Raw genomic sequence first — 55,153 nt, forward strand, 5'->3', positions numbered from 1 at the left:
GAAAATCCCCTACAACCCGCTGACGGATTTCACGCCCATCATCAATATCGCCGCGACGCCCAACATCATTGCCGTGCACCCCAGCTTCCCCGCGCGCAACTACAAGGAGTTTGTTGCCGAGCTGAAAAAGAACCCCGGCAAGTATTCCTTTGCGTCCTCCGGCTCGGGCAGCATCGCCCACCTGCAGATGGAACTCTACAAAAACCTCAGCGGCACTTTCATCACCCATATTCCCTACCGCGGCTCGGGCCCGGCACTGAACGACACGGTGGCCGGCCAGGTACCGATTATTTTTGACAACCTGCCGTCCACCTTGCCCTTTGTGCAGCAAAAGCGCCTGATTGCGATTGTGGTGGCAGCGCCGCAGCGCCTTGCCGTCCTGCCCGATGTGCCGACCTTCAAGGAAGTTGGCCTTGAGCCGGTCAATCGCATGGCTTATTACGGCATCGTAGGGCCCAAGGGCTTGCCTAAGGAAGTCATCGAAAAAGTTAGCGCAGGGGTGAAGAAGTCATTGGAAGATCCAGCCGTCCGCAAACGCATTGAGGACACCGGCTCGCTGGTGGTGGCGAATACACCGGAGCAGTTTGCAGCGCAAATCAAGGCCGAATACGAGGTATACAAGAAAGTCGTGACAACTTCCAAACTCAGTCTCGAATAATTCATTGCCGCTGGCCAGCACCATTTTTCAGGCCGTCCTGGCAGGCATTGCTTGCAAGGGCGGTATTTTTTTTGCTATCGTCAAGCCCATGCACCTTCCCGACGCCAGCCAGAGCCGCATAGATGGATTTATCGACGCCCTGTGGCTGGAAGACGGCCTGAGTAAAAACACGCTCGACGCCTATCGGCGTGACCTGTCGCTCTATGCGGCCTGGCTGGGCGCCAAAGAGCAGGCCGGCCGGCTGCTCGATGACACGGTTGAACACGATCTGAATGGCTATTTCTCCGCCAGGCATGCGGTGACAAAGGCCACTTCGGCCAATCGGCGACTGACGGTTTTCAAGCGCTACTTCCGCTGGGCGCTGCGTGAGCGTTTCATTGCGGCCGACCCAACACTCAAACTCCAGTCGGCGAGGCAGGCCTTGCGCGTGCCCAAGCTGATGTCCGAGGCGCAGGTCGAGTCCCTGCTCGCGGCGCCGGCTGAAGACAGCCCGCTGGGCCAGCGTGACCGCGCCATGCTGGAGTTGATGTATGCCAGCGGCCTGCGCGTCAGCGAGCTGGTCGGGCTGAAGACTTTTCATGTCGGTCTGAATGAAGGCGTTCTGCGAGTAATGGGCAAGGGCAGCAAGGAGCGGCTGGTGCCGTTCGGGCAGCTGGCACGCGAATGGATAGAGCGATATTTGGTTGAGGCGCGACCGGCGATTCTGGGCCGGCAACAGACCGACGATCTTTTTGTGACCAGCCGCGGCCATGCGATGAGCCGGGTGATGTTCTGGAAGCTGGTCAAAAAGTACGCCAGCGTGGCCGGCATCGCATCGCCACTGTCGCCACACACCTTGCGCCATGCGTTTGCCACCCATCTTCTCAATCACGGTGCTGACCTGCGCGCCGTGCAGATGCTGCTCGGTCACGCGGATATTTCGACCACGACGATTTATACGCATGTGGCGCGCGAACGGTTGAAGTCGCTGCATGCGCAGCACCATCCGCGGGGTTGAGAAAGCGCGGCTGATCCTGGCAATGCGCCGGGCAAAATCGCAGTGCTTTACTTAGCCAAGATTTTTATGTCCCTACCGAACCTACGCCATCAGCTGTTGACCCCGTTTCTGTTGGCGTTGTTCACCAGTGGGCTACCTTCTGCCGCCGCGGCCCAGGCCGGCATGCTGAAACAGCGGCTGGGCACGCCGATGCTGGTGGAAAACCGCGCCGATGCGGATTGCAGCCTCGGCATGGATGCGTTGGCCAAGGCCGCACCCGACGGCTCCACGACAGGGTTTTAGTCAATCAGCCTGCTGGCCCTGAACCCGCACCTGGCCAGGCTGTCGTATGACGCGCTGAAAGAGATTGGCCCGGTGCCCAGCGACACGCAGTCGCCGCTGCTGGCCACCAAACACCGGCCAAAACGCGCCCCTCGCCATGCCCTTGCGGCTCAGCGGGAAGATCAACCTGGCGCTGCAATTGCCATTGCTGCGCGACCGCCTGCTCAACGCCGGCAGTGTACCGACCGGCGGCAGTTCGGCTGAGTTTGCCTGGCAGATGACGATCGAATTCGACAATAACGCCCGCATCGTCAAGGCGGCGTAGATTCGGGCCGGCTGAAGTTCTGGCTGGGGCGTGTGATGCCGGCCGAAACGGCAGTGCCGTACATATAGTCCCGGCTGAAGGGGTAAAGCGACTGGGCGCCGAGGATTCGCGTGTCATGCACGAGGCTGGATGGCTTGGTGGCCAGCACCTGGTGGAGCGCGATCCAGCCCTGCTCAAAACTCATGGCGCTGCCCGCCAGGTAGAGGCGGTAGGCGCGCAGGGTTTTCTCGGCGCGCTCCGGTCCTCCATCTTTTAATAGCACTAGCCGCGCCGGGTCCAGCGTCGCCTCCAGCGCGTCTGACCAGTCCCACAGGGTTCGGGCATAGTGCGGGCGCAGGTTTTCGGTGTCCACCATCTCCAGCCCGGAGCGGGCCAGATGTCCCAGCACCGCGCTGACATGCAGCAATTCGCCACCCGGAAAAATGTATTTTTCGATGAAGTCGCCCATGCCTGCACCGAGCTGCCGGTTTTCCAGTCCGCCGGCGGTGATGCCGTGGTTCAGCATCAGTCCGCCAGGCGTCAGCAGGCGCATGATTTTGCTGAAGTAGGCGTCCATGTTGACCTGACCGACGTGCTCGACCATGCCGACAGACGAGATTTTGTCAAAGGCAAGGTCTTCCGGCAGGTCACGGTAATCGCGCAGTTCCATGCGCACGCGCTGCCCCAGGCCTTTTTCGGAAATCAGTTGCTGGACGTGCGCATGCTGGTTTTTCGAGAGTGTGATGCCGGTGGCGTCGACGCCGTAGTGCTCGGCCGCCCACAGCAACAATCCGCCCCAGCCGGCCCCGATATCCAGAAAACGATCGCCGGGCCTGAGCATGAGCTTGCGGCAAATATGGTCCAGCTTGGCCTCCTGCGCCTGGGCAAGTGTCATCGCCGCGTCGCGGTAATAGGCGCAGGAATAGACGCGGCGCGGGTCCAGCCAAAGCGCATAAAAGGCATCCGAGACGTCGTAGTGAAATTGCACTTGCGCGGCGTCCTTGGCGAGGGAGTGGGCCGCCATGGATTTGGCCCGCTGCAGCCAGCCCGACCACCAGCCGGTATCGCTCTGTACCGGGTTGCCGGGCAAGAGCTTGGTGACCACGCGCATGACGTCGCGCATCGCGCCCTCAAGCTGTAGTTTGCCTTCGACATAATCCTCGGCCAGGGCGCCGATCTGGCCGGCCTTCAGGCGAGCAATGCTCGACCAGCTGGAAAACGACAGCTTGACCGGCGCATCTACCGCGCCCAGGCGCTGGCCCTGCGGCAACTGCAGTGCGATGCCTGCGGGAATACCCGGCAGTTCTGATGAAATGCGGGAAACCAGGTGCCGGATCATGCGCATACTCCTACGGTTAAAGCGCAGTCTAGCGCGCTTCAACTATTTTTGTCGCCCGACGTTTCAGGATTAAAAAGGCTGAACTTCAAGCGTTTTCGCGCAAGATCGCCAGCTCGGCCTCGTTAAAGCCGGCTTTGCGGCGGGCATCCAGATTCAGCGGACCCTTCAGGCGGGGCGCACTGTACTGGTGGGCCAGCAGCGCGTAGGTCGCGATGGGCTCCAGCCCGCGCTGGACACACAGGTAACGGTACCAGTGGTTGCCAATGGCCACATGTCCGATTTCATCGCGCAGGATGATGTCCAGGATAGCCACCGCGCGAAGGGCGTCGGGCGTGCCAACCTTGCGCAGCTTGGTCTGCATCGGAGGCGTCGCGTCCAGGCCCCTGGCTTCCAGCGTGCGCGGCACCAGCGCCATGCGAGCGAGCACGTCGGCTTCAGTCTTGCGGCTCATGTCCCATAAGCCGGTATGGGCGGGAAAGTCACCATAATCACGGCCCATGCCCTGCAGCAGTACGCGCAGCAGGCTGAAATGTTGCGCTTCTTCCGCCGCCACCTTCAGCCAGTCCAGATAGTAGGCGTGTGGCAAGGCGGCAAAACGCCAGACGGCATCCAGCGCCAGATTGATGGCATTGAACTCGATATGCGTCACCGCATGGAGCAGGGCCGCCAAGCCTTCGGACGTGAAAGGCGAGCGCCTGGCGACATCGAGATGCGAGCGCAACTCCGGTCTTGCGGGGCAGCCAGGAAGACTGGCAGGTGCCTGAAAGCCGCCGGTAGTTGCTATTAAAAACATAGCTGAATGAAGCCGTAAATACTGGACAAGAGCCACTTTTTTCTCTAAATCAGGCTCCAGCCATGCCGCCAGGGCAAGCTGGCGAAGTTCTGCGGTGGCGGGCGTAGCGATCATGGCTGGATTGTCGGCGATCGGCTTCTTGGCGAGCGGCTGTTCGCCAGCCATCCTTACAATGAAAAAAACCGGTTTCGAAGACCATTTCCTCAAGGACTCCCCATGGCCATTTATCAGCTGGACGATTTCATCCCTTCCATTCACGGCTCCGCCTGGGTGGCCGACAGCGCTCAGGTCATGGGGCAGGTGACTCTGGCCGAAAACAGCAGTGTCTGGTTCGGCGTCGTGGCGCGGGGAGACGTCGAATCAATCAGCGTTGGCAAAGGATCCAATATCCAGGACAACAGTGTGCTGCATGCGGACGAAGGCTCGCCGTTGCTCATAGGCGAGAACGTGACGGTGGGCCATCAGGTCATGCTGCATGGCTGCACCATTGGTGATGGGTCGCTGATCGGCATCCAGGCGGTGGTGCTCAACGGCGCAAAGATTGGCAAGAACTGCCTGGTCGGCGCCGGCTCACTGATAACCGAGGGCAAGGAGTTTCCCGACGGCTGCATGATCCTGGGAAGCCCGGCCAAGGCGGTGCGGCAACTTTCGCCAGAACAGATCGAGGGTTTAAAAATGAGTGCGCAGCACTATATGAAGAATGCCCGGCGTTACAAAAGCGGGCTCAAGAAGCTGGGCTGATCGACCGGTTTTCCTTTTTTCCCTCCTGCACCCTACTTTTTCGACATGTCCGAACTCCATAAATTTATCTTTGACGGCCTCCCGGTACGCGGCATGCTTGTGCGCCTGACCGACTCCTGGCAGGAAATCCTCAAGCGCCGGCAAGTCGCCGGCGGCTATCCGCTCGAGGTCATGCACCTGCTCGGCGAAATGACGGCGGCCGGCGCGCTGATGCAGAGCAACATCAAGTTCAATGGCGCGCTGATCCTCCAGATATTTGGCGATGGCCCGGTCAAACTGGCGGTGGCGGAAGTGCAACCGGACCTGAGCCTGCGCGCGACGGCGACCGTGACAGGCACGGTCGATGCGGGCAGTTCATTAAGCCAACTGGTCAACCTGAATAACGAGGGGCGCTGCGCCATCACGCTCGACCCGAAAGACAAATTGCCGGGCCAGCAGCCCTACCAGGGCGTGGTGCCGTTATATGGCGATGGCCGTGAAAAAATCGAGAACCTGAGCGAAGTACTTGAGCATTACATGCTGCAAAGCGAGCAGCTTGACACCCGGCTGATTCTGGCTGCCGATGGCAATGTGGCGGCGGGTCTGTTGATTCAGCGTTTGCCCGTCAAGGGGCAGGGAAATCTGGCAGGTCGGCTCGATCGGGAGGCGAATGAAGACCAGATCGGCATCAATGAAGATTACAAGCGCATTGCCATGCTGGCCGGCACGCTAAAGCGTGAAGAGTTGCTCACGCTGGATGTCGATACGATCTTGCGCCGGCTGTTCTGGGAAGAGCCGCACACCCGCTTCGAGCCGCTGAGCCCGAGCTTTGGCTGCAGTTGCTCGCGCGAGCGCGTGGGCAACATGCTGCGTAGTCTGGGTACGGCTGAAATTGAAAGCATCATCGCCGAGCGCGGCAAGGTTGATGTTGCCTGTGAGTTTTGCGGTGCGCAATACGAGTTTGATCCGGTCGATGCAGCGCAAATCTTCACCCATCAGATTAGCCAGCAACCACCCACGCCAACGGTTCAGTAAGCGGCGCCCAGACCGCAAAGCCGGCAGGGCCGCAAGCGTGTCAGCAACGCTCCGGGTCAAGCCGGTCTGGCGCGCCGGCTCAGCAAATCAGTGAGTAGTTGATGCTCACATAGCGGGTCGCTGCATTTGTCGCACATTCGCACCCATCGCCCCATCTTGTTGCCATTTTCAAGCTCGTCCATTTTGGTGCTGACACTGCTGCCTCGGGCTGCTTGCATTTCCTGCTCAAACAGACTCTCACAGGCGTGAATGGCGTTTTGCAAACGTTCCTCGCCCTGGCCATAGATGACCCGATAAGCAATGCCGGCCCGGTCGAGCGTCGCGCGAATGAACTGGTCTGCCGCTTCCCGGGTGAGCCGGGCAGTCTTTGAGCTGGTGTCCAGGCCCATAAGCAGTGTCAGGTCATGGTTTGTCAGATCAGGCTGAAGGACTGCTAAGTCGATCAGCGCGATGGCCGCGTCCCTGCCAGACGCCTTCAGCGCATCGCTCAGGTAGGCGGCGAGTTGCGATTGTCCGCTGTCTGGCGCGCCGACCAGTGCAATTTTCAGCACGCTGTCAGGAGCGGGGCAGGCACGAGGGGATGCTGCCAGATTCGCCTTGCATGCAACCGGGCTTACTTGGTAATCTGCACAAAAATTTCATTTGGCTTGACCATGCCGAGTTCGCTGCGCGCTTTTTCCTCAACCATTTCAAGGCCTTCCTGCAAATCTTTGACCTCGGCAGCCAGCTGGTCATTGCCGAGTTGCTCCTGGGCATTTTTCGCGAGCTGCTCGTCAAGGCGCTGCTGCATGTCACGCACGCGGGGAAGGCTGCCCCTGCCAGTCCAGAGCTGCGCATGGAATAGCACCAGCAGCACAACCAGGATGGCAGGAACGATGCGATTTCCCACGGGTCAGGCGCGAAGGCGTTAGCGCAGGTTGTAGAAAGCGTCGCGGCCCGGGTAGGAGGCAATCTCACCCAGGTCTTCTTCTATGCGCAGCAACTGGTTGTATTTGGCCATGCGGTCCGAGCGCGACAGCGAACCGGTCTTGATCTGGCCGGCGTTGGTTCCGACGGCGATATCTGCAATCGTGGAGTCTTCGGTTTCGCCAGAGCGGTGCGAGATCACGGCTGTGTAACCGGCGCGTTTGGCCATTTCAATGGCGGCAAAGGTTTCAGTCAGAGTGCCGATTTGGTTGATCTTGATCAGGATCGAATTGGCAATGCCCTTGTCTATGCCTTCTTTAAAGATTCGGGTGTTTGTGACAAAAAGGTCGTCGCCGACGATCTGCACCTTTTTGCCAAGTCGGTCCGTCAGGATTTTCCAACCATCCCAATCGTCCTCGGCCATGCCGTCTTCAATGCTGATGATGGGGTATTTATCAACCCAGGTTGCCAGAATGTTGGTCCACTCGGTGGCGTCCAGGCTGAGCCCCTCACCCACCAGTACATACTTGCCGTCCTTGTAAAACTCCGAAGCGGCGCAGTCCAGGCCAAGCGCAATCTGCTCGCCCGCCACAAAACCGGCCTTGTCAATCGCTTCCAGGATCATCTGGATCGCCGCTTCGTGACCGGGCACGTTGGGCGCAAAGCCGCCTTCGTCACCGACGGCCACGCTCATGCCCTTGTCGTGCAGGATTTTCTTCAGGGCATGAAAAACCTCGGCACCGTATCGCACGGCTTCGCGAAAGCTTGGTGCGCCCACCGGGATGATCATGAACTCCTGAATATCCAGGTTGTTGTTGGCGTGTGCACCGCCGTGGACCACGTTCATCATGGGCACGGGCATCTGCATGGCGCCGCTGCCGCCAAAGTAGCGGTACAAGGGCAGGCCGGCTTCCTCGGCGGCAGCACGCGCCACGGCCATGCTGACGGCCAGCATGGCATTGGCGCCCAGGCGCGACTTGTTGTCGGTGCCATCAAGGTCGATCAGCGTGCGGTCGAGAAAGGCCTGTTCACTGGCATCGAGGCCGAGCACGGCTTCGGAGATTTCGGTATTGATGTGTTCAATGGCCTTGAGTACGCCCTTGCCAAGATAGCGCGACTTGTCGCCGTCGCGCAACTCGATGGCTTCACGCGAGCCGGTGGATGCGCCTGAAGGCACGGCGGCGCGACCCATCACGCCGGATTCCAGCAGCACGTCGCACTCAACCGTAGGGTTGCCACGGCTGTCGAGGATTTCGCGGCCGACGATATCAACAATTGCACTCATTTATGTTCTTTCAAATCAGAAAATACAAAAACAGAACCCGTATACAAAAGCTTAGACGCCTTCAACCACCACCATCTGCATGATCGCAGCGCCTTGCCGCGCGGCTCTGGCCTTGCCGTATTCTGGCGAAGCGTCAAACGCCTTTGCGGCTTCAAACGTCGGGAATTTCAAAATAACGATGCGACCGGGTTGCCAGTCGCCCTCAAGTACCTCTAGCTTGCCGCCACGCACGCAAACTTCGGCACCGTGCACCTGCATCGCTGCGCTCGACCATCTTTTATAGTCTTCGTACTGCAACGGGTTGGTGACCGTTACATTGGCAATGATGTAGCCGCTCATATGAAATCATTCTCCAGAAAGCCATTTTTCTTGGTCACGCGGTCGAGTTCGAGCAGCGTTTCCAGCAAGGCTTTCATATGCTTGAGCGGGACGGCGTTGGGGCCGTCGCTCAGCGCTTTGGCGGGATCAGGGTGAGTTTCCATGAAGAGTCCGGCAATACCCGCCGCCACTGCGGCGCGCGCCAGGACCGGCACCATTTCACGCTGGCCGCCGCTGCTGGTGCCGTTGCCGCCGGGCAACTGCACCGAATGCGTGGCGTCAAACACCACCGGCGCATGGGTTTCGCGCATGATCGCCAGGCTGCGCATGTCGGACACCAGGTTGTTGTAGCCAAAACTGGTTCCCCGTTCGCAAGCCATGAAGCGGTCTTCGTCCAAACCTTTTTCGCGTGCCGCAGCCCGCGCCTTGTCGATGACGTTCTTCATGTCGCCGGGCGCCAGAAACTGGCCTTTTTTAATGTTGACGGGTTTGCCCGATTGCGCCACGGCATAAATGAAGTCGGTCTGGCGGCACAAAAAGGCCGGAGTCTGCAATACGTCCACCACAGCGGCCACGGTAGCGATCTCGGTTTCAGAATGAACATCAGTCAGGATCGGCAGATTCAGTTCGCGTTTGACTTTGGCGAGAATCTCCAAGCCTTTGAGCATGCCCGGACCGCGAAAACTGCTGCCGCTGGAGCGGTTGGCCTTGTCATAGCTGGATTTGAAAATAAAAGGAATGCCCAGGGACGCGGTGATTTCCTTGAGCGTGCCGGCCGTGTCCATCTGCAATTGCTCGGACTCCACCACGCAAGGTCCAGCAATCAGAAAAAAGGGCTGGTTCAGGCCGATCTCGAATCCGCACAACTTCATACGTCCTCCATACGAGTCACTTTGTGCACCGCGCTGGCTCCAGTGGGGTCTCCAATGTGTTGAGCCGGTTCAACGGCGCGTATGTTCACGCCACCACCTTAAAAGGCTTTGAGGCAGCCTTTTGTTCCTGACCCGCTGCCCGGTGCTCAAGCGCCGCTGCAATGTAGGCATTGAAGAGTGGATGACCTTCCCACGGCGTGGACTTGAACTCGGGGTGAAACTGAACGCCCATGAACCATGGATGGACATCCTGCGGCAACTCGACAATCTCGGTGAGGTGTTCGCGCTGCGTCAGCGCGGAGATGACTAATCCTGATTTTCGCAGGATGTCCAGGTAATTGACGTTGGCTTCATAACGGTGGCGATGGCGTTCTGTCACTACGTCGCCGTATATCTTGTGGGCGAGCGTGCCTTTGGCCACATCGGAGCTCTGCGCGCCCAGACGCATGGTGCCTCCCAAATCAGAGTTGGCATTGCGTGTCTTGATGGTGCCGTCGGCGTCTTTCCATTCGGTTATGAGGGCAATTACCGGGTTGGGACTGGCCGGGTTGAATTCGGTGCTGTCGGCATCCCTGAGACCGGCGACGTGTCGGGCAAACTCAATCGTGGCCACCTGCATGCCCAGACAGATGCCCAAGTAGGGAATCCTGTTTTCACGGGCAAATTGGGCAGCGCAGATTTTGCCTTCCACGCCGCGCACGCCGAAGCCGCCAGGTACCAGAATGCCGTCAAACTGGGCCAGGCGCGAAACCGTCCCGGGGGTGAGGCTTTCGGAATCGATGTACTCAATCACCACCTTGGCATGGTTTCTCATGCCTGCGTGGCGCAAGGCTTCATTGAGCGACTTGTAGCTGTCACTCAAATCCACGTACTTGCCGACCATGGCGATGCTTACTTCTGTTTTGGGATGCTCGGTTTCATACACCAGATCGTCCCAGCGCTTGAGGTTGGCAGGTGGCGTGTTCAGGCGCAGTTTGTCGCAAATCAGCCCGTCCAGCCCCTGCTCGTGCAGCATGCGAGGCACTTTGTAAATCGTGTCGACGTCCCACATCGAGATAACGCCCCACTCGGGTACGTTGGAGAACATCGAGATTTTGTCGCGCTCTTCCTCGGGGATACGGCGATCGGCGCGGCACAGCAAGACGTCGGCCTGAATGCCAATCTCTCGCAGTTGCTTGGCCGTGTGCTGCGTCGGCTTGGTCTTCAGTTCACCTGCCGCGGCAATCCAGGGGACGTAGCTCAGGTGGACAAAGGCGCTGTTATTGGGACCCATTCGCAAGCTCATCTGCCGCACCGCTTCAAGGAAGGGCAGCGATTCGATGTCGCCAACTGTGCCGCCTATTTCGACAATGGCCACATCCACCGCTTCCGGTGTGTCATAGCCGGCACCGCGCTTGATGAAATCCTGGATTTCGTTTGTGATGTGCGGAATCACTTGAACCGTTTTGCCGAGGTAGTCGCCACGGCGTTCCTTTTCAAGAACACTTTGATAAATCTGCCCCGTGGTGAAGTTGTTCGCTTTGCGCATCCGCGTTTCAATGAAACGTTCGTAATGGCCCAAATCCAGATCGGTTTCCGCGCCGTCGTCGGTCACAAACACTTCGCCGTGCTGAAACGGAGACATGGTGCCCGGATCCACATTGATGTAGGGGTCAAGCTTGATCAAAGTGACTTTGAGGCCTCGCGATTCGAGGAGCGCTGCTAAAGAGGCTGAGGCGATTCCCTTGCCCAGGGAAGACACCACACCGCCGGTGACGAAGACAAATTTGGTCATGCTAGGCCCGAACCGCAAGTTCGCTGAGGTGGTAAAGGGAGATTATACGGGTGGACTGATTCAGCGGCGCCGCTCATCCTGTCAAACCGGCTACTTCTTCATTTCAAGCTTGCCGGCAAGAAACGCCCTGGAGAGTTCGCCTATTTCAAGCAGCAAAAAAGCGCCCGGGCCTGCCTTGCTGATACATTGTCATTCATGATAAATCAAGCCGATGTGCCGTGTATGGAAGCAGAAGAGCTGGAACTGGCGGGGAAACATATTGTGCTCGGCCTTTCGGGTGGAATCGCTTGCTACAAGGCGGCCGAGTTGTGCCGTGCCTTGATCAAGGCGGGTGCGACGGTGCAGGTGGTGATGACGGAAGCGGCGGAGCAATTCATCACTGCGGTTACCCTGCAGGCACTTAGCGGGCGGCCGGTTTACACCAGCCAGTGGGACCGCCGTGAGAGCAACAATATGCCGCATATCAACTTGACGCGCGAAGCTGACGCGATTGTGGTCGCGCCCTGCAGCGCCGATTTCATCGCCCGGCTGCTTCACGGAAGTGCCGACGATCTGCTGAGTTTGATGTGCCTGGCGCGACCCATGGTTAAAGTGCCGCTGCTGCTGGCACCAGCGATGAACCGCGAGATGTTCGCGCATCCGGCCACGCAGCGTAACTTCGCGCAACTGGCGGCCGATGGGGCAACGGTGCTGGGCGTGGGCAGTGGCTTTCAGGCCTGCGGTGAAACCGGTGACGGCCGCATGCTCGAACCCGAGCAGCTGCTCGAAGACATCGTTGCGTTTTTTACACCGAAAGTGCTGGCGGGCCAGCGCGTGCTAATTACGGCCGGTCCTACTTACGAGGCAATTGATCCGGTGCGCGGCATCACTAATCTTTCGAGCGGCAAGATGGGATTTGCGATTGCGCGAGCAGCGCGCGAAGCCGGTGCCGATGTCACCCTGGTTGCGGGCCCGGTAAGCCTGCCCACGCCGCGCGGGGTCGCCCGTATCGACGTGAAATCAGCAAAAAATATGCTGGATGTCGTGACGGAAGAAGTCCAGCAAGCTAGCGTATTTGTAGCAACAGCCGCCGTGGCCGATTGGCGACCGGCCACACCGTCGGCCCAGAAAATCAAGAAGGACGGCTCGGGCCGCGCGCCGCAACTGGAATTTACAGAGAACGTCGACATTCTTGCCGCCGTCGCCCAGTCAGCTGCGGCTCAACTGGGCACGCTGTTTTGTGTGGGCTTTGCCGCGGAAAGCCATGACCTGCTTGAAAACACCCAAGCCAAGCGTTTGCGCAAAAAAGTGCCGCTGCTGGTTGGCAATATCGGCCCCGATACCTTCGGGCAGGATCACAACGCGCTGCTGTTGATTGACGGGCAAGGTGCACTCCAATTGCGCAGGGCGTCCAAACTCTCACTCGCACGGCGGCTGGTTCAGGAGATCGCGACCAGGCGGCGGGCAACCGGCGTACTGCACTCCCAAGCCTAATGACCCGTTCTTCCAATACCCCACCCGATGGTGATTTTGCACGCTACATTGAACGTCTCACGGATGCCCGCGCTGCGGCTGGTACGCGCGAAGATTTGCTGAAACCTGGGGCGGATAATGCAGCCGACACGTCGTTTGCGGCTGGCTCCGGCATGATGCGGGTCAAACCGGACCCGGAAGTTTTTGCCGGAAAGACGTTTCTCGAACACATTAAGTGGGTGGTCGTGGCGTGGCTGGTGACGCAAGCGCTGGCAACACTCATGCCCGGTGCGGATGCCCTGTTTATTCCCATTCTGGTGATTTACGCCACCTGGGTCGTTTTCAGGCGCACTCGAAACTTTTCTCAGGCCATGATGACCCGTTTTTCGGAGGCTGGCCCAAAAAGTCCAGGACGAAACCATAAAAACTCCACCCGAGCATAAAAATAGCCCATGAAAATTGACGTCAAGATATTGGACTCCCGCCTTCAGTGCAATCTTCCAACCTACGCGACGCCCGGGAGTGCCGGGCTGGACCTTCGTGCCTGCCTGGATACTCCGCTTACATTGGGCGCTAACGCCTGGCATCTGGTGCCCACGGGCATCGCCATTTACCTGCACAACCCCGCTTACGCAGCGCTGATTTTGCCGCGTTCCGGGTTAGGTCATAAACACGGCATCGTCCTGGGCAATCTGGTGGGACTGATTGACAGCGACTATCAGGGCCAACTGATGGTGAGCGCATGGAATCGCAGCGATATTCCCTTCACTATAGAACCCATGGAGCGCATTGCGCAACTGCTCATCGTCCCGGTTGTGCAGGCGCAATTCAATATTGTTGCCGAGTTCCCGGCCAGCGCGCGTGGCGAGGGCGGCTACGGATCAACTGGCAAGGGATGAATCGTTCGGGCTCGTAGTCCCTCCGTCAGGCTTCGCCTACAGAAATTGCCCGCAGTTTCCCACATGGTCAGAGCACCGGAGCTCACCTGCCGGATGAACAACTGCACATTTAATTGGCAATTAGTGGTAGCGAGTCATCTGTCCTCTTGCCTAGGGCGTTGAGTGAGTCGGCAGACCATGAATATTAACTAAAAGGGGATCTCAATGCATCGTGCTTTTCGAATCATTTCCACCGCTTCCACCGTACTGGTGATCACCACTCTTGCAGCATGTGGCTCAGTGCCCATGGATTCACAGGGGCCGATCTCCTCCTATCCGGCATCGCCTTATTCAAATCAAAATCAATATCCGGCACAGTATCCGTCCCAATATCCGTCCCAATATCCGTCCCAGTATCCGGCGCAGAATCAGTACCCCGCGCAGAATCAGCAAAGCGCCTATGTTGAATATGGGAGGGTAAGTAACGTGGAGGTTTTCCAGACCCAGGAGCAAGCCAGAGGGACCGGACTTGGCGCCATCCTTGGCGGCGTGGCTGGCGGGGTAATTGGCCATCAGATTGGCCGGGGAACGGGACGCGATGTGGCGACGGTCGCCGGTGCCGTAGGCGGCGCTGTTGCCGGTAATGCCATCGAGAAAAATCGCAATCCCAATATAAGTCAGGTCTACCGGGTCACCGTCCAGCTTGACAATGGGCCAGCTCGTGCCTACGACGTTCCATCCACCGGCGATCTGCGTATTGGCGACCGAGTGAGAATTCAAAACGGGCAGCTCTTCCGGTATTGAAAAGGCACTTGACAGTTATTAAAAGCGTTGCGACAGCAAAACTGTTGCGGCGCTTTTTTTTATACCTCAAATATTTGTCTAATGAAGCGTGCCGTTGCCAGGCATCGATGGCTCCAGCTTGAAAAAGCCGGTACCTAGCGAACCCTGTCCAATTTCTTGTTCGGTGGCATCGCGCACAGACTCCACCTTGAGCGACAGCCGGATGGCAATGCCGGCCAGTGGATGATTGCCGTCAAGCACGACGTGTTCCGGGTAAATGTCAGTCACGGTGTAGATGTACGAATGGGGAATCTGGTCGCTTGTACCCGCAGGCATCGCTGCGCCGTCGAAGGTCATGCCTTCTTCAAGTCCTGCCGGGAAGACGCTGCGGGGTTCGAGAAAGACCAGGTTTTCATCGTATTCGCCAAAAGCGTTTTCGGGTTCCAGGTGCAACTCAAGTTGGTCCGAAGGACCGCGACCTTGCAGCGCTTCTTCAATTTTGGTAAGCAAATCACTGCCGCCAAGCAAAAACTCTACTGGCTCGTCCAACTCGTCCAGTAGATCGCCCAGAGTATCTTTCAGTGTCCATGTGAGAGCGACGACGCATTGCGGGGTGATTTTCATCGCACAATTGTCCCATGGATGTAAATCAGCCCCTAGCCCTTCTCGGCGGTCTCAGCCCCGCCCAATTCATGCGCCGTCACTGGCAAAAAAAGCCGCTTCTGGTTCGCCAGGCGATTCCGGGCTTTCAGCCCTTTCTCAATCGCGCCGGCCTGGTAAAGATGGCCGCTCTGGAGCAGGTTGAGTCTCGCCTGATTGTCCAGCAGGAAAAAAGCTGGAGCATGAAAAAGGGACCTTTTGCGCCCAAAAGCTTGCCGTCGCTTGGCAAGGAGGGCTGGACCCTGCTGGTGCAGGGTGTCGATTTGCATGAGCCTGCCGGTCATGCGCTGCTGCAGCAATTCCGCTTTGTGCCGGATGCACGGCTCGATGACCTGATGATTTCGTTTGCCACTACCGGCGGCGGCGTGGGGCCGCACTTTGACAGTTACGACGTGTTTTTGCTGCAGGCCAGTGGCCGTCGGCGATGGAAGATCGGCCTGCAAAAAGACTTTTCCTTGCAGCAGGGCGTGCCGCTAAAAATCCTGCAGAACTTTGAAGCTGATGAGGAGTTTGTGCTGGAAGCGGGCGACATGCTCTATCTGCCGCCGCGTTATGCGCATGACGGCATTGCCGAGGAGAGCGTCGGGCTGGACAGGAAAGCTGCTGATTGCATGACCTACTCAATTGGATTTCGCTGTCCTGAACAGACTGAGCTGGCTGCAGCGTTGTTGCATCGCCTGGCCGAATTTGGGGAAGATGCCGCTGAACCAGACAGCGAAAAAGAGGGTAGCGGGACTGCTGTTCCCAAGCGCATGTACCGCGACCCCGCCCAGTCCGCGACAGAAACGCCAGCGGCGATGCCTGATGGCTTGGCAGATTTCGCCGCGAAAGCGGTGCTCGAGGCGCTTAAGAAACCATTGGCGTTGGCCTGTGCGCTTGGTGAATGCATGACTGAGCCTAAACCTTCGGTCTGGTTTGATGAGGCAGAGCAGGCCTGGGATGGCGAGGCAGTTAAGGCCGGTCGGACGGAAATTGAGCTCGATTCGCGCACCCGCATGATGTATGACGGCGAGCACATTTTTATTAATGGCGAAAGCTATCGCGCCAAGGGAGCCGATGCGAGCCTGATGCGTCGGCTGGCCGACCAGCGCCGTCTTGCGGCGCGCGAGTTGCGCAAGGCGGGTGTATCCGCCATCATATTGCTGGGCGACTGGCATGACGCAGGCTGGCTGCGGCAAGTGCAGCCCCGGTCTTTAGTCTGAAGAGGGCAAAATTTGCGCCCTGAACCGTGTAAAGTCATTTCAAGGGGGAAATCGCATGACACCTGAAAATGCAGGCGCTGCGTCGGCTACCTTGCTGCAAGGGCGATTCAGCGGCCGCGGCGACTTTACGGCTAATGTTCGGCAGGCCTTTGCGGCTGCGGCATCACAGGGATGGCGCGAAATTATTGTGTGCGATGCCGACTTTGCGGACTGGCCTTTGGGTGAACGCGAGGTTGCCCAATCCTTGAATGAATGGTCCAGGACGGGCCGCAAATTGACGATGCTGGCTAGAAATTACGATGAATTGCGACGAAAGCACGCCCGCTTCGTGACTTGGCGCCAAACCTGGGCGCATATTGTCGAGTGCCGAACCATTGCTGCTACGCCAGCTGACAACATGCCCAGTGCATTCTGGAGTGCGGGCTGGCTACTTGAGCGGCTCGATTTGCAACGCTGTAGCGGCTTCGCCGGATCAGAACCTGGAAGGTGTGTTGCCTTGAGGGAGCGATTGAAAGAGCGGCTTATGAACAGTTCGCCTGCGTTTGCAGCAACTACTTTAGGGCTTTAATGTGGTTTTCTGGTCGCCGGTCGTTGCAGTGCTGCGTCGTTTGGACCACTAAGGGTTTTCAGGCTTGAATTATCCGGCATATAATTTAAAGCTGGGAAGAAAGAGCTCGAGTCCTTTCCCCGGTCAAAACATAACTTGAATTTTGGTTTGGGTTTCTTTTGGCAATTTCCGGAAATTGTTTTCTTAATTCATCAAGGATAGTAAAAATGAACAAGACCCTCGTTTTGGCAGCCATTGTTGCCGCTGTTGCACTGGCTGCTTGCGGTAAAAAAGAAGAAGTAGTTGTACCCGTACCCGCACCTGCACCTGCTGTTGTCGTGGTGCCCGCACCTGCGGCTCCTTCTGCTGATGCTGCCGCCGCTGCCGCTGCTGGCGCTGCTTCCGCCGCTGCCAGCTCTGCTGGTACCGCTGTGGACGCTGCCAAAGACGCAGCTTCTGCTGCTGGCGCTGCTGGTGCTGCTGCTGGCGCCGCCGCCGACGCTGCAAAGAAATAATTTTTCTGCATGCCGCAAAAAAGCCGCCCAAGGGCGGCTTTTTTCATGTTGAGGGGAGTGACACACCGGGCGTTTTTCCGCGACCGTGAATATTCGCCTCTCATGTAATTCAAATGTGCAGCCAAGGCGTTCCGTGACTTGCTCCTGCGACCACGATGTCCCTGCTGTTGCAGCCCAACGCGCTGGCCATTGCCTCCTGCGCTAATTCCGGCCGGTTGTTTTGCTGGCTTAAATGGGCCGCCACCACATGCTTGAGGCCGCTATGCGTCACGGCACAGGCGATCCCCGCTGCGGCAGCGTTTGACAGATGCCCGTAATCTCCACCCACGCGCCGCTTCAGAAATGGCGGGTAAGCCGATTGACTCAGCAAGGCGGTATCGTGGTTGCATTCAAGCAGCATCGCATCGCACCCCTGCAGATGAGCCATGACATGCCCTGTCGCATGCCCAAGATCAGTCAAAAGGACCAATTTTGCCGAACCATCGGTGCAGCTGAGCTGCAGAGGTTCCCTCGCGTCGTGCGGCACGGTAAATGGCGTGAGTTGCAAGCCGCCCATGTCTATCGTTGCGCCATCGCGAGCCGTGTGCAGCAAGCCATCAAAATCGGGTGAGCCAATTGCGGCATGCGTGCCGCGGCTCATCCAGACCGGAATCCGGTAGCGCAGTGACAGGGATCGGGCGCAACCGATGTGATCGCCGTGTTCGTGCGTGATGAATACTGCGTTAATGTCTTCCGGCTGCAAGCCGGCTTCGCCCAGCCGGCAAAACAGGTGTTTAAGGCCCAGCCCGCAATCAATAAGCACCCTTAGCGGCGCGATTCCCATGGCCTCAACCACCGTTGCGTTGCCACCACTGCCGCTGCCCAGGCTCCTGAATCTCAGCACCGGTAGACCAAACTAGCGCAGGCTGGAATACCTTGCACCGCTACTTCAGGTCGTCGGCAATCACCTGCACAATGCGCTGGGCATTGGCAGAGGATTCGGGCGCACCCTGGGCATTCATGACGGAAACAGTGGTGTTTTCGCCCTGACTCTTGACGGCGATACGGTACTTCAGTGGAGGCGTAGTGGCTGAAGCGCCACTGAACAGCTTGCTGAAGAATCCGGGTTCACTCTTGTTGGTGACGGGTTCGACGTAACGCACGAAGTAGGTGCCCTGGCTGCGGTCGCGATCCTCGACGGTAAAGCCGGTGCGGTCCAGCGCCAGACCAACCCGGCGCCACGCGCGATCAAAACCCTCATCCAGCTGTACCGTGGGCAGGTTGTTCACCATCGCCACGCGAGACGTTTGCCGGTTTACGCCAGCAGCAATCAGGGCTTTGGATTGTTCCTGCGTTACGCCGAGCCTGACCATCAGACGTCGCAGGAACTCTGCCTCCAGTTCCGGGTCGGTGGGGCGGGGTTGCCAGATGGTGCTGTCGCCGGTGCTGGCGCTGCCGGCTTTGACGCCGGTTACCACTTCCACCATGCCGCGATGGCTAATGTAAATTTCGGTGCCGCCGTCAGGCCTGCGCTCCAGACGCGTGCGAAATTTATCGCGCTCGCCGGTGGAGTACAGGCTTTCAAATAGCTTGCCGATGGTGCTGCGAATAAAATCCTGCGGCAATTTGGCGCGGTTCTCTGCGTAGTCGGTTTCCATGATGCCGAGGTTTTCCTGGTCTTGTGCCAGCAAAAAGCCATTTTCAAGCCAGAAATCACGCACGGGCGTCCAGAGCTTGTCGGCTGGTCGGTTGATGAGCCAGCGCTGGGTGCCTGCGCGCTCGATCTTCACGTCACCCACCGCATTGGCGGCGGTTGTCACGGCTTGGGTGGGCTGGCCGATCTGGTAACTGCTGGCAGTCACGGCCGTGCCGGGCACTACATAGCGCGTATCGCGGCTGAGCTGCGTCAGGTCCGGCGGAATATCCAGCGAAGGCCCTTTGTTGCCGCTAGATTTGTAATCGACCCGTTCGCCTTCCATGGTGTCCCTGATGGTGGAGCAGCCCGCAAGCAGGCTGATGGCGAGCAGTGCTCCCAGTGCCGCACTGCTGCGGTCCTTCAGGAATGCAGGGCGCTGGTGTATCGTCGGCAATATCTTCACGTGGATTCCTTAAAAATCAAATCAGTCCGCAGGCGCGCAGCGCGTTTTCAACGGCAGCTTGGTTGGCTGTTTCAAGCGGTGTCATGGGCAGCCGCAATGTCCCGCCACACAAACCCATCCGGGCCATCGCCCATTTGACGGGAATCGGGTTGGCTTCAACAAACAGGTTTCGGTGCAGCGGCAGCAGCCTGAACTGCAATTCCATCGCGCTTCGAGTGTCACCCGCCACGGCAGCCACGCACAATTGATGCATTAAACGCGGCGCGACGTTGGCCGTCACGCTGATGTTGCCCTGGCCGCCGCAAAGCATCAGCGCAACGGCGGTCGGATCATCGCCGGAATAAACGGCGAAGCCTTGGGGGACTTCCTTGATGAGCCACTGCGCGCGCTCTATATTGCCGGTTGCTTCCTTGATGCCCACAATGCCGGGCACCTCGGCCAAGCGCAGCACGGTGGCATGCGCCATATCGGCAACCGAACGGCCTGGGACGTTGTACAGGATGATCGGAAAATCGCCCACCGCCTCTGCAATCGCCTTGAAATGCAGATACTGGCCTTGCTGTGTCGGCTTGTTGTAGTAGGGCACGACCTGCAACTGGCAATCGGCACCCACCTGTTTGGCAAACCTTGCCAGCTCTATGGCCTCCGTAGTTGAATTGGCACCGCAACCGGCCATGATGGGCACCCGCTTGCCCGCCTGCTCGACCGAGACGCGGATGATTTCGCAGTGTTCTTCAACGTTGACGGTCGGCGATTCGCCGGTGGTGCCCACCACGCAAATGCAGTCAGTGCCCTCGGTGACATGCCAGTCAACGAGTTTGCGTAATGCGGGGTAATCCACGCTGCCGTCTTCATGCAAAGGCGTTGCCAGTGCAACGATGCTGCCAGTAATGGGTTTCATGTCTTGCTTGTAACGTGGGTGGCTGGAGTGATGGGCCGCGTCATCGGCCTCAAGACCAGCCCAAAAGTCAATTGTGCATTCTACCCAGAGCTTAAAGCAGTGAATAGCGAAGCGGCCTGCGGCGGGCTGGCTCAGGCGGTCCGGATGATGCCGCTGGGTCGGTGGCCATGTCGGCCGCTTCCCGGACGGCAGCAATACGCTGGACAAAGCGGGCTGCCTGTGCCGGCGTTGCAGCCTCAAAACCGTCTTCAAACGCCACCACCCGCAAGCCGCGGCACAGCGCCAGCAGTTCGCCCGGGCGCAGCAAGAAGTCAGGCCGGGAGGGCTTGCCGACCGTTTCGTTACCTTGGGCAAAGGTTTCGTAAATCAGCACGCCGCCCGGTGCCAGACTGTCCAGCAGTGTGGGAAGCAGCGGGCGCCAGAGGTAATTGGTCACGACGACCGCGGCAAACTGTCGACCGGCAAAAGGCCAGGGCCCGTTCTCGATATCGGCCACCACGGCCTCGCAGGCATGGGCTGGAATTGCTATGGATTCAATAGCTTCCAGTGACCGGTCTACCGCGACAAGCCGGTGATTTCTCGAATAAAACCAGCGGGCGTGCCGGCCGTGTCCACAAGCCACGTCCAGCACGACGCCCGAGTTGGCAACCAGGCCCGACCAGCGCTGAACCCAGGCAGAAGGCAGCTCCAGGCCGTGCGCGCCTTGTGTTTTCAGGGCCGGTGCTTTCATCACAAGCGCATGCCGAAAGCGGGCGCGGCCGGCGCCAAGGCGCGGCGAGGGTAGTTTGCAGTCTCTGCATTTACTATCATTTTCATAGCTACTGGTGCCGATACTTGTTGGACTTGATGCCGAAATGATCAAAAAACCAGACTTTGGCTTAAAAACATGCCCACACCTGGTTGGCCAGCGTGAACATGAAGTCAGGCCGGGTGTAGAGGAAAAAGACCGCCAGCGATGCCATGATGGCGGCAGCCCATAAAGCAATTTTGCGGGCCAATTCAGGCTTCCTGCGGCAGTTTACCGTGATGGCTGCGTGAAATGGGTGCTTCGCGCACCGGCAAATTCACCAGCGCCGCGAAGATTCCCAACGCTATGGCGATGTACCAGACGATGTCATAACTGCCTGTGCGGTCATACAAATAGCCGCCCAGCCAGACGCCCATGAAGGAGCCAATCTGGTGGCTGAAGAAAATAAAACCGCTCAACATTGACAAATGCTGGATGCCAAAGATTTGCGCCACCATGGCGTTGGTTGGCGGAATGGTTGACAGCCATAGTAGGCCCATGAGGCTGGCAAAAAGGTAGACGCTGGCCGGGCTCAGTGGCGCGGCCAGAAACACCGCAATGACGATGGTCCGCGACAAATAAATTGTCGCCAGAATTTTCTTCTTGGCGATTCGTTGGCCCAGTGCGCCTGCGGCATAGGTGCCAAAGACATTAAAAAGGCCAATCAGCGCCAGCGCGTAACTGGCCACCTGCGGCGACAGGCCCTTGTCCCTGAGGTAACTGGGCATGTGTACGCCAATGAAGACCACCTGAAAGCCGCAAACAAAATAACCGGCCATCAGCAACTGGAAGCTTGGGTATTTCAGCGCCTCGCGCAGCGCCTGGCCGATGCTTTGTTGGCGCCTGGCGGAGCTGATGCCTGCAAAACTGCCCTCGCGCAGGCCCAGCGCCATTGGCACTATCAACAAGACAGCGCCGCTCAGCACCAGCAAGGCGGTCTGCCAGCCCAGACTGCTGATCAGGAAACCTTCGGTGGGCACCATCAAAAACTGGCCGAAAGAGCCTGCAGCAGCCGCCACCCCCATTGCCCACGAGCGCTTCTCAGCCGGAATATTGCGGCCGATCACGCCGTAAATCACGGCATAGGTGGTGCCTGCCTGAGCTGCGCCGATCAATACCCCGGCAGTCAGCGTAAACAGCAGGCCGGTCGGCGAAAGCGCCATGCCGGCCAGGCCGAGCGCGTACAACACAGCGCCGCCCGCAATCACCCGGAAAGCGCCAAACCGGTCGGCCACCATGCCCGCGAAAATGCCAAAAATTCCCCACGAAAGGTTTTGTATAGCAATCGCAAAGGCAAAGGTTTCGCGCGTCCAGCCTTGCGCTTGGGTGATAGGTTGCAGCCACAGACCGAAACCGTGCCGAATGCCCATCGAGAGCGTGACAATGGCCGCGCCGAAGGCCAAAACCTGCAACATCGAAAGTTTTCGGGGGGAGAAAAGGATGCTTGTAACCATCGGGCGACCTTAACGAAAATGCCTGACGGCGCTGTTACTTTTGAAAAATCTGGTGGTTCAGGAGGCTGTTGCCTCAGGTTCGGTTTTCATGGCGCCCCGGATGTTCATGATGATCAAACCCACCTGAAGCACGACCAACGCCCACGACTGCGACTTAACGCCCCAAATGATCCAGAGCAAGTTGCTGATTAAAAAAACCCAGAATCCCCAGTTCCGCTTGCTGATTCCCCTGGAGGCCACCAGCCAGGACGCAATGAGCGTGACCGCCATCGCAGGCCACTGAAGCAAGTCCAAATAGTCCAATTGGTCCCCTCTGGTTGTGTTATTTCAACCTACCTATTGTGTCAAAAAAGCGTAATTCGTATTTGAATCCGCCATAAAACGGACAGACGTAAGGTAACTTCACTAACTTCACTAACTTCACTAACTTCCCAAGACGCCAAGGCCGAGTGAGCGCAGTCTTACCCCGATGCACAGTAGCGAAGTTTTCAGCTAGTTGGGCTGTATATTTGTACAGTAAGCCAAACAGCCCGGCTTACAATTGGCGTAATTATTTCAATTGCCATGGCCGACAAAAATTCCAGAGATGCCCCTGTTTATTCCGAAAGCTCGATCCGCGTGCTCAAGGGCCTGGAGCCCGTCAAGCAGCGCCCAGGCATGTACACGCGCACCGACAACCCGCTGCACATCATCCAGGAAGTGCTGGACAACTCGGCCGATGAAGCACTTGCCGGGCATGGAAAAAAACTCAAGGTCATCTTGCACACCGACGGTTCGGTGACGGTGGAAGACGACGGCCGCGGCATCCCGTTTGGCCTGCACCCGGAAGAAAAAGCGCCGGTGCTCGAGTTGGTGTTCACCCGGCTGCACGCGGGCGGCAAGTTTGATAAGGGTAAGGGCGGCGCCTACAGTTTTTCGGGCGGTTTGCATGGCGTGGGTGTTAGCGTGACAAATGCGCTGTCCAAACGGCTTGAAGTCAGCTCTTACCGTGACGGCAAGGTCGCCATTCTGGCTTTTTCCGGCGGGGACGTCATTGAGCCGTTGGTCTTGCGCAAAAGCGAAGGCGGCGACCGCAAATCCGGCACCACGGTGCGCGCCTGGCCCGACGCCAAATATTTCGAATCCCCGGCTTTGCCGATGGCCGAGCTGACGCATCTGCTGCGCAGCAAGGCAGTGCTGATGCCGGGAGTCACTGTCACGCTGACAAACGAGAAAACGAAGGACATACAAACCTGGGTTTTTAAGGGTGGCCTGCGTGACTACCTGATGCAGACACTGAGCGCTGACCTGGTGATTCCGATGTTTGAAAGCGAAGGCTTTGCCGATGCCTCGCACGAGGCCTTTGCTGAAGGCGAGGGCGCCAGCTGGTGCGTCGCCTTCACTGAAGACGGCCAGTCGGTGCGTGAAAGCTACGTCAACCTGATTCCGACCAGCGCTGGCGGCACGCATGAAAGCGGTCTGCGCGATGGCCTGTTCAATGCTGTCAAAAGCTTTATCGAGCTGCATTCGTTGCTGCCCAAGGGCGTCAAACTGTTGCCCGAAGACGTGTTCGCGAGAGCAAGCTATGTGCTGAGCGCAAAGGTGCTGGACCCGCAGTTCCAGGGCCAGATCAAGGAACGCCTGAATTCGCGCGATGCCGTTCGCCTGGTCTCAAGTTTTGTGCGTCCGTCGCTTGAGCTGTGGCTGAACCAGCATGTCGAATACGGCAAAAAGCTGGCCGAGCTCGCCATCAAGGCAGCGCAGACGCGCCAGAAGGCGGGCCAGAAAGTTGAAAAGCGCAGGGGCTCGGGCGTGGCCGTGCTGCCAGGCAAGCTGACCGATTGCGAAAGCAAGGATCTGGCGAACAACGAGGTGTTCCTGGTTGAGGGTGATTCGGCCGGCGGCAGCGCCAAGATGGGCCGCGACAAGGAAAGCCAGGCGATCCTGCCGCTGCGCGGCAAGGTGCTCAACACCTGGGAGGTCGACCGCGACCGCCTGTTTGCCAACACCGAGATTCACGACATCGCCGTTGCCATCGGGGTTGACCCGCACGGTCCCGACGACACGCCGGACCTGAGCGGCTTGCGCTACGGCAAGGTCTGTATCCTGAGCGACGCTGACGTGGACGGCTCGCACATCCAGGTGCTGCTGCTCACGCTGTTTTTCCGCCACTTCCCCAAACTGATAGCAACCGGCCATGTCTATGTGGCGCGGCCGCCACTGTACCGAGTCGATGCGCCGGCGCGCGGCAAAAAGCCGGCGTCCAAGGTCTATGCGCTGGATGAGGGCGAATTGAGCGCCATTCTGGATAAACTGCGCAAGGACGGCGTGCGCGAAGGCGCGTGGAGCATCAGCCGCTTCAAGGGCCTGGGCGAGATGAGCGCTGAACAACTGTGGGACACCACGCTTAACCCCGACACCCGCCGCCTTCTTCCCGTGCAACTGGGCAACCAGGATTTTCTGCAGACCGAGAGCCTGATTACCAAACTGATGGGCAAGGGCGAAGCGGCAGCCCGCCGCGAACTGATGGAGTTGCACGGCGACGCCGTGGAAATTGATATTTGATGAATTCTTGCGCGAATGTTTTGACGGTCCTAAATCTGCTATTCCGCTGGATTATGCGGACACGCCCAAGCGGTAGCCATACCGGCTGGTGCGCGCTGGGCTTGCCCTTGCTGGTTCTGGTTGCCTGGCAGCCGACGACCGCCCGCGCCGACATGTGGCGCTACGTGGATGCACAAGGTGTTTCCCATTTTTCCGGGGCGCAACTGGACAGGCGCTATCAGCTGTTATTCCGCGGGGCAGAGAATTTCACTGCGGGTGTCGGCAAGGCCGCAGTCGGCGGAGCCAGCCGGCCAAGCTTCGGGGCTGCTGCCTCGCCAAAGCAGCTCACCTATTTTGATGTGTCGCCCAATTACAAGGCCGTCAAGCATCTGCTGCGTGAAGCCTCGCAGACGCATGGCATTGATTACGAATTGCTGCAGGCGGTGATCGCCACCGAGTCTGGCTTCAACGCCCAGGCGGTTTCCCCGAAAGGCGCGGTCGGGCTGATGCAGCTGATTCCCCCAACGGCGGAGCGGTATGGAGTGAAGGCCGACAAGGATTCCCCGATCAAGAAAAAGCTCACGGATCCGCGCACCAATCTTCGCGCCGGCTCCAGCTACCTCAGTGACCTCATCAAGCTGTTTCCGGGCCAGCTCGAACTGGCCATCGCAGCCTATAACGCCGGAGAGGGCGCGGTGCAACGGGCGGGCAACAAGATACCGAACTACCCCGAAACCATAAACTACGTCAAAACCGTGATGCAGCTCTACACCCTGCTCAAGCCGCCGGCCGTGGGTGGCGTTGCTTCATCCGGCAGGATCCGCATGGAAATGATGGGCGGCAGTCCGGCCGCAGTGCTTTCCAGCGCTGCGCCAGAGGCCCAGACCGTGCGGGATTGACGGTCATGCACCTTGCGTTCAGTCCAGGCGTTTTTGCGCTCGGTATCGTGGCGGGCGTGCTGGGTCTGGTGCTGCTGCTCAGCCTGATTGTTGGCTATGCTTATGACGAGCAAACACTGCTGGGGCTGGCGGCGTATCTGTCCTTCATGGTGGTAGCCGCGCTGGTGGCTCAGCGCCTGCAGGTCAATGACGAACTCATCCAGCGCGGGTTGCTGGTGGTCGGTCCTGCATTGATTGCCGGGCTGCAGATGTGGCTGCTGAAAAACCGGCAGGCCACTGCGCAGGTCAAGCTTGGCCTGGCGGTCATGATGCTGGTCAGCTTGGGCTTGTTGGGCTTTTATGCATGGCTTGGTCCCGGGGAATATGCGCCAGCCGCAGCTTTCGCATGGGTTGCAGTGCTGCTCGTTTTTTCCGCGTATCTGGTGCGGCAGTCCCGGGATACCGCAGGTCCCTGGAAATGGTGGTTGGTGATCGGGCATGGAGGCGGGCTGGCGACAGCCCTATGTTTTCTGGCTGGCCTGGCACGGGCGAGCCAGGCCTACTGGCCAGTAGTGCTGATGCTTTTGTTGCAAGTGCCGCCGATTTACCTGTCGCTGGTGTGGCGCAGCCGCTTGCTCAATGAAAGCCGCTTGCGCAGCTTCTGGGCCAATGTCACCGACCCGCTGACCGGTTTGGCGACCACCAATGTGTTGGTGGAACGGCTGATGCGGGTGATGTCGCGTTCCCAGCAAGGCGCTGCCGGAAGCGCACTGTTCCTGATTGAAGTGAAGAACTGGCAGGGCCTGCTGAACCAGCTGGGTGCGGAATTCAATGAAAAAATGCTGCTGGAAGCGGCGCTGCGATTGAGACGCCCGATCGGGGACAACGATCTTGCCGTGCGCATTAGCGGCGGGCGATTTGCAGTGCTTGCACAAGGCCTGTCGGGGGCAGAGGAGATCAATGCGCTGGCGACCCGCCTGGTGGTGAGCGGTTTGCGGATCGACAGTCCACTGCTGTCCGGCGTGGAGTTTCATTTTCGTGTGATTGTCAGCGACCTTAAGGCAAGTCCGCCGCTGGCGCTGGCGGCGACGCAGGCCTGGCTGACGGCATTGACCGAGCATTTCAAACGCTGGCCCGGCAGTCACCGCTCGCGCAGCATACTGATAGTCGCCAATAGCGGAATGAAGCCGCCCGATGGACCGAAAATCGACTCTGAATATTAGTGCTTTGCCTGATGCCATCGGTGTGCAGAGCCATCGCACAACACCCTGTCCAACCTGAGCAAATTCACCATGGATCTTTTTACGCCGGACGCTCCAGCCCGGGACCCCGAACCCGCCGACCAGGATTGCCTTGCCGCCTACGCGCAGCGCGCCTACTTGGAGTATGCGCTGAGCGTTGTCAAAGGCAGGGCTCTGCCCGATGTCTGCGATGGCCAAAAACCGGTGCAGCGGCGCATTTTGTACAGCATGGCGCGCATGGGCCTGGGTTTTGGCGGGACCAACAACGCCACCGGTGCGCGACCGGTCAAAAGCGCGCGCGTGGTGGGCGATGTGCTGGGCCGCTTTCACCCGCACGGCGACCAGGCTGCGTATGACGCGCTGGTGCGCATGGCGCAGGACTTTTCGCAACGCTACCCGCTGATCGACGGGCAGGGCAATTTCGGCAGCCGTGACGGCGATGGCGCCGCTGCGATGCGTTACACCGAGGCGCGCCTGAGCCGCATCACCAGCTTGCTGATGGAAGAGATCGACGAAGGCACGGTCGACTTCATCCCCAACTACGACGGATCGACCGAAGAGCCGCGCCAGTTGCCGGCACGCCTGCCCTTCACGCTGCTCAACGGAGCGAGTGGTATTGCGGTCGGCCTGGCGACCGAAATCCCGAGCCACAACCTGCGTGAAGTGGCCAATGCATGCGTCGCCCTCATCAAAACCCCCAAGCTCGGCGACGAAGAGTTATATACGCTGATCGCGGGCCCCGACTACCCTGGTGGCGCGCAAATTATCTCCAACGACGCAGAGATTGCCGCGGCTTACCGCACCGGGCGCGGTTCGCTCAAGGTGCGCGCGCGCTGGAAGATCGAAGAACTGGCGCGCGGCCAGTGGCAACTGGTGGTGCAGGAGCTGCCGCCCGGCGTTAGCACGCAGCGGGTACTGGAAGAAATTGAGGAAATCACCAATCCCAAGATTAAGCTCGGCAAAAAGGCGCTCAGCCTGGACCAGGTGCAACTCAAACAGTTGATGCTGTCGGTGCTCGATGTGGTGCGCGACGAATCGAGCAAGGACGCGGCTGTGCGCCTTGTTTTTGAGCCTAAGACCAGCAAAATATCTCAAGCCGAACTCATCAATACTCTGCTGGCGCACACCAGTCTGGAGAGTTCGTCTTCCATCAACCTGACGATGGTCGGCCTGGATGGTCGGCCGACTCAGAAATCTCTGCGACAGATGCTGACCGAGTGGATCGCGTTTCGCCAGATCACGATTGAAAAGCGCTCGCAGCATCGGCTAGACAAGGTGCTGGCTCGCATCCATATTCTTGAAGGGCGGCAGCTAGTGCTGCTCAATATCGACGAAGTGATCGCCATCATTCGTCAGTCTGACGAACCAAAGTCGGCACTGATGGAACGTTTCAGCTTGAGCGACCGACAGGCCGAGGACATTCTTGAAATCCGCTTGCGCCAGCTCGCCCGACTGGAAGCCATCAAGATCGAGCAGGAGCTCAAATCCCTGCGCGAAGAGCAGGGCAGGCTCGAAGAAATCCTGGGCAGTCCTACGGCGCTGCGCCGCTTGATGGTCAGGGAAATAGAAGCAGACGCGAAAATGTTTTCTGATCCGCGTCGCACGTTGATACAGGCCGACAAAAAGGTGGTGCTGGACGTCAAGGTGCTTGACGAGCCCGTCACCGTCGTTGTCAGCAGCAACGGTTGGGTGCGTGCCCGCAGCGGCCATGGCCATGATTCGGCAAGTTTTGCCTTCAAGGCGGGAGATGCGCTTTACAGCACTTACGAGTGCCGCACCGTCGACACCTTGCTGGCCTTTGGCAGCAATGGCCGCGTTTACTCAGTAGCCGTGGCGATATTGCCCGGCGCGCGCGGCGACGGCCAGCCGGTTACGACGCTGATCGAGCTGGAATCGGGCACGCAATTGCGGCACTACTTTGCCGGGCCTGCCGTTGCGACGCTGCTGCTGTCCAGTTCGGGCGGCTACGGCTTCCTGGCCACGGTAGAGGGGTTGAGTTCACGCAACAAAAGTGGCAAGGCCTTTATCGTGCTGGGCGAAGGCGAAACGGTTTGCCGTCCGTCGCATGCCAAGGGTAGCACCGGCGCCCAGCCGCTATTGTCGGCGACGCATGTGGCATGTGCTTCCACCAGCGGACGCATCCTCACGTTTGACATCAACGAACTCAAGCAGATGGACAAAGGCGGACGGGGGCTGGTTTTGATTGACCTGGACACCAAAGATACGCTGGCCGGCGCGGCGGCGTACACCCGAAGCGTGAGTATTGAAGGCATAGGGCGGGGCAGCAAGTCGCGCGAGGAAACGCTGGAAATCCGCAGCTTGAACAATGCTCGGTCGGCGAGGGCACGCAAGGGCAAGGCGGCGGATCTGGGTTTCAAACCGACTGGAATTGTTCGGGTTGAGTGATGAGAGTTGCCGCCGGCACGGTAGAGTTAAATTTTTTCAGCTAAGTCGTTTCATACGGAACTGGCGTCGTGGAAAGACTAGATGCTTTTTTCCTTTCGGGTCAACTCGCGGCGACCAGTCGCATTTTTTACGGGTGAAGCTTGCTCAGAACTTTGAACCTACTTTGCGGAGCGGAACCCGTCGAGTCGCCGGTTTTTAGCGATTAGAGGGACATCTCGATGGGTTGCTGCCGGTTTCGTAGACACCTTGTTACGGTGTAAGGATGAAACCGCAAAGGGTTATGGAAAAGAGGCGGCAATTTCGCCGGGAATTCAAGCGAGAGGCTTTGGAGCTGGTCAGTAACCGAGGCGAGTCAGTGGCGCAAGCCGCACATGCTTTCCGGCAGCTGGCGCTAAGCGGTCGAGCGCCCCCGCCAGTCGGTGAGTGAGGCGGTTAACCAGCGCGTCGAAAGCCGCTAGCGCACGGATATGCTGGCCGCGCTGGTGATGGGTGACCGCAATGAAAATGAACGCGCCGACCGGGATGTGTTTTGGGCAACCCGCCATGGTCAATCTTATGGGCAGTTCTGGCTTGCGCAGCACCTTGTTTGCCTGGCTGGTTTCTGTTGGTAGCCGGCTTGTGGCGAAGCGTCAGCGACGCTGAAATTTCCGCGCGTGCCTTGCATCTCCTGCCCGCAGCGCCGGGGCCTTGGGGGGCTCATGCTGGCGGTTTTAAATTGATCGCAGCGGTCCATTTTTCACGTTTTTTTTCCATAACTGAACCAGAAGCCAGAAAAATAAAAAATCAATCTTTGTTGATGCCGATATTCTCTTTTGATGTCCAAAGCCTCAAAAGGCTTTTAGCGTTCGTCGTAACTCACCACCAGTCTTTCGCTGGTCGGACGGGCCTGGCAGGAAAGCACAAAGCCCTTTTCGGTTTCCCAAGGTTCTAGCCCGAAATTCTTGTCCATATACACACTCCCTTCCAGCACCTTGACACGGCAGGTGGAGCAGACTCCTCCCTTGCACGAAAAAGGCAGGTCCAGACCAGCAGCGAGAGCTACATCCAGCACATGCTGGTCAGAGTCCATATGCAATTCGTGAGGTTTGCCATCCACCACCACAGTCAGCGCAATCTTTCCAAGGACTGGAAGTTTGTGACTCGCCACGGCGGCCTGCCGGGCAGCCGGTGTGAGCTCTTCCAAAGTCGGCGAAGTGAAACGTTCAGAGTGCACACGGTCGGGGGGAACACCGGCGGCAAGCAATGCCGCTTCGGTAACTTCGATCATGACTTCGGGGCCGCATATGAAGACTTCGTCCATACTGCCCACAGGCAGTAGTGCGTCGATGATGGCGCGAATCTTGTCGCCGTCGATGCGGCCTTGCAGAAGATCGGCTTCCTGCGCCTGGCGCGAGAGGATATGGATCAGTGTGAGGCGATCAGGGTAGCGATCCTTCAGGTCCTGCAGCGACTCATTGAACATCACGCTAGCCATGCTGCGGTTGCCGTAAATAAGGGTGAACTTCGACTCTGGCTGCTCTTCCAGCGTACTCGCCATGATGGACAGAATCGGCGTGATGCCCGAACCCGCAGCAAAACCGACGCGATGCAAAGCTCGTGGGCGTTTGGACACGAAGCGGCCGTCTGGCGGCATGGCGGCAAGTGTGTATCCTGCTTTGAGCTCATTGACTGCCCAGTTGGAAAATACGCCACCCTCCATCGGACGGATGCCAACCATTAATTCATGGTGGGTCGCCAAATGGCTGCGGGTGCTGCATATAGAGTAGCTGCGCCGTAGATCGGCGCCGTCGATGGTCGCTCGCAGGGTCAAATACTGGCCTGGCTGGAAAAAAAAAGTTTCGCTCAGATTTTGCGGAATGGTGAGCGTGATGGCGACAGACCCCGCGGCGTCGGGGCTGATGCGTGCGACCTTAAGGTCGTGGAAATGGGGGATTTTTGACATGGTGCGGACGCAGGAGCGCTCAATAAGGTTTGAAGTAATCAAACGGTTCCATGCAATTCAGGCAGCGGTACAGCGCTTTGCAAGCCGTGGAACCAAAATGCGAGGTTTCTGTGGTGTTGACTGACCGGCATTGGGGGCAAATTACCGCCGGCTTTACATAGTCAGCTATTTTTTTAGTAGCAAATTGCACCACGTTGATGCCCTTGCTAGCGCAGCTACTGGCCTGCGGTGGGGCAATGCCGTAGCTCTGCAGCTTCACCCTGGCCTCGGGCGTCATCCAGTCGGTGGACCACGCGGGAGCCAGTTGGGTGACCACGCGGGCTGCAACACCGGCTTGCGCCAAAGCCGCGATAACGTCGTCTTCCATCTGACTCATGGCCGGGCAGCCACTGTAGGTGGGGGTGATCACCACCTCCAGTCCCTCCGGGCTTTCCCTCACACTCCGCAAGATGCCCATTTCGCGCAGCGACACTACCGGGATTTCCGGGTCGGTCACTGACTCCAGCAGCGCCCACACTGCGTGGTGCGGCTCAAACGGTTGCTTTTCAGCGATGGGTCCCTCGGGTAATGGCATTGCATTCATGGGGTTTACCAAACAGCTTGGGGATGAGCGCGGGCCAGACTTTGCATTTCGGCCAGCACGAAACCCAAGTGCTCAGAATGCAGGCACTGCTTGCCAGTGGAGACATGGCCATCCGTGCTGGAGCGCCTGAGCGTGGCCCGGGCCAGCGTGTCGTTGACAACTTCGTTCCAGGCCGCTTGCAGGCTGGTCGTCGCTATGCCCACACCAGCATCAACTGCTGAAGTTTCCATGGCGCACGACGTCCAGAACTCCTGCGTGTAAGGCATTAAATGGTCCAAGGCCGCTTGAGCCCGGGCCTGCGATTCGTCCGTGCCATCGCCCAAACGCAGTAGCCAGTCGCGCGAGTGGCGCAGGTGGTATTGCGTTTCCTTGAGCGACTTGGCGGCAATAGCGGCCAGTTGGGCATCTTTGGACACCTTGAGCGCCTCCCACGTCAGCACCATCAGCGCGCTGTAGAGGAAGTTGCGCGCGATGGTCACCGCATAGTCGCGGTCTCCCGCTGCGGTGGGTGCCAGCGCTGTGCTGTGGGGCAACTCCAGCAGGGTGTAGTTACGGAAATCCGGCACGCCGCGGAAGTAGGCCAGTGTGTCTTCAGTGGTGCGACCATCGTTGTGCAGGGCGGCGACATGCTGGTAAATTAGCCGCGCCTGGCCAATCAGGTCCAGGCTGTTGTTGGCCAGCGCCAGATCTTCTTCAAGAATCGGCCCATGACCACACCATTCGGCATTGCGCTGCCCGAGGATCAGTGCGTTGTCGGCCAGATGCAGCAGGTAGTCGGTGTGCGCCGACATTACATGTGCCCCACTTCGTCAGGGATTTTGTAGAAGGTGGGGTGACGGTAGATCTTGTCGGCCGCTGGCTCGAACATCGATTCCTTGTCGTCTGGCGCGCTGGCCGTGATGCTGGCCGAAGGCAGCACCCAGATGCTCACGCCTTCCTGGCGGCGGGTGTACACATCGCGCGCCATCTGCAGCGCCTGCTTGGCATCGGCGGCATGCAGGCTACCGCAATGCTTGTGCTCCAGACCTTGTTTGCTGCGGACAAAAACTTCCCAGAGGGGCCATTCTTTCAACGCGGGTGTGCTCATGCTGCTTCCTTAATGGCCTGTGTTTGCCGTTTGCGGGAATAGGCCAGCGCGGCATCGCGCACCCACTGGCCATCGTTGTGTGCCTTGACGCGTGTCGCCAGGCGCTCCTTATTGCAGGGTCCGTTGCCGTTCACGGTAGACCAGAATTCGTCCCAGTCAATTTGCCCGTAGTCGTGGTGCTGGCGCTCTTCGTTCCACTTCAGATCAGGATCGGGCAGGGTCACGCCGAGAACCTTGGCTTGTGGCACGGTGGCATCGACAAATTTTTGACGCAGGTCGTCATTGGAGATGCGCTTGATGCCCCAGCGCATGGCCTGGGCGCTATGTGGGCTGTCGGCATCTGGCGGCCCAAACATGGCCAGGCATTTCCACCACCAGCGGTTGACGGCATCCTGCACCATGGCTTTTTGCTCGACGGTTCCCTTCATCATCACCAGCAGGGCTTCATAACCCTGACGCTGGTGGAAGGATTCTTCCTTGCACACGCGGATCATGGCGCGCGCATAAGGGCCATAACTGCAGCGGCACAGTGGAATCTGATTCATGATGGCCGCGCCATCCACCAGCCAGCCCACCACGCCCAGATCGGCCCAGTTGAGCGTCGGGTAGTTGAAGATGGAGCTGTATTTGGCTTTGCCACTGTGCAAGCCTTCCAGCATCTGGTCGCGGCTGGTGCCCAGTGTTTCGGCAGCGCTGTACAGGTACAACCCGTGCCCGCCCTCGTCTTGCACTTTGGCAATCAGAATGGTCTTGCGCTTGAGACTGGGGGCTCGGCTGATCCAGTTGCCTTCCGGCAACATGCCCACTATTTCGCTGTGTGCATGCTGGCTGATCTGCCGCACCAGGGTTTTGCGATAGGCCTCGGGCATCCAGTCCTGTGGCTCGATCTTGCCATCGGCGTCGATCTTGTTGTCAAACCGGGCTTGCGATTCTGCAGATTCTGTCGAAGGGGCCAGTGGAACCGACCTCAGGCCGGGAGTGTCCGGCACATTGAATGATTGGGTATACATATTGGCTATCTCCTGTGTAGTGACAAAAAAACTCTGCATCAACCTTCGCTGCTCTGTCTTATCCCCATTCAAGAAGCCATGCCGGCCTGCGTTTCTCAACGACCGCAAAAATTCCATCCTGGGCTTCATCCGTTGCCCGCTGCCGGGCAGCGCGTTGTGCCGTTCCGCAAATACCAACATCGTCGATGCGCCGTCCGTTGACGGCCGTAATCAGATCCTTCGCCGCTTTCCGGGCCTGCGGTGCCCCTGCAATCAGTGCCTCAGCCAAGGTCGCGACGTTTGCATCCAACGCATCGTCGGGTGTCACTTCGTTGGCCATACCCAGATCAACAATCAGTTGCTTGTTGAAGGCGTTAAAAACCGACAGACGATTCATCCAGATCGTGGCTATCCGGCCGCTGCGGTCAATTTCGAAAGTTTGATACATACGAATGTTTGTTTCAACCTCAATCGCAGGCCGTAAGCGACCGTTTTTTAGCTCTCGCCATTAGTGGGAAATTGTCCAGTCACCACCCTTGACTTCCAGCATGCGGAAGGAGGAAAGGTCCAGGCCCAGATGGTCGGTTGCCGACATAGTCACGTTCCCACTCGAACCCACATAACCTTTAGTGGCTTCGATGGCGTCACGCACTTTGGCTTTGTCCGTCCCCCCCGCCCGTTTGATCGCATCGACGGCAATCATCAGGCCATCGTACGCATAGCCACCGAAGGTTGACACATCCTGCTTGTAACGCTCCTTGTAAGCCTTGTCATAGGCTGTCACAACCGGTTTTTGAGGATCGTTGGCGGCCAATTTTTCCGGGATCAATTGAGCGGGGGAAGGCAGACGCACGCCTTCGGCTGCCGGGCCGGCCAGTTTCAAGAAGTCGCTAGAAGCTACGCCGTGCGACTGGTAAAGCGGTAACGTGATGCCGAGCTGCTTGTAGTTCTTGGTAACGATGGCCGGACCCTGCCCCAAGCCGAACACGAAGACCGCCTGCACACCCGCCGTGTTCTTGATTTTGGTCAGCTGCGGGCTCGCGTCGGTATCTTTCGGGCCATAGGTTTCATTTGCAACCAGGGCGACGCCGTACTTGGCTGCCACACCCTCGGTTTCCTTCTTGCCAGACTGGCCGAAACCACTGGTTTCAGAGAGTAGCGCGACCTTGCTGATGCCTCGCTTCTTCATGTCATCAAACACCTTTTCGGCCGCCATGCGGTCGGTGTGCGGCGTCTTGAAAACCCACTTTTTCACTGGCTCAATAATGACGACAGCGCCGGCCAAGGAGATGAAGGGAATGTGGGCCTTTTCAACCAGCGGCACCATGGACATGGTGGCGCCCGTAGTAGTCCCGCCCACCAGAATATCCACCTTGTCATCATCGATCAGGCGTTTCGCAAAGCCGTTTGCCTTGTTGGCGTCGCTGCCATCATCGTAGTGAACCAATTGCAGTTGACGGCCAAGCACGCCGCCTTTTTTGTTCAATTCTTCAATGTAAAGTTGCAGCGTCTTCAGTTCAGGGTCACCAAGGAAGGCAGCTGGACCCGTGACGGACAGTACGGATCCAATCTTGATGGGCTCTGCGGCATAAGCACTCAAGGCGCCGAAGGCCAGAGTGGCACCGATGACCAGCGTTTTCAGTTTAAATTTCATGGTTTTGTCTCCGTTGTAATAAGTCTTAAATTCGCTCAATGATCAGGGCGATGCCCTGCCCAACACCGATACACATCGTGCAAAGCGCATAACGTCCGCCACGCCGAGCCAACTCGTAACTCGCAGTCGTCACCAGCCGGGCGCCGCTCATGCCGAGCGGATGTCCCATGGCAATCGCACCACCATTCGGATTCACCCGTGCCTCATCGTCAGCCAGGCCGAGGTCGCGCAAAACAGCCAGGCCCTGCGCCGCAAAGGCTTCATTCAGTTCGATGACGTTCATCTGATGGAGCGTCAGGCCGGCCTTCGCCAATACCTTGCGCACGGCAGGGGCTGGACCGAAGCCCATGACGCGTGGCGCCACGCCAGCCGTTGCCATCGCAACGACTCGGGCACGCGGCGTAAGTCCATGATGACGGGCAGCGGTCTCGGAGGCAATCAGAAGTGCGCAGGCACCGTCATTGACTCCTGAAGCGTTGCCTGCGGTCACGGAAAGCGCCGGGCCATTCACACCTTTTAGCTTGCTTAGCATTTCCAGCGTGGTTTCCGGGCGCGGATGCTCGTCGGTATCGACCACCATCGACTCTCCCTTCTTGTGCTGTATCACCACCGGCACAATTTCGGGGGTGAAGCGACCCGCCGCATGAGCTGCTGCCCAGCGTTGTTGCGAGCGCAGCGCGAAAGCATCCTGATCGGCGCGAGAAATATTGAATTCAGCAGCCACGTTATCCGCCGTTTGCGGCATCGAATCAGTGTCGTAAAGCTTTTTCATCAATGGATTGGTGAAACGCCAGCCGATGGTCGTGTCAAAGATGGCAGCGTTGCGCGAGTAAGCGCTTTCTGCCTTGCCCATGACGAAGGGCGCGCGTGACATGCTTTCGACGCCACCTGCGATCATCAATTCGGTGTCGCCGGCCTTAATTGAACGAGCGGCCAAACCGATGGCGTCCATGCCAGAGCCGCACAGGCGGTTGATCGTGGTACCCGGCACTTCGACGGGCAGACCCGCAAGCAGGCCGGACATGCGGGCGACGTTGCGGTTATCTTCGCCGGACTGATTGGCACAGCCGTAAATGATGTCTTCCACGGCGGTCCAGTCAACCTGCGGGTTACGCTCAATTAACGCCCTGAGCGGGATGGCGCCGAGGTCGTCAGTACGCACACCGGCAAGCGCGCCAGCGTAACGACCGATGGGGGTGCGAATGGCATCGCAAATAAAAGCTTCGGTCATTTCATTTCTGTCAGGTTTGCTTGGGACGCTCATCAATCACTCGGCGGGCTTTGCCGGTCAGCGTCCGCGGAATTGAGTCGTGGTCCATCACCCTTACTTTTGTAGAAATTCCGGCAATAGTCTTGATGTGGTGCTGCAATTCCTTGCTGATCAACTCTATCTCCACGGGCGACAAGTGACCTGAAAACTCTCGTTGCAACTCGCAACGTACTTCAACGTTGTCAAGGTGACCATCACGGGAAAGAAATATCTGATAAGTTCCCGCCAGACGTTTGTCTCGCAGGATCTGCTCTTCAATCACGCTCGGGAAGACGTTGACGCCACGCACTATCAGCATGTCGTCAGTGCGACCAGTGATTCGGTCCATGCGCCGGAAGCTGCGCGAGGTCGGCGGCAACAAACGGGTCAGGTCGCGGGTGCGGTAGCGAATCACCGGCATGGCTTCCTTGGAAAGTGAGGTGAAAACCAGTTCGCCTTCCTCGCCATCGGCGAGCACTTCACCAGTATCCGGGTTGATGATTTCTGGATAGAAGTGATCCTCCCAAATCACCGGACCATCTTTGGATTCAATGCACTCACAGGCAACGCCAGGGCCCATGACTTCAGTCAAACCGTAGATGTCGATGGCGTCAATGCCCAGCTTGCGTTCAATCTCATCGCGCATACCGCGGCCCCAGGGTTCGGCGCCAAAGATGCCAATTTTCAAGGAGATGTCTTCGGGTTTGATCCCTAGACGCTCAAACTCCTCAGCAATGACCAGCGAGTAAGACGGGGTTACCATGATGATCTCGGGCTGGAAATCCTGGATCAACTGCACTTGCTTTTCTGTTTGACCGCCGGACATCGGCACCACCATGCACCCGGCGCGCTCGGCGCCATAGTGTGCACCCATGCCGCCGGTAAACAAACCGTAACCGTAGGCGATGTGACAGGTGTCGCCAGCGCGCCCACCTGCAGCACGAATCGAGCGAGCCATCAGATTGGCCCAGGTATCAATATCTTTAAGCGTGTAACCGACAACAATCGGTTTGCCGGTTGTGCCAGACGATGCATGAATGCGTGCCACCTTTCTGCGTGACACGGCAAACAGGCCAAACGGATAGTTATCACGCAAGTCGATTTTGGTGGTGAAGGGGAATTTGGCCAAGTCCGCCAAGGCTTTCAAGTCGTCTGGATGAACTCCCTTTTCGTCAAACTTGTTTTTGTAGTGCGGAACGTTGTCGTAAGCATGCTTTAACGTCCACTTAATGCGCTCCAGTTGCAAAGCAGAGATTTGGTCACGGCTGGCGGACTCAATTGGCTCAAGGTCGCCGGGCATCGGATTTTTAACGGACATGGTGGTCTTCCCTTGATGATTTTGCTATTTGGCGTATTCGCCCTGTTGCAAGCTGGCAATCACTTCACCGCCGACGCGGTAGCTCTTGCCCCGAAATAGGGCGATGGTTTTGCCTCCACGCACGCTCACGGTGACGTCATAAACGCCGGTGCGACCGGCCTGCGAGCGTTCGACGGCTTCGGCCTCCAGCAAGTCACCTTCTCCGGCGGGTGCCAAAAAATCAATATGACAGGCCGAGGCCACGGTGTTTTGGTTGTGACTGTTGCAGGCATAGGCAAATGCACTGTCGGCTAACGTAAATAGGTAGCCGCCGTGACAAGTGTGGTGGCCATTGAGCATGTTCCCATGCACCGGCATTGAGACCAAGGCGTAACCCGGTTTGACGCTGAGTATCCGCATGCTCAACGCTTGAGAAGCCCGGTCGCGAGACCACATGGCAGCACACACTTCTTCCGCCAGTGCTTGAGGATCGGAATGTGGCGCAATCATGAAAATTCCTTCCTTCAAAAACGTTGTCTTGGATCAGCGGCGAGACGCGGTGGCGGTATTCACCGCAGGTTTGACCGAGGTGGGTGAGCACCTGGCATATCTTTGGCAGTCCAACGGTGTTCGCCCTCGCAAGGAAGCCGCAGGGCAATTGACATCGAGCCGCACGGCTACATCGGCCCTTTTCGTATCGCGGACTCCTTGATTAACGGCGTCCGCAGCTTTATTGACCAGTATGGCGACGCTGCGCATCGCAGCCAGACCCGGCATATCGTTGAAGCGAGAAACCGCTATCCCATTGGCTTGAAGCGAGCCGATGCCCTGCGCTGCATTGGCTGAATTGCATTGCGCCGCAACGCTTACAGCAAGACCTGTCGCCCGGCTGTAATCCAGCGCCAAATCGACCTGCATGGTATTGGCAATTCCGGTACCAAAGGCGCAGCGCGTCACCGTGCGGCCATCGATGACATACGCTCCAGCGTTAACTGCCTCAGCAATCAATTCGCAGTTGGTCTCGGTAAAATTGATGTCACATCCGATCATGTACATCAGCTCCAACGGCGCCATGCGGAAATCGCTGGCTTCGCAACAGCAGGCGTCGACGGTGACAGAGTCAGCCCCGCCTTCATGACGCATGCGCAGGGTTTTGACGTCATACGGTCGGGCGACACGGTTGACAATGAAGCCAGGCGTTGATTTGGCGTGGAGCGGAATTTTCCCCATTTGCTGGCCGTAATGAACAGCGTTTTGGCCAGCACAGGATGATTGGTAGCCAGATCTGAGACAGTTTTTACCAGCACCATCAAGGGGGCTGGATTGACGAAATGCAGGCCGGAAAACCGCCCTGGATGCTGCAGGGTCGCACCGACCGTGTTGACGGAAATGAAGGATGGGTTGGTGCTAAAAAGGCGGTTCACACCCACGACAGCTTCGAGATCGCTGTAAAGCCTTTGCTTGGCTTCCGGATTTTCGACAATCGCCTCAACAACCGGAGTTGCGCTGGCCAGATCGGATAATTCGTTAACGGCAATCAGTCGCTCACCCGCATTGGCGGCGGCTTTCAATGCCAACTTGCCTTTTTCGACTAATTTTGCGAATGGGGCGCCGACATTAGCGCCTGCATGTTCAATTGCCTGTGCGCGGATATCCAGCAGTTTCACCGGATGACCCGAGGCTGCCGCAACCTGGGCAATACCGGCACCGGCACCGGCAACCGCCCACTTTGAAAGAGGAACACTCATCCGCTTAAGCCCCTGTAAAAATCGGGGCGCGCTTTCCTTTGAAGGCTGCAACACCCTCGGAGAAATCCGCACTCCAGCCCAATTCACGCATGAAACCGGCTTCCATTGATAACTGCTGTTCCAGAGTGTGGCCCGGGGCTGCTTGCATGGCTTGACGGGTGCGCACCAGCGCTTTGGTGGGAGCTATGGAAAGCTGTGCGGCCAGGGCATCAACTGTCGGCGCGAACTCGGCATCCTCCACGGCGGCCCAAATCAACCCCCAGTCGGCAGCCTTCTCGGCTGACAGCTTGCCCGCCAACAATGCCAAACCCATGGCGCGCGCCATCCCAACGCGTTGCGGCAGGAACCAGGTTCCACCGGTGTCTGGAACCAGCCCGACCTTGGAGAAGGCCTGAAGGAACGACGCCGATTTGCAGGCGATCACCAGATCGCAGGCCAGCGCAAGACTGGATCCGGCACCAGCCGCAATACCGTTAACGGCAGCAATCGTCGGCACCCGCAGATTTTGCAGACGCAGAATCAGCGGCTTGTAGTCCTTTTCAACGACGTTGCCCATGTCTGGCGGTGGCCCGCCCTGTATGACCTGCACCTGCGGGTCTGACAAATCCTGCCCGGCACAAAAACCTTTTCCAGCTCCTGTCAGCACCAGCACACGGATGGTTTGGTCTTGCTGAACCTGATCAAGTGCGACACGCAGCTCAGCGTGCATGGCTCCATTGAAGCTGTTCATCTTGTCGGGACGGTCCAGCGTCAGGCGGGCAATATTGCCCTGCAGTTCAAACCGGATATTTTCAAAAGTCATGGCAATGCCTCAACCGTGATAACGGCGCTGGATAACCCGGAACCGATTGGCGACGAAAGCCGAATCTGAATAGGAGGCGTTAGCTGCAGGATTGCCGCCGGTGCCGTGGTAGTCGGAGAAGGCTGAGGACTGGTTGACATACACGCCACTGGTCAGGTTGATTGACAGCGCTACCTTGGAGCGCCAGGTAGCTGCGGTCATGGCATCAATCACATCCGGCTTGGTCGAGTAAATACCGGCAGTCAAGGCGCCGTGGGTGCTCACTACGCGCTCCGACAAGGCGATAGCCGCCGCTGTATCAGCCACTCTCACCACAAAAGTGATTGGGCCGAAGCGCTCTTCCATGTAGGATTTTTCGTCGGCAGCGTCACAAGCCAGCAGCGCCGGCGTGCGTACTTCAGCGTTCGGGAATTCTGGATTAACAAGTTTTTTCGATGCCAAGATCACTTGGCCTAAAGTGCCGCTGTTGGCCTCGTCAATGCGCCTCAGGGTGTCGGCAGACTGGACAGCGCCGAGTACGGCAAGAGCAACTTCCGGCTTTGCCAGCGTGCCCTCAATGGTTCGGGCGAGGTCATCGCAGACATCCTCGCAGGACTTGTGGCCTTCTTCAGTTTCAATCCCGCCGGCGGGTACAAAAAGGACTTGCGAGGTGGTACACATCTGACCGGAATACAAGGACAGCGTGAAGGCCAGGTTACGCAGCATTGACTTATAGGCGTCTGTGGAGTCGATCACGATGTTGTTCACGCCGGCTAATTCGGCATAAACCTGGGCTTGCCGACAGTTGTCAATCAGCCACTGACCAAAGACATTGCCGCCGGTAAAGTCGATGGACTTGACCGCCGCATGGGTCACCAGCTGTTGTGTAGTTTCGTGAAGGGCCGCGACACACAGGGTGACCAGATTGGGGTCGATGCCATTTTCAGCCAGCACAGTCCTGACAATGCGCACGGTCATGGCCGCCGGCAAGATCGCGTTGCTATGCGGCTTGACGATCACGGCGTTGCCTGTCGCGAGCGCCGCAAACAGGCCAGGGTAGGTATTCCATGTCGGAAACGTGCCGCAACCCACGACGACACTGACACCCCGCCCAACCACCTCAAAATGTTTTTTCATCACCAGTGGTGGGTTTTTGCCCTGCGGCTTCTCCCATATCGCCTCGGTCGGCACGAAGCTTTGTTCCCGGTAGGCATAAGTCACGGCTTCCAGGCCGCGATCCTGTGCGTGCGGTGCCCCCGCCTGAAAAGCCATCATCCAGCCCTGGCCGGTCGTCATCATGACAGCGTGCGCCAATTCAAAGCTCTGCATATTCAAGCGATCGAGCATTTCGATACAAATGCCGGTGCGCCCTTCGCAACCCGCAGCCTGCCAGCCCAGCATGGCCTTTTGACCGGCATCGATCAAGGCTTGTGCCTCACACACTGGGTACTGCACGTTCAGTTCAACGCCGAACGGTGATTGCTCACCCCCCATCCAGCCAGTCTGCCCCGGCTGATCGATTTCAAATTTCTGACCCAGTTGCGCCTCAAAAGCATGCTTGCCGTCTTCAGCCGCTGTCTCACCATAAGTCTTCGGGCTGGGGATTTCGTTATACGCAGCCCAATAACCGCGGGTCTGAATCGCCTTGAGCGCGTTTTCAAGTTTGGTGCGGTGTTTTTCGAACAGTGGGTGGACCATTGATTTTTCCTGAATGAGGGGTGTGTTCGATGACATACAGGGAACTTCAGTCAACAACATTTTTTTTAAATCAGCTATATTTAATTTAGCTCGAGGTTATCACATAACGATTCATTTTGTTGTTACAAAACTTGAAATGTGTATCGCTTTTGTGCTAATAGCATGAGTTAAGCAAGCACGACGAAAACCATGATTTTTGTCAGTGAGAGAAAAACGACCCGGGCTCGTAAAGGCGTGTGGGCAGCTAAGATTCATGTTTTTATGTCAGTAGCCCCCGGTAATTACCGTGATTGATCCCATCCAGAAACACCTTGCCGACTTTCGGCAGCAAAGCCGCATGAAGGCAGGCTCACTGATAATTTCAGTTTTTGGCGACGCGGTTTTGCCGCGCGGTGGACGCATCTGGCTAGGCAGCCTGATTGGTTTGCTCAAACCGTTGCAACTGAATGAGCGACTCATCCGGACTGCGATTTTCCGCCTCGTCAAGGATGAGTGGATGTACTCCGAAGCCATCGGTCGTCGTGCAGATTACATGCTGACACCCGCGGGGCAGCGTCGCTTTGAAGAAACAGCTCGCCATATTTACGCGTCCAACTCTCCCATCTGGGATCGCCGCTGGCGACTGATCCTGACCGTCGGGGAGCTTGAGCCCAAGCAGCGTGAACGACTGCGTCGCGCCTTTTTCTGGCAGGGTTTTGGGGTCGTCGGCCCAGACTGTTTCGTGCACCCCAGCACGGATCTGACAACTGCCTTCGATGCGCTGATTACTGACGGCATGAGCGATTTGCTCAGGCATTTGATGCCCTTGCTTGCCGCCCGAGCTGGTTCAGACCTCTCTGCCAGTGATGCTCATATGGTGCGGCGTGCGTGGAACCTGGAACAGCTCGGTACGTCTTATGCCGACTTCGTGACTCGTTACCACCCTATTCTGGATAAGCTGCGCCACGGTGTGCAAAATGAAATTGACGACGAAAGCGCTTTCTTGTTGCGCACACTGCTAATTCACGATTACCGGCGACTGTTGCTTCGGGATCCAGAGCTTCCCGATGTACTGCTGCCCGGCAACTGGCCGGGGCAAAAAGCCCGTCTGCTATGCAAGGAGCTTTACCGACGCCTGCTCGCACCTTCCGAGCGTCACATTGAACTGCATATGAAACTGTCCAGCGGCGTGACACCTGGCGCGTTACCCATGTTGGCTGAACGTTTTCAAACCGAAGATCCGCTGACGACCCCGGTTTGACGCGCCCGTTGTGCCATACCTGCCTGATTCCGGTCCAAGCCAGACATTTGACCCATCCATTTTTTGCGCTGGATTGCTGTCCCGCAAACAAGGGAAAACCCTCTTGACAACTTATAAAGCGATACAAATATGGTAAGTAAATCGTGTTTTTGTATCGGTTTATTGACAGAATGTTTGCTGCGTTTCAAAATCGCAAAGTTTGGGCGCGAAGCCCTTTACTGAAACGAGAAGGACAAAATGCTCAAGCAATCGGCCAGCAGGTTGGGTTTCACTCTAACGGGACAAGGCGCGTGATGCTGGCCCAATTCCTTCAATTCCTTTTTTCGGGCATCACTGTCGGCGCAACCTACGCCTTGGCGGCGCTCGGTTTCACGCTGATCTACAACGCAAGCAACGTCATCAATTTTGCACAGGGTGAATTCATCATGCTCGGCGGCATGCTGGCGGTGTACTTCTCCCAAGCTGGGCTACCGTTGTCGGTCGCGTTAGTGCTGGCCATCCTGGTGCCCGCCATCGTCGGCGTGCTGCTGGAAAAGCTGGCAATCGAACCAGTCAAAGGGGCGGAGACGGTGACCCTGATCATCATCACCATTGGAGCTTCCCTGGTCATTCGCGGATTGATTCAGGTTTGGCTGGGCAAAGGCACGCACAGCCTGCCAGCGTTTTCTGGTGATGTCCCGATTGAAATTCTCGGCGCCACCCTGATGCCCCAAAGTCTCTGGGTGCTGGGCGTCACCGCTCTGGTCGTGGTGGCTCTCTGGTACTTCTTCAGCCGTACCCTGCACGGCAAAGCCATGCTGGCCACCTCATTTAACCGGCTGGCCGCAGAGTTGGTTGGCATTAACACCAGTTGGGTGCTGTTCATGAGCTTTGCCATGTCGGCAGCACTGGGCGCTGTGGGTGGCATCCTGGTCACCCCGATAACGCTGACTTCTTATGACGTGGGCATCATGCTCGGCCTTAAAGGCTTTGTTGCCGCCGTCGTCGGTGGTCTGGGCAACGGACTGGGTGCCGTGCTTGGCGGCTTGCTGGTGGGCATCCTGGAGGCGATGGGCGCGGGCTACATCTCTTCAGCTTACAAGGATGCGATTCCTTTTGTACTCATTTTGTTCATGCTGTTCTTCATGCCTCGTGGCCTGTTTGGCGGCAAATCAACGGACCGGGTGTAAGCATGAAAAAGAGTGCTTATTTCGGTCTCTACATCGTTATTGCCATTTTGCTGGTGCTGCCTTTTGTACTGCCCAACAGTTTTTACGTCGATCTGGCGATTCGCATGGCCATTAACGCCGTGATTGTCCTGGGCCTGAATCTGCTGATCGGCTTTGCTGGCCAGATCAGCATGGGGCATGCAGGATTCCTGGGAATTGGGGCCTACGCTTCTGCCGTGCTGCCAACCCACTTCGGCTGGCATCCGCTGCTTGCCATGGGGTCCGGTGCTGTTGCCACTGGCCTGCTGGCTGCGCTGGTAGCCAGGCCGATCTTTAAATTGAAGGGCCATTATCTGGCCATGGCTACCCTGGGTTTAGGCATCATCATCAACATTGTGTTGCGCACGGAGGCGGCCCTGACCGGTGGCCCGGACGGCATGCCAGTACCTGCGTTGGGCTTGCTGGGCTTCGAGTTGTCGAGCGACAAGCACTGGTACTGGGTCGTTGCGCTGCTGCTTTCGGTCAGTGTCTGGACCTCGCTTAACCTGATCGACTCGCCGTTTGGCCGAGCGCTGCGGGCTTTGCATGGCTCGGAAGTCGCTTCCCAGGTCGCCGGTGTCGATGTGGTTCGCTACAAGGTCTCAATCTTCGTCATCTCAGCGGTCTTTGCCAGCCTGATGGGCAGCGTGACCGCACATTATGTGGGTTTTGTCACGCCCAACTTCGCCGACTTCTTTCATTCCATCGAACTGGTCACCATGGTGGTGATTGGCGGCATGGCCTCGGTCTATGGCTCCCTGGTCGGCGCCGTACTGCTGACCGCACTGCCGCAGGCGCTAGCTACTTTCGAAGGCTGGGAAACCGTCGCCTTCGGCGCCATCCTGATGATTTTCATGATCTTCATGCCCCGCGGCCTGGTGCCCACGCTGGCGGCTAAATTTGGCAAGGCAGCCTGAGCATGGCACTCCTTGAAGTCAAGCAACTCTGCATTCAGTTTGGTGGTGTCAAGGCGGTACAAAACGTCAGTTTCAGCATTGAGCCTGGCATTGTCTATGCCGTCATCGGCCCCAATGGTGCGGGCAAGACCACCCTGTTCAACCTGATCACCGGGGTTTACACCCCCACCAGTGGCTCCATTTTGCTGGACGGTGAATCCATCGGTGGAAAACCGCCGAACGAATTGGCCAGGCGCGGCGTTGCCCGCACGTTTCAGAACCTGCAGATCTGCATGAACATGAGCGCCCTGGAGAACGTGATGGTGGGAGCTCACTTGCGGCTGGACCGCAATCCGCTGAAAGCGGCGCTGCGTCTTCCTTCCATCACGCGCCGTGACGCTGAACTGCGCGAAGAGTCTGCGGAACTGATGCGCTTTGTGGGTCTGGAGAAATACATCCAAGCTCGCGCTGACAGCATGCCCTACGGAGCCCTGAAACGGCTGGAAATTGCCCGGGCGTTGGCTTTGAGGCCACGCATCATCTTTCTGGATGAGCCCGCAGCGGGCCTGAACCCGAAGGAAACCATCGAAGTCGATGAGCTGGTGCGCAAGGTGGCCGATTCTGGCGTCACCGTGGTGCTGGTGGAGCACGACATGAAGATGGTCATGAACCTTTCCGACCGAATCCTGGTGCTTGACTACGGCAAGAAGCTCGCTGAGGGCACGGGCGATGAGGTTCGCAAAAATCCCGACGTGATTGCCGCCTACCTCGGAACGCACGCCTAGAAAGAACTGCATGCAAGCACTACGCATCATCAGCGAAGACCATAGCAATATGTGGCGCCTGGCCACCACCATCGACCAGGTCGCCTTGGAAATCGAGGCAGGCGCAGCGGTCGACCCGGTCTTTTTTAACTCGGTTTTTGATTACATTGAGCAGTTTGTCGATCATTCGCACCACGCCAGGGAAGATGACCATCTGTTTCGCCTTCTGCGTTTGCGCAGCACGGAGGCAGCCGCCATTCTTGATCCTTTGCAGGAGGAGCATCGCAATGGACCGCAACAACTCAAGACTCTGCGCGCCTGTGTACTGCAAGCTGCCCAAGGCGATCTGAACGTCCCAGAATTTGTCGCCGTCCTGCGGGTCTACACGGCCGGGCTTAAAAGCCATATGCACCACGAAGAAAAGTTCGCGTTGCCGCTGGCGCGCGAGGTATTGACCGCTGACGATTGGGCCGAGATTGACCGCGCCTTCCTCAATAACGATGACCCGCTGTTTGGCGACAAAGCGAAAGCGGAATTTCGCGAACTGTTTCACCGCATCGCCAGTTTGGCCCCCGAGTCGATTGGACTGGGTGCGCACACAGCCGGCAAATTGCAGCCGGATTCAGCGCCGGGAAAGGCCGATGTCCTGTTGCGCGTAAGTAGCATGGAGAGTTGCTATGGCCGCATCAAGGCCCTGAAGGGTATCAGCCTGGAAGTCCGGCGCGGTGAGACGGTGGCCCTGGTTGGGGCCAATGGCGCCGGCAAGACCACCTTTCTGCGTACGTTATCGGGCGTACAGCCGATGAGCGCTGGCAACATTCATTTTGACGGGGAAGACATCAGCAAGCTGCGTTCTGATATGCGCATGCGCCGGGGTATCTGCCAGAGCCCGGAGGGTCGCCAGGTGTTCGGGCCCCTGTCGATTGACGACAACTTGCGCCTGGGTGCCTACACGCAGCCCAGGCACCAGGTGGCAGGCGATCTGGAAAAGGTGTTTGCCATGTTTCCGATCCTCAGGGAAAAGCGCAAGTTGCCTGCTGGCACCTTGTCGGGTGGTCAGCAGCAGATGCTGGCGATTGGCCGCGCCCTGATGGGGCGGCCCAGGATGCTGCTGCTCGACGAGCCCTCGATGGGGCTTGCGCCGCTGCTGGTGGAGGAAGTTTTTAACGTGGTCAAGACACTCAAGGCCCAGGGCATGACGATTTTGCTGGTCGAACAAAATGCTTTTGCCGCGCTGGCCATCGCCGACCGCGGCTATGTGCTGGAGACCGGCAACGTCACCCTGACCGGCACCGGCCAGGAACTTATCAATAATGAACAGGTGCGTGCGGCATATCTTGGCATGTGATTGACTGAAATCCTATCAAGCAATTTCTGCAATCAGCTCAATCTCCACGCAAGCCCCCATTGGAATCTGCGCCACTCCGAAGGCGCTGCGCGCATGCTTGCCGGCGTCGCCAAACACGTCGGCAAGCAATTCGCTGCAACCGTTGGTCACCAGATGCTGCTCGGTGAAGTCTGGCGTGGAATTGACCAGACTCATCACTTTGACGATGCGCTTGACCTTGCCCAGGTCGCCCACGGCGGCGTGCAGCGTACCCATCAGGTCAATGGCGATGGCGCGGGCTGCCAGCTTGCCCTCTTCGGTGGTCATGGTCTTGCCGAGTTGGCCGAGGATGACTTGGCCGTCCTTTTTGGCCAGGTGGCCGCTCAGGAATACCAGGTTGCCGGTCTGCACGAAGGGCAGGTAAGCGGCTGCCGGAACGCTGACAGCGGGCAGGGTGATGTTCAATGCCTTAAGTTTTTCATAAATGCCGTGCATGGATGTCTCCTGGGGGTAAACGCTGAAAATAGTAGTCAAATTCGGCGCTAGTCCAACAAATATCGCTATATCTTGCTATAAAAAACAGAGCTAGCGAGGATGGGTCGAATTGCCATGGTAACGCAGGGCTTTGTGCTCGACGGCTAAATTTTCAGCGCTTTTAGGGGCTGCCAGACGTTGCCCTACGCTTGCGCCGGACCGGTCGTGTCGGCGTTTGCCTGCACTGGCCCGTTGAACGGGTTCTGGCAAAAACAACAACCATCAAGGGGCGGCAAGACATGGGTATTTCTGGTTTGTCCAGGCCTTCGGCCGTTCCCCTGAGTTTTGGCTTTGTGTTTGCCGGCTTTATCAGTGGCGTGGCGCTGCAGCTGCAGCAGACCCGGCTATGGCCTGCCGCCGGTTATGGCGCGCTGGCGGCTCTGGCTTTTGTCGTGGCGGGCTTTTTCTATGGCTGCAGGGCCATCAGGCTTGTTGAACACCGCGGGCCGCGCCGTACTCGCCTGACGCTGTTTGTGCTGGCTGCGCTACTGGGTTTTGCCCTGACGGGCTGGCGTGCGGGCGCTTTTCATTCCAGCACGCTCGACCCGGCGCGGGAAGGGCGCGATATTGCGGTGACGGGCGTGGTGCTGGCCATGCCGCAGCTCAATGAGGACGCCGTGCGTTTTCGCCTTGGCATTGAATCGGCCCGCCTGAATGGTCAAGCCGTCAACCTTCCGCCGCAAATCTTGCTGGGCTGGTATTCGGGCTTTGGCGGGCGCGAAACCAGAAGCTCGTCGGCCGAGTACAGCGACGCTTCGGAGCTGGCGCTGGAGTTGCAGCGCAAGCCGCAGCCGCTGCGCGCCGGCGAGCGTTGGCAGATGACGGTGCGGCTGAAAGCGCCGCATGGCAACAGCAACCCATACGGCTTTGACTACGAGCTCTGGCTTTGGGAGCAGGGCATCCAGGCGACCGGTTATGTGCGCGCCGGACCGCATGACGCGCCGCCGCTCAGGCTTTCTGCCAGTTGGCGCTATCCCGTTGAGCTCGCTCGCCAGTCGGTGCGCGAGGCGATCTACCAGCGGGTCGAAAACCGCCAGCTGGCCGGCGTGCTGGCGGCGCTGGTGGTGGGTGACCAAAATGCCATCGAACGTGCAGACTGGGATGTGTTTCGCGCGACTGGCGTGGCCCATTTAATGAGCATCTCCGGCTTGCACATCACCATGTTTGCCTGGCTGGCTTCGCTGCTGCTGAGCAGCCTGTGGCGGCGCTCGGTCAGCTTGACGCCCCGCTTGTGCCTGGCGCTTCCGGCGAGCAGTGCCGGGGCGCTGGGCGGGCTCATGCTGGCAACGCTGTACGCGCTGTTTTCGGGCTGGGGTGTGCCGGCCCAGCGCACCATCTGGATGCTGGCCACTGTGGTGTTGTTGCGGCAAAGCGGCAGGCAGTGGCCCTGGCAGCAGACCTGGCTGCTGGCCATGGCCGTGGTGGTCGCGCTGGACCCATGGGCCTTGATGCAGGCTGGCTTCTGGCTGTCGTTTGTCGCCGTGGGTGTTTTATTTGCTACAGATTCAGGAGCGAATGAAGGCCGTAATTTAACGACCACCGCATTGTCTTCTTCAATAAATCGGCTCGTTCCGAGGTTTTGGCTAGAGCGCCTGTCTGGCGGTCTGGCCAGCCTGCTGCGAGCCGTGCGCGAGCAATGGGTCGTCACGCTGGCGCTGACGCCGCTGTCGCTGCTGCTGTTCAACCAGGTGTCGTTGGTCGGTCTGCTGGCCAACGCCGTCGCCATTCCCTGGGTGACGCTGCTGGTCACGCCGCTGGCCATGCTGGGCGTGTTGTGCTCGCCGGTGTGGGATGCCGCGGCCTGGACGGTCGGGCTGCTGGCCCGGTTTCTTCAATGGCTGGCGAGCTGGCCGATGGCGTCCGTCAGTGTGGCCGCTGCACCGTTGTGGTGCGCTGCAGCCAGTGTGCTGGGCGGTGGCCTGATCGCGATGCGGCTGCCGTGGCATTGGCGCGCACTCGGCATTCCGTTGCTGTTGCCGGTGCTCCTGTGGCAACCGGTGGGTGTGTCGCCGGGGCAGTTCGAGCTGCTGGCCGCTGACATCGGGCAGGGCAACGCCGTCTTGGTGCGCACGGCCAGCCACACCCTGCTGTACGACACTGGACCGCGCTTTTCCCGTGAAAGCGATGCTGGCAACCGGGTGCTGGTACCACTGCTGCGCGCGCTTGGCGAACGGGTCGACCTACTGCTGCTTAGCCACCGTGACAGCGACCATATCGGCGGCGCGCCCGCCGTGCTGGCGATGCAGCCGCAGGCCACTTTGTTGAGCTCGATCGAAGACAGCCACGAGTTGCAGGCCTTGCGCAAATCAACGCGTTGCGTGGCGGGCCAACATTGGGACTGGGATGGCGTCGCTTTTGACGTGCTTCATCCTACGGCTGAAGATTACGATCTGGTGAGTAAATCCAACGCCATGAGCTGCGTGCTGCGCGTCTCCAACGGCGCGCAGACCGCTTTGCTGGTTGGCGATATTGAGGCAGCCCAGGAACTGAGACTGGCCACAAACGTGCCGGAGCGTCTGAAAGCCAATGTCTTGCTGGCCCCGCACCACGGCAGCAAGACCTCATCGAGCGCGGTCTTCCTGGATGCGGTGCAGCCGCAACTGGCACTGGTCCAGGCAGGCTACCGCAACCGCTTCGGCCATCCGGTCGCCATGGTGGTGGCGCGCTATGAAGCGCGTGGCATCCGGCTGGTCAGGTCAGCGCAGTGCGGCGCGGCCAGCTGGCAAAGCAGCCGTCCTGCTGATGTCCTCTGTCAGCGGCAGCAAGGCCAGCGTTACTGGCATCATGCGCAGTCTGAACCGTAAGTTTGCGCTCAGAGCGTACTGGCTGGCGGTGGGTACACGGGTCGCCATCCGCGTTGCCAGAGCGAAAGGTGATCGGTGGTCCGCAGGGCGCTCAAGGCGCAGCGAACGCCGTGGGTGGCGTCCGCGTCCAGGACATTCATGGCGTCCCAGGCACTGCCGGTCCCATCGGTCCCACCGGTGCTGCAGGAGCCAATCGAGCCAATCTAGGCAATGGGTCAATGGAAACAAAGGGCAAGGGGTCAACTGAACTGCCAGAGCGAGGGCCGGAATGAACGGAGCAACGGCGGTTACGGAAGTCACTGAGCAGATCTGCGCTGCCGGGCTTACGGGCTCTGCCAGTGCAACCGGCGCTGCGAGATCCGCTGGCCGTGCTGGCAGCGTGACGATTGAAGAGACCGTTAATGTCCCTGTTAATTTTCACGGATACGGCGGCGAACAGATCGCCATTGCGATCTACGCAGAAGGTGAAAAGATTGTCAGCGGCGGATACAAGATTACCGATAGAAAACCATTGGTATCTTTCGACTCTTCATACAGGTTTAACGACAAAATGTGGGCATGTGGGCATGTGGGCATGTGGGCATGTGGGCATGTGGGCACAGAAGTTCGTCGACCCTGTTGCTTTGCGCGACGGCCTACGCCCTTGTTTATTGTCAGTAGAACAATCCCTCTGCTAAATTGATTGGAAAGCAGGGTTTGGTTATCTAGTCAAAGCACTTTGCTGCCAATATGGTTAGCGACAAGTTCCGCCAGGGCTGGGACGCCGCTGGCCTCTGTTGACAGATGCCTGGCGCGCGTGGCTTGCCACATGGCGCGTCAGGCGCCTCGCATCGCATGCGGACTGGTCGGGCCAAATCGGTAAATTATTCTTCGTCATGCACCTGCATGGCGTATAACTTGCTAGTTTTGTTTAAGTTGCATTTCAACTAGCAGTCGCACCACTTGCCGGAGACACCCGCCCATGAGCCGCCCGATGTTTGACGAGATGAATGCCACGGCATCCAGCGTTCGTGCCCACTACCAGTGCTATCAGCGCTGGCTGGCCGGGCAGCCAGCCGATGTGATGCAGGCGCGCCGCGCCGAAGCGGAAATGATTTTCCGCCGCGTCGGCATCACCTTTGCCGTGTATGGCGCCAAAGACGAGGACGGCGCGGGCACCGAGCGGCTGATTCCGTTTGATTTAATTCCGCGCATCATTCCGGCGGATGAATGGGCCATCATGGAAAAAGGCCTGGTGCAGCGCGTGACTGCACTAAACCGCTTCATTCACGACGTTTACCACGGCCAGGAGATCATCAAGGCAGGTGTAATTTCGTCCGAGCAGATTTTTCAGAATGAGCAGTTCCGCCCTGAAATGATTGGCGTGACGGTGCCGGGAAACATCTACTCGCACATCAGCGGCATCGACATTGTCAGGGTTCCCAATGCGCAGGGCGAGGGTGAGTATTACGTGCTGGAAGACAATCTGAGCGTGCCCAGCGGCGTGAGTTACATGCTGGAAGACCGCAAAATGATGATGCGTCTGTTTCCCGAGCTCTTCAACCAGAACCGGGTGGCGCCGGTGGCTCACTATCCCGATTTGTTGCTGGAAACGCTGTACGCCATGGCACCGCCCGCCACCGCAGAGCCGACCGTGGTGGTGCTGACGCCCGGCATGTACAACTCGGCCTACTTTGAACATGCGTTTCTGGCCCAGCAGATGGGCGTCGAACTGGTCGAGGGGCTGGATCTTTTCGTCAAGGACAACTTTGTCTATATGCGCACCACTCGTGGACCCAAGCGCGTCGATGTGATTTACCGCCGGGTTGATGACGATTACCTTGACCCGCTGGCTTTCAAGCCGACTTCGACGCTGGGTTGCGCCGGGCTGCTCAATGTCTATCGCAGTGGCAATGTGGCCATCTGCAATGCCATCGGCACCGGCGTGGCAGACGACAAGTCGATTTATCCCTACGTGCCGAAAATGATTGAGTTTTACCTGGGTGAAAAACCCATCCTCAAGAACGTGCCGACCTATATGTGCCGCCATGACGAAGACCTGCAATACACTTTGGCCAACCTGAAGGACCTGGTCGTCAAGGAAGTTCATGGCGCAGGTGGCTACGGCATGCTGATCGGCCCTGCTTCGACTCAAGGCGAGATTGAGGAATTTCGTCGCTCCCTCATCGCCAATCCTTCAAACTACATTGCCCAGCCCACGCTGAGCCTGTCCACCTGCCCGACCTATGTCGAAAGCGGCATCGCTCCGCGCCACATCGACCTGCGGCCCTTTGTGCTGAGCGGCAAGGAAGTGCAGATGGTGCCCGGTGGGCTGACGCGGGTGGCGCTCAAGGATGGCTCGCTGGTTGTTAATTCATCGCAGGGCGGCGGCACCAAGGACACCTGGATTCTGGAAGCGGATTCGGCTATTTCGGCAAAATCACCAACGCAGTCATTAACGGGAGGTGCCTGACCATGTTATCTCGCACCGCTGATCACCTTTTCTGGATGTCGCGCTACACGGAAAGAGCCGGCGACATGCCGCAGGCATTCGCGGGGCTGACTCATCAACTGCGCAAAGCGCTTGTGACGTCATCACCAAAACCCGCCAAGCGCGTCAGCGCTTTCGGTGTTTGAGGCTTAGGAAGGAGAAAAAATGTTATCTCGCACCGCTGATCACCTTTTCTGGATGTCGCGCTACACGGAAAGAGCCGAAAACACCGCCCGTCTGCTCGATGTCAACTATCAGACTTCGCTATTGCCGCAATCAACCGCCGACGCGCAGACCGGCTGGCGCGGCCTGCTCAGCATCAGCGAGCTAAAACCAGCCTACGCTGCAAAATATGGCGAAAGAATCACTGCGCAGGATGTGATGGAATTCATGGTGCGGGATGAAAAAAATCCGTCCAGCATTGTTTCCTGCCTGAAAAATGCGCGCGAAAACGCCCGTGCCGTGCGCGGCACGCTGACCACCGAGGTATGGGAAACGCAGAACCAGACTTACCTTGAAGTGGTCCGCATGCTGCGCAACGGCGACTTCGAACGTGACCCCGGTCAGTTCTTTGAATGGGTCAAGTTCCGCTCGCACCTTTCGCGCGGCGTGACGGCGGGCACCATGCTGCAGGACGAAGCCTTTCATTTTTTGCGGCTGGGCACTTTTCTAGAGCGCTCCGACAACACCGCCCGTCTGGTGGACGTGAAGTTCCATGCCATCCAGAGCGATTTTCCCAACAGCGACGATGAGGATCAGGAATACGATTTTTACCACTGGAGCGCGATATTGCGCAGCGTGTCGGCCTTTGAGGTCTACCGCAAGGTGTACCGCGACGTCATCAAGCCCGAGCGGGTGGCCGAATTGCTTATCTTGCGCGCGGACATGCCGCGTTCGCTGCTGGCCTGCCTTAATGAAGTGATCATCAACCTGTCTATGGTGACCAGCGATCCACTTAGTGAAACCCAGCGCCGTGCCGGAAAATTGCGGGCTGATCTGCAGTACGCTCGCATTGACGAGATACTTGCTTCTGGCCTTCATGCTTTCCTGATGCAGTTCCTGGACCGCGTCAACGAACTCGGCGCGCACATCAGCCGGGAGTTCCTGGTCCCGGTTACCCGTTGAAAACGGTGCTGGACAGCACCTCTGCGAAGGCCTTTTTCAGATGAAGCTGCACGTCAGGCACACGACCGATTACCGCTACACCGAGCCCTTGCGCTATGCGCTGCAGACGCTCTGGCTGACGCCGCAATCCGGCACCGCGCAGACGGTGAATTTCTGGAGCGTGGGAGCGCCCGAAAAGCTCTTTTCACAGCGCGACGCCTTTGGCAACGTC

General features: G+C 58.3%; 58 protein-coding genes and 1 pseudogene (1 of these 59 cut by a window edge). 28 read left to right on the forward strand and 31 right to left on the reverse strand.

Going from position 1 to position 55,153, the window contains the following annotated elements; translation table 11 throughout:
- The 4 genes from HHJ19_RS01950 to HHJ19_RS01965 form a co-directional block, all read left to right on the forward strand.
- Positions 1-658: tripartite tricarboxylate transporter substrate-binding protein (locus HHJ19_RS01950; protein WP_296903609.1), on the forward strand; the 658-nt coding region annotated here is incomplete at its 5' end.
- 88 nt (positions 659-746) lie between these two features.
- The gene (gene xerD, locus HHJ19_RS01955; protein ID WP_296903610.1) at positions 747-1,655 is read left to right on the forward strand and encodes a site-specific tyrosine recombinase XerD; all 909 of its coding nucleotides are present in this window, start codon (positions 747-749) and stop codon (positions 1,653-1,655) included.
- A 66-nt stretch (positions 1,656-1,721) separates the two neighbouring features.
- Positions 1,722-1,937, forward strand: a complete 216-nt coding sequence (locus HHJ19_RS01960) for a tripartite tricarboxylate transporter substrate-binding protein (RefSeq protein ID WP_296903612.1) — start codon at positions 1,722-1,724, stop codon at positions 1,935-1,937.
- Positions 1,938-2,073: 136 nt separating this feature from the next.
- Positions 2,074-2,241, forward strand: coding sequence for a hypothetical protein (locus HHJ19_RS01965; RefSeq protein ID WP_296903614.1), 168 nt, complete (start codon positions 2,074-2,076; stop codon positions 2,239-2,241).
- Here the strand turns inward: HHJ19_RS01965 and HHJ19_RS01970 are convergent.
- Together HHJ19_RS01970 and HHJ19_RS01975 are read right to left on the reverse strand one after the other, a co-directional pair.
- Positions 2,228-3,559 (reverse strand): class I SAM-dependent methyltransferase, encoded by a 1,332-nt coding sequence (locus HHJ19_RS01970; protein WP_296903615.1) that lies wholly within the window; start codon positions 3,557-3,559, stop codon positions 2,228-2,230. The two genes, HHJ19_RS01965 and HHJ19_RS01970, sit on opposite strands and share 14 nt — an antisense overlap.
- Positions 3,560-3,644: 85 nt before the next feature.
- Positions 3,645-4,466, reverse strand: coding sequence for a ferritin-like domain-containing protein (locus HHJ19_RS01975; protein WP_296903617.1), 822 nt, complete (start codon positions 4,464-4,466; stop codon positions 3,645-3,647).
- Positions 4,467-4,568: 102 nt separating this feature from the next.
- On the opposite strand from HHJ19_RS01975, the gene HHJ19_RS01980 reads away from it, so the two are divergent.
- Together HHJ19_RS01980 and HHJ19_RS01985 are read left to right on the forward strand one after the other, a co-directional pair.
- The gene (locus HHJ19_RS01980; protein ID WP_296903618.1) at positions 4,569-5,093 is read left to right on the forward strand and encodes a gamma carbonic anhydrase family protein; all 525 of its coding nucleotides are present in this window, start codon (positions 4,569-4,571) and stop codon (positions 5,091-5,093) included.
- Positions 5,094-5,138: 45 nt separating this feature from the next.
- Positions 5,139-6,107 carry an Hsp33 family molecular chaperone HslO gene (locus tag HHJ19_RS01985; RefSeq protein WP_296903620.1) on the forward strand — a complete coding sequence of 323 codons (969 nt, stop codon included), beginning with the start codon at positions 5,139-5,141 and terminating at the stop codon, positions 6,105-6,107.
- A gap of 56 nt (positions 6,108-6,163) precedes the next feature.
- Here the strand turns inward: HHJ19_RS01985 and HHJ19_RS01990 are convergent, their stop codons facing one another.
- The 6 genes from HHJ19_RS01990 to HHJ19_RS02015 all read right to left on the reverse strand — a co-directional run bounded on the left by HHJ19_RS01990 (position 6,164) and on the right by HHJ19_RS02015 (position 11,262).
- Positions 6,164-6,658 (reverse strand): hypothetical protein, encoded by a 495-nt coding sequence (locus HHJ19_RS01990; RefSeq protein ID WP_296903622.1) that lies wholly within the window; start codon positions 6,656-6,658, stop codon positions 6,164-6,166.
- A 62-nt stretch (positions 6,659-6,720) separates the two neighbouring features.
- Entirely contained in the window at positions 6,721-6,996 is a 276-nt protein-coding gene (locus tag HHJ19_RS01995) for a septum formation initiator family protein (protein ID WP_296903624.1), read from the reverse strand.
- Between the two features lie 18 nt (positions 6,997-7,014).
- Positions 7,015-8,298, reverse strand: coding sequence for a phosphopyruvate hydratase (gene eno / locus HHJ19_RS02000; protein ID WP_296903626.1), 1,284 nt, complete (start codon positions 8,296-8,298; stop codon positions 7,015-7,017).
- A 51-nt stretch (positions 8,299-8,349) separates the two neighbouring features.
- Positions 8,350-8,637 carry a DUF1330 domain-containing protein gene (locus HHJ19_RS02005; RefSeq protein ID WP_296903627.1) on the reverse strand — a complete coding sequence of 96 codons (288 nt, stop codon included), beginning with the start codon at positions 8,635-8,637 and terminating at the stop codon, positions 8,350-8,352.
- On the reverse strand, positions 8,634-9,488 hold the full coding sequence (gene kdsA / locus HHJ19_RS02010) for a 3-deoxy-8-phosphooctulonate synthase (RefSeq protein WP_296903629.1): 855 nt from the start codon (positions 9,486-9,488) through the stop codon (positions 8,634-8,636). Before kdsA ends, HHJ19_RS02005 begins: the two co-directional genes overlap by 4 nt.
- 85 nt (positions 9,489-9,573) lie before the next feature.
- A complete protein-coding gene (locus HHJ19_RS02015) occupies positions 9,574-11,262 on the reverse strand; it encodes a CTP synthase (RefSeq protein ID WP_296903631.1) in 1,689 nt (562 codons plus the stop codon).
- 195 nt (positions 11,263-11,457) lie between these two features.
- Here HHJ19_RS02015 and coaBC point away from each other — a divergent pair, with 195 nt between their 5' ends.
- The 4 genes from coaBC (at position 11,458) to HHJ19_RS02035 (ending at position 14,396) form a co-directional block, all read left to right on the forward strand.
- Positions 11,458-12,735, forward strand: coding sequence for a bifunctional phosphopantothenoylcysteine decarboxylase/phosphopantothenate--cysteine ligase CoaBC (gene coaBC, locus HHJ19_RS02020; protein ID WP_296903633.1), 1,278 nt, complete (start codon positions 11,458-11,460; stop codon positions 12,733-12,735).
- Positions 12,735-13,157: a hypothetical protein gene (locus HHJ19_RS02025; RefSeq protein WP_296903635.1), complete on the forward strand. Its 423-nt coding sequence runs from the start codon at positions 12,735-12,737 to the stop codon at positions 13,155-13,157. Before coaBC ends, HHJ19_RS02025 begins: the two co-directional genes overlap by 1 nt.
- Positions 13,158-13,166: 9 nt before the next feature.
- Positions 13,167-13,613: a dUTP diphosphatase gene (dut, locus tag HHJ19_RS02030; protein WP_296903636.1), complete on the forward strand. Its 447-nt coding sequence runs from the start codon at positions 13,167-13,169 to the stop codon at positions 13,611-13,613.
- 204 nt (positions 13,614-13,817) lie between these two features.
- Positions 13,818-14,396, forward strand: a complete 579-nt coding sequence (locus HHJ19_RS02035; protein ID WP_296903637.1) for a glycine zipper 2TM domain-containing protein — start codon at positions 13,818-13,820, stop codon at positions 14,394-14,396.
- A 78-nt stretch (positions 14,397-14,474) separates the two neighbouring features.
- Here the strand turns inward: HHJ19_RS02035 and HHJ19_RS02040 are convergent, their stop codons facing one another.
- A complete protein-coding gene (locus HHJ19_RS02040; RefSeq protein WP_296903638.1) occupies positions 14,475-14,999 on the reverse strand; it encodes a peptidylprolyl isomerase in 525 nt (174 codons plus the stop codon).
- A gap of 14 nt (positions 15,000-15,013) precedes the next feature.
- On the opposite strand from HHJ19_RS02040, the gene HHJ19_RS02045 reads away from it, so the two are divergent.
- The 3 genes from HHJ19_RS02045 (at position 15,014) to HHJ19_RS02055 (ending at position 17,299) form a co-directional block, all read left to right on the forward strand.
- Positions 15,014-16,237: a cupin domain-containing protein gene (locus HHJ19_RS02045; RefSeq protein ID WP_296903639.1), complete on the forward strand. Its 1,224-nt coding sequence runs from the start codon at positions 15,014-15,016 to the stop codon at positions 16,235-16,237.
- A 55-nt stretch (positions 16,238-16,292) separates the two neighbouring features.
- Positions 16,293-16,805, forward strand: a complete 513-nt coding sequence (locus HHJ19_RS02050; protein WP_296903640.1) for a hypothetical protein — start codon at positions 16,293-16,295, stop codon at positions 16,803-16,805.
- A 206-nt stretch (positions 16,806-17,011) separates the two neighbouring features.
- On the forward strand, positions 17,012-17,299 hold the full coding sequence (locus HHJ19_RS02055) for a hypothetical protein (protein WP_296903641.1): 288 nt from the start codon (positions 17,012-17,014) through the stop codon (positions 17,297-17,299).
- 109 nt (positions 17,300-17,408) lie between these two features.
- On the opposite strand, the gene HHJ19_RS02060 is transcribed toward HHJ19_RS02055, so the two are convergent.
- From HHJ19_RS02060 to HHJ19_RS02085, 6 genes are all read right to left on the reverse strand, one after another.
- Entirely contained in the window at positions 17,409-18,182 is a 774-nt protein-coding gene (locus HHJ19_RS02060) for an MBL fold metallo-hydrolase (RefSeq protein WP_296903643.1), read from the reverse strand.
- A gap of 40 nt (positions 18,183-18,222) precedes the next feature.
- Positions 18,223-19,257, reverse strand: a complete 1,035-nt coding sequence (gene bamC, locus HHJ19_RS02065; RefSeq protein WP_296903698.1) for an outer membrane protein assembly factor BamC — start codon at positions 19,255-19,257, stop codon at positions 18,223-18,225.
- A gap of 136 nt (positions 19,258-19,393) precedes the next feature.
- Positions 19,394-20,278 carry a 4-hydroxy-tetrahydrodipicolinate synthase gene (gene dapA / locus HHJ19_RS02070; RefSeq protein WP_296903644.1) on the reverse strand — a complete coding sequence of 295 codons (885 nt, stop codon included), beginning with the start codon at positions 20,276-20,278 and terminating at the stop codon, positions 19,394-19,396.
- Between the two features lie 91 nt (positions 20,279-20,369).
- Entirely contained in the window at positions 20,370-21,008 is a 639-nt protein-coding gene (locus HHJ19_RS02075; protein ID WP_296903646.1) for a bifunctional 2-polyprenyl-6-hydroxyphenol methylase/3-demethylubiquinol 3-O-methyltransferase UbiG, read from the reverse strand.
- 269 nt (positions 21,009-21,277) lie between these two features.
- Positions 21,278-22,519, reverse strand: coding sequence for an MFS transporter (locus HHJ19_RS02080; RefSeq protein WP_296903648.1), 1,242 nt, complete (start codon positions 22,517-22,519; stop codon positions 21,278-21,280).
- Positions 22,520-22,576: 57 nt separating this feature from the next.
- Positions 22,577-22,822: a hypothetical protein gene (locus tag HHJ19_RS02085; RefSeq protein WP_296903650.1), complete on the reverse strand. Its 246-nt coding sequence runs from the start codon at positions 22,820-22,822 to the stop codon at positions 22,577-22,579.
- 261 nt (positions 22,823-23,083) lie between these two features.
- On the opposite strand from HHJ19_RS02085, the gene HHJ19_RS02090 reads away from it, so the two are divergent.
- The 4 genes from HHJ19_RS02090 (at position 23,084) to parC (ending at position 29,567) form a co-directional block, all read left to right on the forward strand.
- Positions 23,084-25,063, forward strand: coding sequence for a DNA topoisomerase IV subunit B (locus HHJ19_RS02090; protein ID WP_296903651.1), 1,980 nt, complete (start codon positions 23,084-23,086; stop codon positions 25,061-25,063).
- Positions 25,064-25,116: 53 nt separating this feature from the next.
- The gene (locus tag HHJ19_RS02095; protein ID WP_296903653.1) at positions 25,117-25,941 is read left to right on the forward strand and encodes a lytic transglycosylase domain-containing protein; all 825 of its coding nucleotides are present in this window, start codon (positions 25,117-25,119) and stop codon (positions 25,939-25,941) included.
- Between the two features lie 5 nt (positions 25,942-25,946).
- Positions 25,947-27,143: a diguanylate cyclase gene (locus tag HHJ19_RS02100; RefSeq protein WP_296903654.1), complete on the forward strand. Its 1,197-nt coding sequence runs from the start codon at positions 25,947-25,949 to the stop codon at positions 27,141-27,143.
- 69 nt (positions 27,144-27,212) lie between these two features.
- Positions 27,213-29,567, forward strand: a complete 2,355-nt coding sequence (parC, locus tag HHJ19_RS02105) for a DNA topoisomerase IV subunit A (protein ID WP_296903656.1) — start codon at positions 27,213-27,215, stop codon at positions 29,565-29,567.
- A gap of 335 nt (positions 29,568-29,902) precedes the next feature.
- On the opposite strand, the gene HHJ19_RS02110 is transcribed toward parC, so the two are convergent.
- The 15 genes from HHJ19_RS02110 to paaN form a co-directional block, all read right to left on the reverse strand.
- Complete coding sequence (locus HHJ19_RS02110; RefSeq protein WP_296903658.1) at positions 29,903-30,112, reverse strand: hypothetical protein; 210 nt, start codon at positions 30,110-30,112, stop codon at positions 29,903-29,905.
- 293 nt (positions 30,113-30,405) lie between these two features.
- Positions 30,406-31,509 carry a 2Fe-2S iron-sulfur cluster-binding protein gene (locus HHJ19_RS02115; RefSeq protein ID WP_296903660.1) on the reverse strand — a complete coding sequence of 368 codons (1,104 nt, stop codon included), beginning with the start codon at positions 31,507-31,509 and terminating at the stop codon, positions 30,406-30,408.
- Between the two features lie 19 nt (positions 31,510-31,528).
- The gene (paaD, locus tag HHJ19_RS02120; RefSeq protein ID WP_296903700.1) at positions 31,529-32,083 is read right to left on the reverse strand and encodes a 1,2-phenylacetyl-CoA epoxidase subunit PaaD; all 555 of its coding nucleotides are present in this window, start codon (positions 32,081-32,083) and stop codon (positions 31,529-31,531) included.
- Positions 32,084-32,097: 14 nt separating this feature from the next.
- Positions 32,098-32,883: a 1,2-phenylacetyl-CoA epoxidase subunit PaaC gene (paaC, locus tag HHJ19_RS02125; RefSeq protein WP_296903661.1), complete on the reverse strand. Its 786-nt coding sequence runs from the start codon at positions 32,881-32,883 to the stop codon at positions 32,098-32,100.
- Complete coding sequence (gene paaB / locus HHJ19_RS02130; RefSeq protein ID WP_296903663.1) at positions 32,883-33,179, reverse strand: 1,2-phenylacetyl-CoA epoxidase subunit PaaB; 297 nt, start codon at positions 33,177-33,179, stop codon at positions 32,883-32,885. The genes paaC and paaB overlap by 1 nt, the downstream gene beginning before the upstream one ends.
- Positions 33,176-34,189, reverse strand: coding sequence for a 1,2-phenylacetyl-CoA epoxidase subunit PaaA (gene paaA, locus HHJ19_RS02135; RefSeq protein WP_296903665.1), 1,014 nt, complete (start codon positions 34,187-34,189; stop codon positions 33,176-33,178). The genes paaB and paaA overlap by 4 nt, the downstream gene beginning before the upstream one ends.
- Positions 34,190-34,247: 58 nt before the next feature.
- Complete coding sequence (locus tag HHJ19_RS02140) at positions 34,248-34,565, reverse strand: hypothetical protein (RefSeq protein ID WP_296903667.1); 318 nt, start codon at positions 34,563-34,565, stop codon at positions 34,248-34,250.
- 111 nt (positions 34,566-34,676) lie between these two features.
- On the reverse strand, positions 34,677-35,822 hold the full coding sequence (locus HHJ19_RS02145) for an ABC transporter substrate-binding protein (protein ID WP_296903668.1): 1,146 nt from the start codon (positions 35,820-35,822) through the stop codon (positions 34,677-34,679).
- 25 nt (positions 35,823-35,847) lie between these two features.
- Complete coding sequence (pcaF, locus tag HHJ19_RS02150) at positions 35,848-37,053, reverse strand: 3-oxoadipyl-CoA thiolase (RefSeq protein ID WP_296903670.1); 1,206 nt, start codon at positions 37,051-37,053, stop codon at positions 35,848-35,850.
- Positions 37,054-37,063: 10 nt separating this feature from the next.
- Positions 37,064-38,389 (reverse strand): phenylacetate--CoA ligase PaaK, encoded by a 1,326-nt coding sequence (gene paaK / locus HHJ19_RS02155; protein ID WP_296903672.1) that lies wholly within the window; start codon positions 38,387-38,389, stop codon positions 37,064-37,066.
- A gap of 24 nt (positions 38,390-38,413) precedes the next feature.
- The gene (gene paaI, locus HHJ19_RS02160) at positions 38,414-38,878 is read right to left on the reverse strand and encodes a hydroxyphenylacetyl-CoA thioesterase PaaI (protein ID WP_296903674.1); all 465 of its coding nucleotides are present in this window, start codon (positions 38,876-38,878) and stop codon (positions 38,414-38,416) included.
- A 33-nt stretch (positions 38,879-38,911) separates the two neighbouring features.
- Positions 38,912-39,511 (reverse strand): hypothetical protein, encoded by a 600-nt coding sequence (locus HHJ19_RS02165; protein ID WP_296903676.1) that lies wholly within the window; start codon positions 39,509-39,511, stop codon positions 38,912-38,914.
- A complete protein-coding gene (locus HHJ19_RS02170; protein WP_296903677.1) occupies positions 39,424-40,035 on the reverse strand; it encodes a 3-hydroxyacyl-CoA dehydrogenase NAD-binding domain-containing protein in 612 nt (203 codons plus the stop codon). Before HHJ19_RS02170 ends, HHJ19_RS02165 begins: the two co-directional genes overlap by 88 nt.
- A gap of 85 nt (positions 40,036-40,120) precedes the next feature.
- Entirely contained in the window at positions 40,121-40,918 is a 798-nt protein-coding gene (gene paaG, locus HHJ19_RS02175) for a 2-(1,2-epoxy-1,2-dihydrophenyl)acetyl-CoA isomerase PaaG (RefSeq protein ID WP_296903679.1), read from the reverse strand.
- A gap of 9 nt (positions 40,919-40,927) precedes the next feature.
- Entirely contained in the window at positions 40,928-42,595 is a 1,668-nt protein-coding gene (gene paaN, locus HHJ19_RS02180) for a phenylacetic acid degradation protein PaaN (RefSeq protein ID WP_296903681.1), read from the reverse strand.
- Between the two features lie 337 nt (positions 42,596-42,932).
- Between paaN and HHJ19_RS02185 the strand changes: the two genes are divergently transcribed.
- The 6 genes and pseudogenes from HHJ19_RS02185 to HHJ19_RS02210 all read left to right on the forward strand — a co-directional run bounded on the left by HHJ19_RS02185 (position 42,933) and on the right by HHJ19_RS02210 (position 48,030).
- The gene (locus HHJ19_RS02185) at positions 42,933-43,835 is read left to right on the forward strand and encodes a PaaX family transcriptional regulator C-terminal domain-containing protein (protein WP_296903702.1); all 903 of its coding nucleotides are present in this window, start codon (positions 42,933-42,935) and stop codon (positions 43,833-43,835) included.
- Positions 43,836-44,131: 296 nt separating this feature from the next.
- Positions 44,132-45,004 carry a branched-chain amino acid ABC transporter permease gene (locus HHJ19_RS02190; protein WP_366929374.1) on the forward strand — a complete coding sequence of 291 codons (873 nt, stop codon included), beginning with the start codon at positions 44,132-44,134 and terminating at the stop codon, positions 45,002-45,004.
- A 2-nt stretch (positions 45,005-45,006) separates the two neighbouring features.
- Positions 45,007-45,939 (forward strand): branched-chain amino acid ABC transporter permease, encoded by a 933-nt coding sequence (locus HHJ19_RS02195; protein ID WP_296903684.1) that lies wholly within the window; start codon positions 45,007-45,009, stop codon positions 45,937-45,939.
- 2 nt (positions 45,940-45,941) lie between these two features.
- Positions 45,942-46,703: an ABC transporter ATP-binding protein gene (locus HHJ19_RS02200; protein WP_296903686.1), complete on the forward strand. Its 762-nt coding sequence runs from the start codon at positions 45,942-45,944 to the stop codon at positions 46,701-46,703.
- 10 nt (positions 46,704-46,713) lie between these two features.
- Positions 46,714-47,109, forward strand: a pseudogene (locus HHJ19_RS02205) (hemerythrin domain-containing protein); the annotation flags it as partial.
- A gap of 219 nt (positions 47,110-47,328) precedes the next feature.
- On the forward strand, positions 47,329-48,030 hold the full coding sequence (locus tag HHJ19_RS02210; protein WP_296903707.1) for an ABC transporter ATP-binding protein: 702 nt from the start codon (positions 47,329-47,331) through the stop codon (positions 48,028-48,030).
- A 15-nt stretch (positions 48,031-48,045) separates the two neighbouring features.
- On the opposite strand, the gene HHJ19_RS02215 is transcribed toward HHJ19_RS02210, so the two are convergent.
- Positions 48,046-48,504, reverse strand: a complete 459-nt coding sequence (locus HHJ19_RS02215; RefSeq protein ID WP_296903688.1) for a RidA family protein — start codon at positions 48,502-48,504, stop codon at positions 48,046-48,048.
- A gap of 278 nt (positions 48,505-48,782) precedes the next feature.
- Between HHJ19_RS02215 and HHJ19_RS02220 the strand changes: the two genes are divergently transcribed.
- The 5 genes from HHJ19_RS02220 to HHJ19_RS02240 form a co-directional block, all read left to right on the forward strand.
- The gene (locus tag HHJ19_RS02220) at positions 48,783-51,347 is read left to right on the forward strand and encodes a DNA internalization-related competence protein ComEC/Rec2 (protein ID WP_296903690.1); all 2,565 of its coding nucleotides are present in this window, start codon (positions 48,783-48,785) and stop codon (positions 51,345-51,347) included.
- A 961-nt stretch (positions 51,348-52,308) separates the two neighbouring features.
- The gene (locus tag HHJ19_RS02225; RefSeq protein WP_296903691.1) at positions 52,309-53,799 is read left to right on the forward strand and encodes a circularly permuted type 2 ATP-grasp protein; all 1,491 of its coding nucleotides are present in this window, start codon (positions 52,309-52,311) and stop codon (positions 53,797-53,799) included.
- 2 nt (positions 53,800-53,801) lie between these two features.
- Positions 53,802-53,963 (forward strand): alpha-E domain-containing protein, encoded by a 162-nt coding sequence (locus HHJ19_RS02230; protein ID WP_296903693.1) that lies wholly within the window; start codon positions 53,802-53,804, stop codon positions 53,961-53,963.
- A 19-nt stretch (positions 53,964-53,982) separates the two neighbouring features.
- Positions 53,983-54,942, forward strand: coding sequence for an alpha-E domain-containing protein (locus tag HHJ19_RS02235; protein ID WP_296903695.1), 960 nt, complete (start codon positions 53,983-53,985; stop codon positions 54,940-54,942).
- 40 nt (positions 54,943-54,982) lie between these two features.
- Positions 54,983-55,153: the start of a transglutaminase family protein gene (locus HHJ19_RS02240; protein ID WP_296903697.1), read on the forward strand. The gene runs 651 nt beyond the window's last position; only the first 171 of its 822 coding nucleotides appear in the window; it begins with the start codon at positions 54,983-54,985; its stop codon lies beyond the right edge, outside the window.

It is taken from the genome of Polaromonas sp., from assembly GCF_012927415.1.
GTDB lineage: Bacteria > Pseudomonadota > Gammaproteobacteria > Burkholderiales > Burkholderiaceae_C > Polaromonas.

Excerpts from the sequence above, each read along its gene's own strand:
- HHJ19_RS02040 (WP_296903638.1), bottom strand. The coding sequence starts at position 14,999 with ATGAAAATCACCCCGCAATGCGTCGTCGCTCTCACATGGACACTGAAA.
- bamC (WP_296903698.1), bottom strand. The coding sequence starts at position 19,257 with ATGGAAGGCGAACGGGTCGATTACAAATCTAGCGGCAACAAAGGGCCT.
- coaBC (WP_296903633.1), top strand. The coding sequence starts at position 11,458 with ATGATAAATCAAGCCGATGTGCCGTGTATGGAAGCAGAAGAGCTGGAA.
- paaC (WP_296903661.1), bottom strand. The coding sequence starts at position 32,883 with ATGTCGGCGCACACCGACTACCTGCTGCATCTGGCCGACAACGCACTG.
- HHJ19_RS02235 (WP_296903695.1), top strand. The coding sequence starts at position 53,983 with ATGTTATCTCGCACCGCTGATCACCTTTTCTGGATGTCGCGCTACACG.
- HHJ19_RS02075 (WP_296903646.1), bottom strand. The coding sequence starts at position 21,008 with ATGAAAGCACCGGCCCTGAAAACACAAGGCGCGCACGGCCTGGAGCTG.
- HHJ19_RS02225 (WP_296903691.1), top strand. The coding sequence starts at position 52,309 with ATGAGCCGCCCGATGTTTGACGAGATGAATGCCACGGCATCCAGCGTT.
- HHJ19_RS02025 (WP_296903635.1), top strand. The coding sequence starts at position 12,735 with ATGACCCGTTCTTCCAATACCCCACCCGATGGTGATTTTGCACGCTAC.
- HHJ19_RS02005 (WP_296903627.1), bottom strand. The coding sequence starts at position 8,637 with ATGAGCGGCTACATCATTGCCAATGTAACGGTCACCAACCCGTTGCAG.
- HHJ19_RS02220 (WP_296903690.1), top strand. The coding sequence starts at position 48,783 with ATGGGTATTTCTGGTTTGTCCAGGCCTTCGGCCGTTCCCCTGAGTTTT.
- HHJ19_RS02140 (WP_296903667.1), bottom strand. The coding sequence starts at position 34,565 with ATGAATCGTCTGTCGGTTTTTAACGCCTTCAACAAGCAACTGATTGTT.
- paaA (WP_296903665.1), bottom strand. The coding sequence starts at position 34,189 with ATGTATACCCAATCATTCAATGTGCCGGACACTCCCGGCCTGAGGTCG.
- HHJ19_RS01980 (WP_296903618.1), top strand. The coding sequence starts at position 4,569 with ATGGCCATTTATCAGCTGGACGATTTCATCCCTTCCATTCACGGCTCC.
- paaB (WP_296903663.1), bottom strand. The coding sequence starts at position 33,179 with ATGAGCACACCCGCGTTGAAAGAATGGCCCCTCTGGGAAGTTTTTGTC.
- paaI (WP_296903674.1), bottom strand. The coding sequence starts at position 38,878 with ATGATTGCGCCACATTCCGATCCTCAAGCACTGGCGGAAGAAGTGTGT.
- HHJ19_RS01975 (WP_296903617.1), bottom strand. The coding sequence starts at position 4,466 with ATGATCGCTACGCCCGCCACCGCAGAACTTCGCCAGCTTGCCCTGGCG.
- pcaF (WP_296903670.1), bottom strand. The coding sequence starts at position 37,053 with ATGACCGAAGCTTTTATTTGCGATGCCATTCGCACCCCCATCGGTCGT.
- HHJ19_RS02055 (WP_296903641.1), top strand. The coding sequence starts at position 17,012 with ATGAACAAGACCCTCGTTTTGGCAGCCATTGTTGCCGCTGTTGCACTG.
- HHJ19_RS02090 (WP_296903651.1), top strand. The coding sequence starts at position 23,084 with ATGGCCGACAAAAATTCCAGAGATGCCCCTGTTTATTCCGAAAGCTCG.
- HHJ19_RS02185 (WP_296903702.1), top strand. The coding sequence starts at position 42,933 with ATGAAGGCAGGCTCACTGATAATTTCAGTTTTTGGCGACGCGGTTTTG.
- HHJ19_RS02115 (WP_296903660.1), bottom strand. The coding sequence starts at position 31,509 with ATGTCAAAAATCCCCCATTTCCACGACCTTAAGGTCGCACGCATCAGC.
- HHJ19_RS02145 (WP_296903668.1), bottom strand. The coding sequence starts at position 35,822 with ATGAAATTTAAACTGAAAACGCTGGTCATCGGTGCCACTCTGGCCTTC.
- paaG (WP_296903679.1), bottom strand. The coding sequence starts at position 40,918 with ATGACTTTTGAAAATATCCGGTTTGAACTGCAGGGCAATATTGCCCGC.
- eno (WP_296903626.1), bottom strand. The coding sequence starts at position 8,298 with ATGAGTGCAATTGTTGATATCGTCGGCCGCGAAATCCTCGACAGCCGT.
- HHJ19_RS02050 (WP_296903640.1), top strand. The coding sequence starts at position 16,293 with ATGACACCTGAAAATGCAGGCGCTGCGTCGGCTACCTTGCTGCAAGGG.
- paaD (WP_296903700.1), bottom strand. The coding sequence starts at position 32,083 with ATGCCATTACCCGAGGGACCCATCGCTGAAAAGCAACCGTTTGAGCCG.
- kdsA (WP_296903629.1), bottom strand. The coding sequence starts at position 9,488 with ATGAAGTTGTGCGGATTCGAGATCGGCCTGAACCAGCCCTTTTTTCTG.
- HHJ19_RS02015 (WP_296903631.1), bottom strand. The coding sequence starts at position 11,262 with ATGACCAAATTTGTCTTCGTCACCGGCGGTGTGGTGTCTTCCCTGGGC.
- HHJ19_RS02110 (WP_296903658.1), bottom strand. The coding sequence starts at position 30,112 with ATGGCGGGTTGCCCAAAACACATCCCGGTCGGCGCGTTCATTTTCATT.
- paaN (WP_296903681.1), bottom strand. The coding sequence starts at position 42,595 with ATGGTCCACCCACTGTTCGAAAAACACCGCACCAAACTTGAAAACGCG.
- HHJ19_RS02095 (WP_296903653.1), top strand. The coding sequence starts at position 25,117 with ATGCGGACACGCCCAAGCGGTAGCCATACCGGCTGGTGCGCGCTGGGC.
- HHJ19_RS02045 (WP_296903639.1), top strand. The coding sequence starts at position 15,014 with ATGGATGTAAATCAGCCCCTAGCCCTTCTCGGCGGTCTCAGCCCCGCC.
- HHJ19_RS01965 (WP_296903614.1), top strand. The coding sequence starts at position 2,074 with ATGCCCTTGCGGCTCAGCGGGAAGATCAACCTGGCGCTGCAATTGCCA.
- HHJ19_RS02080 (WP_296903648.1), bottom strand. The coding sequence starts at position 22,519 with ATGGTTACAAGCATCCTTTTCTCCCCCCGAAAACTTTCGATGTTGCAG.
- paaK (WP_296903672.1), bottom strand. The coding sequence starts at position 38,389 with ATGTCCGTTAAAAATCCGATGCCCGGCGACCTTGAGCCAATTGAGTCC.
- xerD (WP_296903610.1), top strand. The coding sequence starts at position 747 with ATGCACCTTCCCGACGCCAGCCAGAGCCGCATAGATGGATTTATCGAC.
- HHJ19_RS02165 (WP_296903676.1), bottom strand. The coding sequence starts at position 39,511 with ATGCGTCATGAAGGCGGGGCTGACTCTGTCACCGTCGACGCCTGCTGT.
- dapA (WP_296903644.1), bottom strand. The coding sequence starts at position 20,278 with ATGAAACCCATTACTGGCAGCATCGTTGCACTGGCAACGCCTTTGCAT.
- HHJ19_RS02200 (WP_296903686.1), top strand. The coding sequence starts at position 45,942 with ATGGCACTCCTTGAAGTCAAGCAACTCTGCATTCAGTTTGGTGGTGTC.
- HHJ19_RS02035 (WP_296903637.1), top strand. The coding sequence starts at position 13,818 with ATGCATCGTGCTTTTCGAATCATTTCCACCGCTTCCACCGTACTGGTG.
- dut (WP_296903636.1), top strand. The coding sequence starts at position 13,167 with ATGAAAATTGACGTCAAGATATTGGACTCCCGCCTTCAGTGCAATCTT.
- parC (WP_296903656.1), top strand. The coding sequence starts at position 27,213 with ATGGATCTTTTTACGCCGGACGCTCCAGCCCGGGACCCCGAACCCGCC.
- HHJ19_RS01970 (WP_296903615.1), bottom strand. The coding sequence starts at position 3,559 with ATGATCCGGCACCTGGTTTCCCGCATTTCATCAGAACTGCCGGGTATT.
- HHJ19_RS02195 (WP_296903684.1), top strand. The coding sequence starts at position 45,007 with ATGAAAAAGAGTGCTTATTTCGGTCTCTACATCGTTATTGCCATTTTG.
- HHJ19_RS02215 (WP_296903688.1), bottom strand. The coding sequence starts at position 48,504 with ATGCACGGCATTTATGAAAAACTTAAGGCATTGAACATCACCCTGCCC.
- HHJ19_RS01985 (WP_296903620.1), top strand. The coding sequence starts at position 5,139 with ATGTCCGAACTCCATAAATTTATCTTTGACGGCCTCCCGGTACGCGGC.
- HHJ19_RS02100 (WP_296903654.1), top strand. The coding sequence starts at position 25,947 with ATGCACCTTGCGTTCAGTCCAGGCGTTTTTGCGCTCGGTATCGTGGCG.
- HHJ19_RS01960 (WP_296903612.1), top strand. The coding sequence starts at position 1,722 with ATGTCCCTACCGAACCTACGCCATCAGCTGTTGACCCCGTTTCTGTTG.
- HHJ19_RS02230 (WP_296903693.1), top strand. The coding sequence starts at position 53,802 with ATGTTATCTCGCACCGCTGATCACCTTTTCTGGATGTCGCGCTACACG.